Origin of the sequence: Kitasatospora albolonga (genome assembly GCA_002082585.1) — a bacterium.
Taxonomy (GTDB): domain Bacteria; phylum Actinomycetota; class Actinomycetes; order Streptomycetales; family Streptomycetaceae; genus Streptomyces; species Streptomyces stephensoniae.
The window spans coordinates 4,251,032-4,308,702 of record CP020563.1; the positions used below are offsets into that span (position 1 = coordinate 4,251,032).

Consider the following 57,671-nt stretch of genomic DNA (forward strand, 5'->3'; position numbering starts at 1 on the left):
CATCGTCCGCAAGCTCGCGCAGAACGGGGTGACCACCCCCTTCCCGATCCAGGCGGCGACCATCCCGGACGCCCTGGCGGGCAAGGACATCCTGGGCCGCGGCCGTACGGGCTCCGGCAAGACGCTCTCCTTCGGTCTGCCGACCCTGGCGGCGCTCGCCGGTGGCCGTACCGACAAGAAGAAGCCCCGCGCGGTCATCCTCACCCCGACCCGCGAGCTGGCGATGCAGGTCGCGGACGCGCTCCAGCCGTACGGTGACGTGCTCGGCCTCAAGATGAAGGTCGTCTGCGGCGGTACGTCGATGGGCAACCAGATCTACGCCCTGGAGCGCGGCGTCGACATCCTCGTCGCCACCCCGGGCCGACTGCGCGACATCATCAACCGGGGCGCCTGCTCCCTGGAGGACGTCCAGGTGGCCGTCCTCGACGAGGCCGACCAGATGTCCGACCTGGGCTTCCTGCCCGAGGTCACCGAGCTGCTGGACCAGGTCCCCGCGGGCGGTCAGCGGATGCTCTTCTCCGCCACCATGGAGAACGAGATCAGCACGCTGGTCAAGCGCTACCTCACCGACCCGGTCACGCACGAGGTCGACAGCGCCCAGGGCAACGTCACGACCATGTCGCACCACGTCCTCGTCGTGAAGCCGAAGGACAAGGCGCCGGTCACGGCCGCCATCGCCGCCCGCAAGGGCCGCACCATCATCTTCGTCCGCACCCAGCTGGGCGCCGACCGCATCGCCGAGCAGCTCATCGAGTCCGGCGTGAAGGCCGACGCGCTGCACGGCGGCATGACCCAGGGCGCCCGTACGCGGGTCCTGGAGGACTTCAAGAAGGGTTACGTCAACGCGCTCGTCGCGACCGACGTGGCCGCCCGCGGTATCCACGTGGACGGCATCGACCTGGTCCTGAACGTGGACCCGGCCGGTGACCACAAGGACTACCTGCACCGCTCGGGCCGTACCGCCCGCGCCGGCCGCTCCGGTGTGGTCGTCTCGCTGGCGCTCCCGCACCAGCGCCGCCAGATCTTCCGCCTGATGGAGGACGCGGGCGTCGACGCCTCGCGCCACATCGTCCAGGGCGCGGGCGTCTTCGAGCCGGAGGTCGCCGAGATCACCGGCGCCCGTTCGCTCACCGAGGTCCAGGCGGACTCCGCGAACAACGCCGCCAAGCAGGCCGAGCGCGAGGCCGCCGACCTGACGAAGCAGCTGGAGCGCGTCCAGCGCCGCGCCGTCGAACTGCGCGAGGAGGCCGACCGCCTGGTCGCCCGTGCCGCGCGCGAGCGGGGCGACGACCCGGAGGCGGCGGTGGCCGAGGTCACCGCCGAGGCCGAGGCCGCCCTGGTGGCCGCCATCTCCGTCCCCGAGCAGCCGGCGGCCCGCGAGGAGCAGCGCCGCGACGAGCGGGGCAACTACGAGCGCCGCGACAACCGCGGTGGCGACCGTGGCGGCTACCGGGGCGGCAACGACCGCCGCGACGACCGCCCGTCCGGTGGCTTCCGCTCCGGTGGCGACCGTCGTGACGACCGTGGTGGCCGTCCGTTCGAGCGTCGGGACAACGACCGTCCGTCGTTCAACCGCGACCGCCGTGACGACCGCCCCTCGTTCAACCGCGACCGTCGTGACGACCGTGGTGGCCGTTCCTTCGAGCGTCGGGACAACGACCGTCCGTCGTTCAACCGTGACCGCCGTGACGACCGCCCCTCGGGCGGCTTCCGCTCCGGCGGCGGCGACCGCCCGTCGGGTGGTTACCGCTCCGGTGGTGACCGTCGTGACGACCGTGGTGGCCGTCCGTTCGAGCGTCGGGACAACGACCGTCCGTCGTTCAACCGCGACCGCCGTGACGACCGCCCTTCCGGTGGCTTCCGCTCCGGCGGCAGTGACCGCCCGTTCAACCGTGACCGTCGCGACGACCGCCCCTCGGGCGGCTTCCGCTCGGGCGGCGGCGACCGCCCGACCGGCCGTCGTGACGACCACCGCGGCGCCAACACCGGCACCAACACCGGCTCCTTCGGCCGCCGCGACGACAAGCCGCGCTGGAAGCGCAACGGCTGACCCCGCACCGGCCGACTCCCGGCCGGGCAGGTCCGCCTGACAGACCGGCAGGGCCCGTACGCCACCGAACCGACTCGGTGACGTACGGGCCCTGTTGCCGTTCCCAGGGGGCGCGAACCGGCGTGAAAGGGACGAGCAGGGGGCGCGACAGGGCCCGACACCGATACCGGATCGGCTGCTGGGATCGGGCGGGCTATGCTCGGGGGTGATGTTGCAGGGGCCGTTAGCTCAATTGGTCAGAGCAGCGGACTTTTAATCCGTTGGTTGTGGGTTCGAGTCCCACACGGCCTACTGACAGCAGGGGAGACCTTCCGCCCTGCGGTGGAGCGCCCCGATCGGTTGCGGCCGGTCGGGGCGCTCCGTTGTCCGGGGGTTCGTGCGTGAGCGGGTCGTCACCGGCCCTGCTAGCGATGTCAGGGCCGACTCACCTCGGAGCTGGCCCTGATGACCTGCTGAAATACCTGAAGGTTCACAGCGATGCCTCGACTCCGAGGCTTCCGGCCCTGATGGCTCCTCGTAGGACGTGGACGATGTCCTCGGGTTTGAGGTCGATACCGTCGATACCCGCCAGGGTCAGCGGGATCTCCTCCAGCGCGTACTCCCCGCGGCCCTCGGCGCTGAACTCGGGACCGGTGCGGTCGTCGAAGGACCAGGTCGCGATGCGGGCGAGGTAGAAGAGCTGACGCTCGTCGTCGGACTCCATCGTGTGGAGCAGACGGATGATGTCGGCCTTTCCGGCGATCTCCTCGTGGATCTCGCGGTGGAGGGCGGCCTCGCGTGACTCATCGGTGGGCTCGACGCCGCCGCCGGGCAGGACCCAGTACTCGGGGACGCCGGGCCTGGTGCGGCGGATGACCAGCATCGTGTGGTCGCGGGTGACGAGGACGGCACGGACTCGTTCGATCATTTCGTTGGGTCTCCTTGCCTGTTGACGTTCTCAGTGGAGCAGCCAGCCACCGTCGACGTGGACGGACTGCCCCGTAATGAACGAGGCGGAGGGACCTACGAGAAACGCCACCAGGGCGGCGACGTCCTCGGGGCGGCCACGGCGCGGGACGCACTGACGCTTGATCTGGTCCTCCGGCCGCGCATGGTGCCGGGCGGGGAGGGCGTTCTCGGCCTCTACCTGGATGGCGCCGGGCATGACGGTGTTGACGCAGATCCCGAACGGACCCAGTTCGCGGGCGAGGGAGCGGGTCAGTCCCAGCAGCCCGGCCTTCGCGGTGCTGTATGCGACGAGGTTCGTTCGGCCGGCGCGGGCGTTGACGCTGCCGATGTTCACGATCCGGCCCCAGCGGCGTTCGATCATGCCGGGGGTGAATGCGTGGCAGGTGCGGTAGTGGGCGGTGAGGTTCACGTCGAGGGAGTAGTCCCAGGCGGTCTCGTCGGTGTCCTGCCAGGCGACGCGGGGGTAGGAACCGGCGTTGTTCACCAGGATGTCGACGGGTCCGATCTCGGCGCGGACGAGGTCGGCCATGGTCCGAACGGAGCCCGGATCGGTCAGGTCGGCGTTCACCGCGATCCCAGGGCTGCCCGGGCGTTCGAAGGCGGCGAGGAGGGCGTGGGCGTCGGGGCCCTGGCCGAGGTGGTTGACCGCCACGGTTGCTCCGGCGGCCGCGAGCGCCCGTCCGATCTCGGCGCCGATGCCGGTGGCCCCGCCGGTGACGAGGGCGGTGCGGCCCTGGAGGGACCGGGTCCGGAGAGAGGGCTCAAGCAGGGGCAGGGACAGTGCCGCAACGGCTCGTCGGCCCTGTGGTGTGGGTCGGTAGCCTCACGTGTATGACCGACGGCGGTGCCACCTGGAACCGGTTGGCCGCCCTGCTGCCACCGGCCCAGGGCGAGGAGTTCAAGGACTGCTGGGCCATCGGCGAGCAGGAGGCCGGACTGGGCCTGCTCGTTTCCGGCATCCTGCGCGACGACGTGGCCATCAGCGAGACTGTCCGCGCGGAGATCTCGGTGCTCGCCGAGGTGTGGGGGGAGAGGGAAGCGCTCGCGCCCCGTCTCCGCCGGTGCCGCGGCGACGGCCGGCCGGCATCCGCCGCGTATCTGATCGAGCGGGACGACGTACTCGTCGGCGGGGACACGGTTGCGGCCGGGCTCTCCGGCTCCGGACTCGTTCCGGTGCCGTGGATCGGCTGTGCCCGCTGCGGTCGGGCCCTCGTGCGTGTTCACATCCGCGAGCCGTGGGGAGATCTCTCCTACGCCGCCGAGCAGTACGCGATCACCACGCCGGACCGCACCGCCGTGGCCCGGCTGTTCCCCGCGGGTACCGCGGGCGCCGCTGAGCAGGCGTTCGGCGGCCTTCTTGAGACGTGCGACCCGGCTGCCGGGCAGGTGCTCTGACTCCCTGCCTCCCTCGTGGGAGCCGGGAGCCGGGAGCCGGCAGTCAGGAGTCGGCAGCCGGCAGCCGCGTGAGGAAGCACGCCGACCGGGTCAGCTCATCGTCTGTGCCCCTATGACCGACAGCAGCCGCAGCCGGTCGTAGCTGTCGCTCCCGGGGGCCGCCGTGTAGACGAGCAGGCTGTGGGACTGGTCGGGGTCCAGCAGCCGTTGGCAGTTCAGCTCCAGTACCCCCACCTCGGGGTGGATGAAGCGCTTCACCTCGTGCGGGCGGATGCCGACCTCGTGCTGTTCCCAGAGGCGGCGGAACTCGTCGCTCCGGCCGAGGAGCAACTCGGCGCAGTGGGCGGCGCGGGAGCCCGGCCCCCGGAGCGTGGCCAGCTCCCGCAGGCCGGACGCGAACATACGGGAGAGGAAGCCGTGGTCCTCGGCCACGTAGAGCGAGCGGGTGGCGGGGTCGGTGAACCAGCGGTAGCCGATGGAGCGGGCCAGGCCCGTGTAGCGGGTCGTGTCGCCGGTGAGGGCGACGCCGAGCGGGCTCTGCCGCAGGGTCTCCCCCAGTTCGGTGACGATCTCGGCGGGGGTGTCGTCGAGGCGGTCGAGGATGCGGAGCAGGCCGGGGCTGATGTGCTCGCCGGTCGTCCCCCGGACCGGCGGGGTGTGGCCGGCGAGACGGAACAGATGGTCGCGCTCCTCCAGGGAGAGATGCAGGCCCTGCGCCATCGAGGCGATCATCTGCTCCGACGGCTGGGGGCCGCGTTCGCGCTCCAGCCGGGCGTAGTAGTCGGTCGACATGTGGCAGAGCACGGCCACCTCCTCGCGGCGCAGCCCGCCGGTCCGGCGGCGCTGCCCGCGGGGGAGCCCGACGTCCTCGGGCTGGAGCAGCTCCCGACGGTTCCGGAGGAACGCGGCCAGGCCGCCGCGGTCGATCTCCATGCGTTCTCCTCCGCCGCTCGCTTTCAGGTGGCCCGCTTCCGGCGCCTCTTCCCGGCGCTTCTGCTCCGGCTTCCAGCGCCTCTTCTCACGTGCCTCTTCTCACGCGCCTCTTCTTCGGGGCTTCTTCTTCGGGGCCTTCTCCGTGTTCTGCGCCCCCATCCCTTTGTATCGCCCGGCGGCCGTCGCAACCACGGATCGTCGGTCCCCCCATACGGCCGGGCGCGCCGCCGGAATACGGCCCCCGCCCGCCGTAACGTCGACTCGCCGGCCGGAAACCGCCTCGCCGATCAGGGGATCGGCGGGCCCTGGATGGGGCGGGAGGACGGCGTCACCGTGGAAGCGACCGGACCGCACCGACCTCACGAGGAGTGGACCCCATGACCCGCAGGACCCCCGACATCACCCTCCCCGACCTGTCGGGCAAGCGCGCCGTCGTCACCGGTGCCAGCGACGGGATCGGGCTCGGTATCGCGACCCGCCTCGCCGCCGCCGGTGCCGAGGTCGTCCTGCCCGTACGCAATCCGCGCAAGGGCGAGGACGCGCTCGCCGCGATCCGGCGGCAGGCTCCCGGGGCGGAGGTGTCGCTGCGCTCGCTCGACCTGTCCTCGCTGGACTCCGTCGCGGCGCTCGGCGGCTCCCTGGCCGAGGAGGGGCGGCCCATCCATCTCCTGGTGAACAACGCGGGCGTCATGACCCCGCCCGACCGGCAGACCACCGCCGACGGGTTCGAGCTGCAGTTCGGCACCAACCACCTCGGGCACTTCGCCCTCGTCGGCCGCCTGCTGCCCCTCCTCCAGGCCGGACAGGCCCGGGTGACCTCGCAGATCAGCGTCTCCGCGGACCGGAACGCGATCAACTGGGACGACCTGAACTGGGAGCGCTCCTACAACGGCATGGGGGCCTACAGCCAGTCGAAGATCGCTTTCGGCCTCTTCGGCCTCGAACTCGACCGGCGAGGCCGGGCCGAGGGCTGGGGCCTCACGAGCAACCTGTCCCATCCGGGCGTCGCCCCGACGAGCCTGCTCGCCGCCCGGCCGGAGATGGGCCGCGCCAAGGACACCATGGGCGTGCGGCTGATCCGTTTCCTGTCGGCCCGGGGCATCGTGGTCGGCACGGTGGAGAGCGCCAAGCTGCCCGCGCTGTACGCGGCGACCTCGCCCGACTCCCGGGGCGGCGCCCTCTACGGGCCGAAGGGCCCCGGCCACATGGGCGGCCCGCCCGCGGAGCAGAGGCTCTACAGCCGGCTCACCGGCACCGAGGAGGCCCGTCGCGTGTGGGAGATCTCCGAGGAGCTGACCGGCGTGCGGTTCGCGGAGCGGGCGGTCCGCACGTGATGTCCGGCCGTGGACTCCCCCGGTCCTGGTGAGCCCGCGGGCCGGGTCCCCAGCCACTCGGCCAGGATGCCGCCTGCCGCCTGCCGCCTGCCGCCCTGCCGCCTGCCGCCTGCCGCCTGCCACCGGCCGTCGGCCCCGCTGGCCTGCGGAGACGGTGTCTCGGAAAAGTGGTCGGGGACCTCGCTCCCATGGCGTAGAGTGGTGTTCACCGACGCGGGGTGGAGCAGCTCGGTAGCTCGCTGGGCTCATAACCCAGAGGTCGCAGGTTCAAATCCTGTCCCCGCTACTGAAGATCCAGGCCCGGTACGCAGATCAGATAATTGATCGCGTACCGGGCCTGAGTCGTTTCCCGGGCCTCCGGAGCTCCGGGCCTCCCCGCCACCTTGACCTTGACGCAGCGTAAAGATCTAGCGTTTCCGGCATGGAGTGGTCCATCCAGGAAATCGCCAGAAAGGCCGGCACCACGAGCCGCACGCTCCGGCACTACGGAGACCTCGGTCTCCTCACGCCGAGCCGGATCGGGAGCAACGGCTACCGCTACTACGACCAGGACGCCCTCGTCCGGTTGCAGCGCATCCTGCTGCTGCGTGAGCTCGGGCTGTCGCTGCCCGCCATCAGGGACGTACTGGAGGGGCAGCGGGACACGGCCGTGGCGCTGCGGGCGCATCTGCGGCTGCTCGAACAGGAGCAGGCGCGCATCGGGCGGCAGATCGCCTCGGTGCGGACCACTCTCCACAAGACGGAGGAGGGGAAGGAACTCATGGCCGAGGAAGTGTTCGACGGGTTCGACCACACCGCTCATGAGCGGGAGGTGACCGAGCGCTGGGGGCGGTCGGCGTACGAGGAGGGCGACCGGTGGTGGCGTTCGCTCGGGGAGGAGGGGAAGAAGGCGTTCCTGGACGAGCACGAGGCCATCGCCCGTGACTGGGGGCGGGCCAGGGAGGCCGGGGCCGGTCCTGGCAGTGAGCGGGCGCAGGACATCGCCCGGCGGCACTGCGCGTGGCTGTCCACGACGGCCGCTCCGAGCCGCTCGTACGTCATCGGGCTCGGTGAGATGTACGCCGCCGACCCGCGCTTCGGAAAGAACTACGATCGCTACGGGGACGGCACCGCCGCCTTCGTACGGGATGCGCTGACGGTCTACGCGGAACACCGGCTCTCCGACTGACCACGGGAGTCTCCGCGCAAGGCTCCGCTTTTCCCCCTATTTGGCCGATGACGAGTCGCCGCACGGCGCGGCTCCGGGAAGCCTGGACGGGGCGCGGTACCGTCCGCAGCCGTGGCCGGACCGGGCAGGAGTGCACAGGTGGGGATGGCGGAGAAGGGGCGCGGACGCGTGACGGGGGGCTTCGGCCTCCTGGGGCGCGGTCGCGGAGTGCCCGGAGCCTCGGGGCGGGGCAGGCCCGTGGTGGCCCAGAGCCCCGGTACCCGGCGGTTCGTCCGGCTGCTGCCGGTGCTGCTCATCGGCGGCGGGCTCCTCTTCGACTCGCTCGCGCCGCCCAACTTCACCGCCGTACCCCTGTTCGTGGCCGCGCCGCTGATCGCCGCGCCCTTCTTCTCGCTCGCCAGCACCGTCCGTACGGGAGTGGCCTCGGTCCTCTCCGTCATCGCGATGCGGATCTCCGACGGCACCTCCACCCAGGTCGTCCCGGTCATCGAGATGATCACCGTGCTCACCGCCGCGGCCCTGGCACTCGTCATCAACGGGGTCGTACGCCGCAGCAACGAGCAGCTGGCCTCCGCCCGGGTCATCGCGGAGACCGCCATGCGGGCCGTGCTGCCGACCCCGGCGGACCGGATCGGCGGGCTCCAGGTGGCCGCGCGGTACGAGGCGGCGCAGGCGGACGAGTTCGTCGGCGGGGACCTGTTCGCGGTGGCCGACACCCCGTACGGCGTGCGCCTGGTCGTCGGGGACGTACGCGGCAAGGGGCTGGACGCCGTGGAGGCGGTGGCGGTGATCATCGGGGCGTTCCGGGAGGCCGCCGAGCAGGAACGGTCCCTGGAGGGGGTGGCGCAGCGGCTGGAGCGGGCGCTCGCGCGGGAGGGGACGCGGCGGTACGGGCTGGACGCCATGGAGGGGTTCATCACCGCCGTACTGGCCGAGATCCCGCCCGGTTCGGCCTCGCTCCGGCTGGTCAACCGCGGCCACCCCGAGCCGATCCTGCTGTACGCGGACGGGGCCCTGGAGGTCCTCGCGCCGAGCGTGCCCGCGATGCCGCTGGGGATGGACCTGGGGGTGTGGCCGGACCGGTCCGACACGTGGGAGATGCCCCCGGGGTCGACGCTGCTCGCCTTCACCGACGGCCTCTCCGAGGCGCGGGACGCGAACGGGGCCTTCTACGACCCGGCGGCCCGGCTGCGCGGCCGGATCTTCCCCGGGCCCGAGGAGCTGCTCTCGGCGCTCACCGACGACGTACGGCTGCACACCGGCGGGCGGTCCACGGACGACATGGCGCTGCTCGCGGTGAGCCGGCCGGCGGAGGGCCAGCCCTCGCGGCGGACGACGGTGAAGATCGTGGGCCGGGGCGATGACACGGTGCGTGACTGAGGGACGCCGCTCCGCATAACAGTTGACACACCATCAGAAAAAGAGGTGTGGGCGAGGGATCGTCAAGTCGTCCGATTCGAGCCGCTTGTGGATGGTAAGTCCCCGTCGGAGCCGTTAATGATCAACAGGAACAGCTTGGAATCGTGCCCGGGTGTCTATTAACGTTCGATAACGCAGCGCGGTCGTCCCAGCCGTCGTCAGAGACGGCGCCGTGCGCGAGCGCCGAATTCCGCAAGGGAACCGGGGAACCACCTACATGGGGTGAATCGGACGCCTGCGTCTCGTAAGAGGCGGAGGGGCCCGTAGGAGACCTTCCTGCTCCGAACCCGTCAGCTAACCCGGTAGGCGAGAAGGAAGGAAAGGAGTGCGCCCACGTGGCGTCCAACCAGCCTGCCCCTGAGGCCCCGTCATCCCTGAGCGCCGACGCCTTCGGCGGCCCGGAGCGGACCTGGGAGGAGTGGAACCCCACCGCGGAGTCCGTCCGTCCCGTGCGCGGCAAGCACCGCGTGGCCAAGCAGCGAGGTCTCGCCCGTAGCTCCACCGTCCTCGGGGTCGGCGTCATAGCGGCGGTCGGTGCGGGTGGCATGGCCACCGCGCAGAGCAAGCCGCCGGTCTCCATCTCCCTTCCCGATTCCATCGTGGACAACCTCCCCGACGCCAAGTCCCTTCCCGGCGTCGGGGCCTTCATGTCCGAGGAACCCGCCGAGGCCGAGCCGGTCGCCGTGCCGCTCGCCTCCATGGGCCTCACCGCCGACGAGACCGAGGCGGGGGCGACCGACGCGGGCGAGGCCCTGCGCGCCCGGATTCTCCAGCAGGCCGAGCAGCAGCAGGCCAACGCCGACGCGGAGGCCAAGGCCGCCGCGGAGAAGGCCGCCGCCGAGAAGGCCGCGGCCGACGCGAAGAAGCAGCAGGACGAAGCGAAGAAGCAGCAGGACAAGGCGGAGGCCGAAGCCAAGGCCAAGGCCGCAGCCGAGAAGAAGGCGGCGGAGGAAGCGGCGGCGAAGAAGGCCGAGGAGGAACGCCTCGCCAAGCTCCGCGCCAGCTACGCCCTGCCCGCCTCCGGGTACACGATCACCTCGACCTACGGCCAGTCCGGCGCGATGTGGTCCTCCGGCCAGCACACCGGCACGGACTTCGCCGGGGCCGCTGGTTCGCCGCTCAAGGCCGTGCACAGCGGCACGATCACCTCGGCCGGCTGGTCGGGTTCGTACGGCTACCGCACGATCCTCCAGCTGGAGGACGGTACGGAGATCTGGTACGCCCACCAGTCCTCGATCGACGTCACGGTCGGCCAGAAGGTCAGCACCGGCGACACCATCGGCCGCATGGGCGCGACCGGCAACGTGACCGGCGTCCACCTCCACCTGGAGGTCCGCACCGCGGGCGGCTCCGCCATGGACCCGATCGCCTGGCTGAACAGCAAGGGCCTCAACGTCTGAGACCCGGCCCGCCGTTCGTCTCCGTACCACCCCATGGCCCGGTACGTCGTCCGTCCTCGTACCACCTCATGGCCCGGCTCGCCGTTCGTCCCCGTACCACCCCTGAACCCCGGCAGCCCTGACGCTCACCCCCCGACGTCAGGGCTGCCGGTCTGTCCGGCGCCTGAAGGAGTGCGCGAAGGCGGGAACGCGGGAACGAGGGAACGCGGGAACGCGGGCGTGGAATAGTCGGCTCCGGCCGCGCCGTTGAACACCCACATGACTTCTCTGCGACCGCTCGGCAGCTCCGACCTCCGGGTCTTCCCCCTCTCCCTCGGCGGCAACGTCTTCGGCTGGACGGCCGACGAGGACCAGTCCTTCGCCGTCCTCGACGCGTACGCCGCCGCGGGCGGCAACTTCATCGACACCGCCGACGCCTACACCGCCTGGATCGAGGGCAACCACGGCGGTGAGTCGGAGACCGTCATCGGCAAGTGGCTCGCCTCGCGAACCAACCGCTCCGACATCGTCGTGGCCACCAAGGTCGGCGCCCACCCCGACTACCAGGGGCTCTCCGCCGCCACCATCAAGGGCGCGGCCGAACAGTCGCTGCGCCGGCTCGGCACCGACCACATCGACCTGTACTACACGCACTTCGACGACGAGACCGTCCCGGTCGAGGAGATCATCACCGCCCTCGACCAGCTGGTGAAGGACGGCAAGGTCCGTCAGATCGCCGCCTCCAACATCAGCCCCGAGCGGCTCCAGGCATCCCTGGACTTCTCCGAACGCGAGGGCCTGGCCCGGTACATCGCGCTCCAGCCGCACTACAACCTGGTCTCCCGGGACACCTACGAGGGCCCGCTCCAGGAGACCGCCGCCCGGGCCGGTCTCGCCGCCGTCCCGTACTTCGCGCTGGCTTCCGGCTTCCTCACCGGCAAGTACCGCCCCGGTACGAACGTGGAGAGCGCCCGCTCGGCCAAGGCGGGCGAGCACCTGGAGTCGGAGCGCGGCCGCAAGGTCCTCGCCGCCCTCGACACGGTCGCCACGGAGCGGGGTGCGGAGATCGCCACGGTCGCCCTCGCCTGGCTCGCCGCCCGCCCGACGGTAGTGGCCCCCATCGCCTCGGCCCGCACGGTCGAACAGCTTCCCGCCCTGCTGGCCGTGGCGGATCTGGAGCTGACGGAGGACGAACTGACGGCCCTCACGGAGGCGTCCGCCTGAACCGGCCCGCCGCCGAACTCTTTTGGGGCTCGGGGAACGCTCCGTTAGCGTTTCGGTGATGAGCTGATAAGAACATCATGAGGGGGACGGTGTGGCGTTCGAGGACGAGTGGCAACAGAGCAAGGCGGCCGCCGCCGCCCGGCTCGGGGAGAGCATGCAGCTGAACGGGGTCCCCAACTATGACCCCGCAGATCCACGGAGGGGTGGCAATTCCCGTACGGACATGGGCGCCGGCCCTGGCACGGAGGACTACGTCGTCTTCGACGATCACCTCGGCCGGATCGGGCACGACGCGTTTCTGCTCTTCAACGACATGCGGGCGGCGGGCAAGCACGCCAGGAAGGAGACCGAGGCGGCCGCCACGAGCCTCAAGAGTGATGGCTTCACCATGGGCGGAGCCATCGCCGAGGTCAATGAAGTCTGGGAGCGGCAGGTCAAGACCCTGATGCAGGCATGCGCCCATATCTCGAACCACCTTGACTACACCCTTGAGTCCAACAAGGCGCAGGACGAGCTGATCGAGACGGACATGAAGGCCATCAAGGCTTCCAAGATCAACGACTACTTCACGTAGGGAAGCGGAAGCCCGGATGCCTTCGTTTGAAGAACTGCTCAATGTGAAGCTGACCCCCCTGAACGACGCGGTGACCAGCTGGACGCAGATGGTCAGCAGACTGGAGAAGTTGAAGCCGGGCGCGGATGCCATGAAAGGGCATGCGGAGAAGGCGGAGTGGCGTGGTGAGAACGCCTCCATCACCAAGCCGTTCGTCGGCAGGACGGCCAAGGAGTTTCATGATGCCGTCACCGAGGCGAGGAGCGTCCGTGATCTCCTCAAGGACGCGCTCGACAAGATCAGGGATGCCAAGTCCGATCTCAGGCGCGTTTACGAGAGCCCTCCCGCAGGCATCGTGATTCACGCGAACGGCGTCCTCAGCCACCGGGTGCACCCCGACCGCCGAAGTGCCGACAACACCGATCCGATGGCCACGCAGGCGGACTTCGACCATCTGCGTAAGAGGCTCGAAGCCATTCTCCAGCGGGCGGCGGACGCCGACGAGCTCTGCTCCTGGGGCCTGAAGAGCCTTGTCAAGGGGCACCCGAACGACTTCGGCAGCACGAGATACGACTCGCTGAAGGACGCCAGGAGGGCCCGGCAGGAAATCCAGGACCGCGAGGACGGCAAGGAAGCCGCGCAGCTCTACGGGCGTATCGACACGCTCGACGGCAAGGAGCGCGACCACCTTCTCCACCTCGTCGAGAGAGGAATGAACTCCCCCGCGTTCAGCGCGGAGTTGCTCACCCATCTCGACTACCGGGGGAGCGCCGACCAGGAAGCGCTGCTCAGGATCGCGCAGAACCTGGAGGGCGGCGGCCAGGCCGACCGGGTCAACACGAAGCTTCTGGCGGCCCTGTCCACGAGCGTCGCCACGGCGACCGCTCCCGGCTCTCCCCTGGGCCCGTCCGGGGGCGTCAGCTCCGACTGGACATTCAAGCTCATCGATCTGGCCCGCAACGGGAACGGACTTCCTGACCGGCACCCCGGCCGGATCAAGGGCGGGCTGTCGGGCTTCTCCGTGCTCACGGACCTGATGGCCGCGGGCACAGCCAAGTACGACGGACGGTTCCTCGGCTCTGTCGGTATCTCCATCCGCAACTGGGAGGAGAACACCGACGATCCGTACGCGGGAGTCATGGAGAGCTGGAAGGGCACGCGGGCAGACCCCATGGGCGGTCTGATGGAGGCGTTCACCCGGAACCCCGAGGCCGCCGAGGCGTTCTTCGACCCGTCGAAGAACGACAACCTCGACTACTTCCTCGACAAGAGGGAGTGGCCCGGTGGGGAGGTCGAGAACAAGATGCCCGAGGACGCGATCGCCCGATCGGCCCGGCGTTCCTTCGGGGAGGCGCTGGAGGCGGCGGTGACCGGGAACCCGCCCGGGGAGACTCTGCGGATTCCCGCAGAGCACAGCGAGGCCCAGTCGGCGATCTTCCAGAACACCGTGGAGGCGTACGGGAGAGGCATCGTGGGTGACCCGGCGGGCGAGATGCCGGCCGGTCTGCGCCGCCCCATGGCCGGAATGTTCGCGGACTTCGCGGGTGATGTTCACGAGCTGCTGGGCAAGAAGCAGAACCTGCCCTCCTCCATCAGCGGACTCACCATCGACCCGAAGGACATGGTTCCGACACTGCGGGCCGTTGCCGAGGACGGCAACGCGTTCGGCCGGGTTCAGGACGCGCTGGTGACGTACACCGCGCAGAGGGTCGACACGTACGACGGTTCGGCGTTTCTCCATGACGGGGGAGAAGGCTCGCCGAGCAGGGATCTCGCCGCCTTCGTCCAGCAGTCCAACCAGGCCGTGGGACACATGGACGCGATCCGCGCGGATGTCATCTACCAAGCGGGCGAGGACGAGAAGAGCATCAACAACTGGAACAAGTCGATCCAATACCACGTGATCGGAGCACCGGTCACCGGTATTCCCCTGGCCGGGGACACCTTGCAGCGCCTGGTCGACCTCGGGACGACCGAGTACATGAACAACCTCAACACGGAGGTGGACAAGGAGACCAGAAGGAACCTCGCGGGCAACTTCTCCGCCGGACACGATCAGATCGAGAAGATGATCGAGGTGGCGGTCAAGGACAAGGTTCCGAAGGAACAGTGGCCTCTGATGGACAAGGACCCCGGGCACTTCGAGAGCAACCTGCAGAACGAGGGACGCGTCCGCTACAACCTCGGGCTGACCGGCGGAGCGGGATACATGGGCAAGGTGACCGGGTGATTCGGGGACGTGGGCTGTCGGCTCTCGCGCTCGGCGTCACCGGGGCGTTGATCGCAGCCTTGGCCACCGGGTGCACATCGGGCGAGGGAACGGCCGGGCAGACCAGCTTCTGCTGGGGAACGCTCTCCGGAGGTGATGCGGCGAAGATGAGCGTGCGGCCTCTGGAGCGGTACGCCTCCGATGACGATGACCTCAAGAGCCCCTACCTGGTGCATTGCAAGGTGGGGGCAGGCATGAGCGACAAGGGCGCGATGCGCGACCTGGAGTTCACGTTGGTCCTGGGCTCGGTCACCGGGCAGTTCAGCGTGTGGCGGATGGCTGACGACATCGCCGGCTACTCCCCCTTCAGGGGTGCTGTCGACGGGGTCCCGGGCTGGGTCAACCGGAAGATGGCGGGGGTGCTTCTGCCCTCCGCCTGTGAAAAGTCGTTGCAGGTGGGCGGCCCGCCGTACCTCCGGATCGAGGCGAACAACGACCAGGAGGACACGTGGAAGGACGGGAAGCTCCAGGAGCGGATGGCGGCCGTCCTGATGAAGGCCGCCACGGGGGTGACCGAGAAGCTGCACTGCTCCGCGCCTTCGTTCACCGTGCCGAAGACGGTGCCCGAGCTCGTGGAGCCCCGGCCGCTCGACCCCGGTGCGGCCTGCGGTCTTCCCGGGTTCGCGCCGCTCCGGCCGTCCGCCCCCGCGTTCGAGGAGTACGTGACGCCAGGGGACGCCCGCCTCTGGAGCTGCGCGATCCGTTTCCCCGACGACCCGGACGGCGTGGTCAACTTCACGGTGACCCAGGACCCCCGGTTGACGTGGTTCTTCCCGGACGAGGGGCCCGGCCGGACGGTCCTCACCTGCTCCGGTCGGCGGACGCTTCTTCAGTCCGACAGGTTCGACCGCTCGGACGCCATGTCCGGTGCTGAGCACGTCCGGCCCCGTGAGGAGTTGTCCGCCGCTTTCGAGAAGGCGGTACGGGAGAGTTCTCTGTGCTGAGCGGCTACTGCTGAGGGTGGGTGGTCGGACCGGGGGCACCGCTGCTGGGCCGGCCGTAGGGGGACTGCTGCGGGGGCCGGCCGCTGTATCCGTATCCATGGCCGTATCCATGGCCGTATCCATGGTTGTAACCAGGGCCGCTTCCGTAGCTCTGGCCCGGGGCCTGGCCTTGCCCGTTCCCGTACTCCTGGCCGTGGCCGTATCCGTACCCCTGCGCCTGACCCTGCCCCTGGCCGTACGGCATCGGCGTGCGGGCGTACGGGTGGGGGCGCGGGCCTGCGCCCGTGATGCGGGCCGCGTGGGTGAGGGCCGGGGCGGCAATGTCGCGGCGCTGCCAGAGGTGGTGCAGCAGCTCGCGCTCCCGCTCGGCGAAGTCCGGGCCCACCGCGTCGTGCCGGGCCCGGCGGCGCAGGCCCGCCAGGGAGGTCGCGAACGACTCGTACTCGGCGACCGCCCGCGCCGCCGCCCGGCCCTGGGGCCTGCCCTGCCTCCCGTGCCAGTGGCGGGCCAGGTCGCGGGCCACGCCCCGGGCCCGCATCGAGGCGAGCGCCAGGGGCTCGGCCGGGGTCAGCCAGCCGGCCGTGGCGTACGCGGGCAGTTCGGCGGCGAGCGTACGCAGCTCCCGCTGGCGCGACCAGACCGCCAGCCAGGTCACCAGCCCGAACACCGGCACCATCACCATCGCGTACACCGCGTAGAAGCCGAGCCCGCCGAAGACCGCCGAACCGTTCCACAGGGCGTGCAGGCCCATCGCGAGCAGCAGGCCGAGCAGCGGCAGGCCGATCCGACGGACCCGGTGGTGACGGGCGCTGATGACCGCGAAGCCGAAGCCGAGGCCGGTGAGGACCGTGAACAGCGGATGCGCGAACGGTGACAGCACGATCCGTACGAAGAACGTCCCCACGGTCATCGAGGCCAGGCCCGAACTGCCCAGCTGCTGGTCCTCGCCGAAGGCGTTCCCCAGATAGAGGATGTTCTCGGTGAAGGCGAAGCCCGTACCGGTGAAGCCGGCGACCACGATGCCGTCGACCACGCCCCGGAATTCCCGCCTCCGGAAGATGAAGATCAGCAGGACGGAGAGTGCCTTGGCGCTCTCCTCCACGATCGGCGCGATCACCGTCGCGCCCAGGGCGTCGGCGCTCGCCGGGTCGGCGGTGGCGGTGGCTATCCAGCGCATCGCCAGCGAGTTGGCGATGATCGAGACGAGCGCGGCGGCGCACGCCCCCCAGGCGAAGGAGAAGATCAGGTTCCGCCAGGGGCCCGGTTCGACCCGGTCGAGCCAGCGGAAGGCCGCCATCAGGAGCGGCACCGGAAGCACCGCCAGGCCGAGGCCGACGAGGAACCCCTCCGGGCCCGTCTGCTCGCGGACCAGGGCGAGGATCACCAGCCCGCACAGGGCGAGCGCCACGATCACGGCCCCGGCACGGAACACCTTGCTGCGCCACACCATGCCGACGCGGCGCGGCCGGTACTTCCACCGGCCGCGCTCCGGCACGGCGCCCAGCACCTCGTCGAGCCGCTGCTCGTGGAGGACCGGGACCGCCGGCTGCCGCTGCTGGTACTGCACGGAACCGTCGGACACCCCTTGACCCTAACGAGGAGCACTGACAACCGGCGACGGTGCATCCGGCCAGGACCGTTCACCGCTCGGCCAGGACGGTTCGCGCTTCGGCCAGGATCGGCCAGGACGGTTCGCCGTTCGGCCAGGGCCGTTCGTGCTTCGGCCAGGACCGTTCGCCGTTCGGCCGGCGTGCGTCAGACGCGGGCGAACAGCAGGTCGTGGACGACGTGGCCCTTGTCCAGGCCCTGGCCCTCGAAGCGGGTGAGCGGCCGGAACGCCGGGCGGGGCGCGTAGCCGCCGTCGGCCGCCGTGTTCTCGAAGCGGGGGTGCGCGGTCAGTACCTCCAGCATCTGTTCCGCGTACGGCTCCCAGTCCGTCGCGCAGTGCACGATCGCGCCGGGCTTCAGCACCGGGGCCACCAGGTCCAGGAACTCGGGCTGGATCAGCCGCCGCTTGTGGTGGCGGGCCTTGGGCCACGGGTCGGGGAAGTAGACCCGCAGGCCGTCGAGCGACTCGGGGGCCAGCATCTCGCGGAGGAGGATCACCGCGTCACCGTTGGCCACCCGTACGTTGGTCGAGCCCGCCCTGTCCGCGAGGCCCAGCAGGTTGCCCTGGCCGGGGGTGTGGACGTCGACGGCGAGGATGCCGGTGCCCGGGTCCTCGGCGGCCATCTGCGCGGTCGCCTCGCCCATGCCGAAGCCGATCTCCAGGACGACCGGGAGGCCGTCGAAGAGCTCGCCCAGATCCAGGACCCGCTTCCCGTCGATGTCCAGGCCCCACTTCGGCCACAGCCGCTCCAGGGACTCCTGCTGGCCGGTGGTGACCCGGCTGCGGCGCGGCTGGAAGCTGCGGATGCGGCGCTCGTGGTGCGAGCCGGCCGGGTCGGCGGCCGGGCCGCCGGGGAAGCGGGGCTCCTGGCGCAGCCGGCGTGCGCGCTCGAAGGAGGCGGCCCGCAGCGCGGCGGCTTCGTCGGCCGTGAGGTCGGCGGCCGTCGAGCCGGTGGCGGTGGCGGTGGGGGCGATGGGAGCTTCGGCCGTCGTCGATCCGGCCGTGGCGAGGGCGTCGGCCGCCGTCGATCCGGTCGCCGACGCGTGGGCCGTCGTGGCGTCGGCGGCGGGCGGGGTGGGCTCCTCGGCCGCCCCGGCTTCGGGCGCCGGGACAGGGGCGGGGTTCAGGGGCTGCTCAGACACAATGCCCCGATTCTACGGCGGGCGGCCTCCACCCCGTCTCCTGAGCCCGGCGCAGCGCCCGCCGCGCCACCTCGCGCCCGATCGGCAGGGAGGCCGTCGCGGCGGGCGACGGCGCGTTGAGCACATGCACGGTGTGCGGGGCCTCGCGGATCAGGAAGTCGTCGACCAGCGTCCCGTCCTTCAGCACCGCCTGGGCCCGGACCCCCGAGGGCGACGGGCGCAGGTCCTCCTCGCGCACCCCGGGCAGCAGCCGCCGCACGGCCCGGGTGAAGGCGGACTTCGAGAGCGAGCGGTGCACCTCGCCCGCCCCGTACCGCCAGTGCCTGCGGGCGATCTGCCACGTGCCCGGCCAGCTCAGCGTGGACAGCAGTTCGCCGGGGCGCACCACCGGCCAGCCGTACCCCTCGCGGGCCAGGGCGGGGACCGCGTTCGGGCCGACGTGGACGGAGCCGTCGAACCCCCGGGTCAGGTGGACGCCGAGGAAGGGGAAGGCCGGGTCCGGCACCGGGTAGACCAGGCCGCGCACCAGCTCGGGGCGGGCCAGCTCGTAGTACTCGCCCCGGAACGGCACGATCCGCACCCCCGGGTCGTCGCCCGCCAGCCGGGCCACCCGGTCGCAGTGCAGCCCCGCGCAGTTGACCAGGGTCCGGGCGCGGACCACCAGGCCCTCCGCCGTCCGCACCGCCACACCCCAGGGGCGCCGGTCCACCGCGACGACCTCCGCCCCGTACCGCACGACGCCGCCCGCCGCCGTCACCTCGGCCGCGAGACGGGCGGCGACGGCCGTGAAGTCGCAGACGCCCGTCGTACCGACCCGGATCGCCGCGAGGCCCCGGACCTCGGGCTCGTACTCCGCGATCTGCGCCGGGCCCAGCTCCCGCACGGGCAGTCCGTGCTCCCGGCCGCGCTGGACCAGGCTGTGCAGCCGGGGCAGCTCGGAGCGGTCGGTGGCGACGATCAGCTTGCCGGTGGTGGCGTGGGCGATGGAGTGCTCGGCGCAGAAGTCGGCCAGTTCGGCGGAGCCGCGCAGCGCGTACCGCGCCTTGAGCGAACCGGGGCGGTAGTAGATCCCGCTGTGGATCACCCCGCTGTTGCGGCCGGTCTGGTGGCGGGCGGGGCCGCGCTCCTTCTCCAGGACCGTCACCCGGGTGCCGGGAGCGGCCCTCTGGAGGGCGTACGCGGTCGACAGACCGACGATCCCGCCGCCGATCACCAGCACATCGCAGTCGTACGCCGCGTGCGTCATCATCACGCCACCTCCCACCCCGATAGTGCACTGACCCACTGACAACGGGCTCAAACCCCGATCGGGCAGGGCGTGGCGCACACTCCACGCGGCAGACCCGGCATGCCCGGCGCGGGGCGGCCCGGACCTGCGCCGCCGCCGCGGACGACAGGGAGGCCGCAGCCGCCGCAGACGAGGGAGGCCGCCCGCCCCCTCCGCCCCCCCGCCTCAGACCTGCGTCACCAGCAGTGGCCGGGCCCGCTCGCGCAGCTCGGCCACCCGGGGCTCGTCCCCGTACGGCTCCAGCCGGTGCAGCAGGTCGCGCACGTACTCCGTGGTCCGCGCCGAGGAGATCCGTCCGGCGACCTCCACCGCCCGGGCGCCCGCCGCGCAGGCCGCGTCCAGGTTGCCCGACTCCAGCTCGGCGACGGCGGAGACGACGAGCCGCAGTCCATGGCTGCGGACGAACTCCTCGGTCGGCCGGGAGAGCGCCTGCTCGGTGAAGCGCCGCACCTGGCGCGGGGCCTTGAGGTCGCGGTAGCACTCGGCGGCGTCGGCGGCGAACCGGTCGTAGCTGTAGAAGCCGAGCCAGGGTGGGTCCGCGTCGCCCGTGCGGGACCGCTCCAGCCAGCCCTCGGCACCCTTGAGCGCGGCCCCCGCCGCCGGCGCGTCGCCCGCCTTCGCATGGGCGCGCGCCTCCACCAGCCGGAAGAAGCTCATGGTGCGGGCGGTCGCCAGGCCCCGGTTGCGCTCGACGGCGGCCTGGGCGAGGTCGACGCCCTCGTCGGCGAAGCCCCGGTAGGTCGCCTGGAGGGACATCGAGGCGAGGACGTAACCGCCCAGCGGTACGTCGGCGGCGGCGCGGGCCAGGCGCAGGGCCTGGATGTAGTAGCGCTGGGCGGCCTCCTGCTGGCCGGTGTCGAAGGCCATCCACCCCGCGAGCCGGGTCAGCTCGGCCGCCGCGCCGAACAGCGCCCGGCCCACCTCGTCGGTGTACGAGCCCAGCAGCAGGGGTGCCGCGTCGACCCGTAAACACTCCGGGACCATGGAGGAACGCCAGTCGCCGCCACCGTACTTGGAGTCCCAGCGCCGGGCGTCCTGTGCCGCCTCGCGCAGCTTCATCACATCGCTGTGGCCCACGCGCAGCGGCGAGGCGTCCGCGACGGACTCCGGACCGGGCTGCACGGGCACGGAGCCGGAGCCGCCCGGCGCGCTGTGCGGTGTGTGCGGGATGTGTGCGCCGCGCTGCTCCGGTGCGCCCTGCGGTCCGCGCGCTCCGCCGGGTCCGCGCGGGGCGGGCGGACCGTCCTGGCCGCCGCCCCGGGTGCCCAGGATCGCCGCCTGTGCCGCCGTCGTGTCGCGGGCGACCGACGGATCGGCGGGGGTTATCAGCCAGCGTGACGCGGGGGTCGCGTACGCGCTCACCGAGAACGAACCGGCCAGCGACTGCCAGATTCCGCCGCCGCCCCGCCGCCCGGCCAGATCCAGCCGGTACAGCTCGGTCGCCGACCTGACCGCCTCGCCCACGTCCCGGGGGAAGGCGAGGCCGACCTCCGGCGCGGGGTCCGCGTCGGCGAGACCGATCTCGTGCAGCGGGACCGGCCGGCCGAGCTTGGCCCCGATCGCCGCCGCGATCAGATGGGGCGCCGCACCCTGCGGCACCATCCCCTTGGCGACCCACCGGGCCACCGAGGTCTTGTCGTAGCGAAGTGTCAGACCGCGCTGTGCTCCGAGGTCGTTGACCCGCCGGGCGAGCCCGGCGTTACTGATTCCCGCGAGGGCGAGAACCGTGCCGAGCTTCTCGTTCGGCCCGCGTTGCTCCCTGGACATGCGCCACCCCTCGACACACAGACAGCCGCCGCGTCACCGAGGACGGCGCGCGGCATTCGTACCGATGCCTCCCCAGGTTCGAACCCTCGTACTCCCCCTGCACACGCACGTGGCCGAGCCCCGAGGAATATGCCCCCTGCTGAGAACACCGGTAAACACAGCGTAGTTCTCCCCATCCCTACCGTTAAGGGGCAGACGTCCGTATGGCGGGATTGTTGTCCGTCCGGGCGGCTCGCCCCGCGCTCCGGGGGTGCGCGGGCCGGGCGTCGGCGTGCTCCTGGTGTGTGGCCGTGCGCCCGGCCGTGCGCTCTGGCCCGGCCCGTGGGGGAGGGGCTTGGCTGGGTACCGCGTGGGTCGGCCCGCTGCACTGGACTCAGTGGGCTGGGGGATACCGCCGCTCCATTCCCCGCGGGCGGCGGACCGGTCCGGGAGGTGAGGCCCACCTCCCGGACTGTGCGTGGAGGCCCGCCGCGGGGGGCGCGGACGGGTGTGCGCGGGCGGCGGAGCCTCATGAGAATGGCTGAATAACGACTGTCCGGTGAGGGCTTGGCCAACGGTCCGGCTATGGCCGGATTTCGACCGCTCTTCCCGGCGGTGGTGCCCGCCCCCTCCGGGCGGTGGCGCCCCTTCCGCTTCCCGGGCGGAAGGGGCCGAGCGCTGTTCGGAATGGGGCCCGCGCCCGTGCCGTCGGCCCCAACACCCGGAATCGGGGCCTCCGTTGCCGGAGCCGAGGTGAAGACCCGGGCGGAGCGCGGTTCCGGGCCTTTGCCAGGGGCGCATGCTCTTCCGGCGTGCGCCGCCCGTACCCCCTCTCGTACGGCCCTGTCGTGGCAGCATGTCCCGCAGCGGCGATGCGACCCAGCACAGCGCGCCGCTTGTCCACAGCCTGTGGAGGCGGCGATGCGTTGGTTGGTGGGATGGAGCAGTATCGCCGCGAGCTTCGGCACCGTCGGGGCGGTCGGCAACAGCGGTGAGGGGCGCACGGTCCACCCCGTGGGCTCCCAACTCCTGTGGGGCGACCCCGATCCGCTCTGGGCGGTCGGCGACTGGCGCCCCGACGAGATCCGGATCATCGGCGTCGCCACCCCCGAAGGCGCCCCCACCGCCCGCCTCGCCGTCCTCGGCTGCTGCGGGGCCACCGACGAACAGCTGCGCGTCGGACTGCTCGCCGCGCGCGGCGGGGCGATGCGCCACCTCACCGCCTGGCCGGGCAGTTACACCGCCGTCGTCCAGATCGGCCGCCGTATCACCGTCGCGGGCGACCTCGCCGGAGCCCGGCCCGTCTTCCACACCCCCTGGGCGGGCGGCACCGCCTACGCCACCGCCGCCCTCCCGCTGGCCGACCTCATCGAGGCCCAGCTCGACATCGGCCACCTCGCCGCCCTGCTCGCCTGCCCGGAGACACCGGAGGCGCTCGGCGACGGCACCCCGTACGCCGGGGTGAAGCGGGTCCCGCCGGGCCACGCGCTGATCCTGCGGGAGGGCTCGCGGGAGATCACCGGGTACGAGGCCGTCGCCTCCCTCGCCGTCGCCGCGCCCCAGATCGACCCGGTGCACGCGGTGGAGGGCGTACGGGACGCGCTCGTCGAAGCCGTACGCGCCCGGCTCACGGCCCCCCGCCACGCCCCCGAGACCCTGCCGCAGGACCCGGGGCCCGTCCCCGGCATGGGCCCCGCCGACCGGCGCGCGGCCCGGGGCGCCCCCGTGGCGGGCATCGGCGCCGACCTCTCCGGAGGCAGCGCCTCCGCCACCCTCGCCCTGCTCGCCGCCGGGCTCCCCGGCCTCCCCGGCACCCTCCTCGGCCACGGCACCGGGGCGGGGGAGCGGCTGCTCGCGGTCACCTTCAACGACCTCACCACCCGCCGCCACGAGGACGAGCTGGAGCGCGCCCGCGCCATCGCCGCCAACCCGCGCCTGCACCACGTGGTCGTCGCGGCGGGCGAAGAGGCCCTCCCGTACGCCTCGTTGGGGACGGGACCGCTCACCGACGAACCGGGCCCCTCCCTCGTCGTCGCCGAACGCCACCGCCGCCGGCTCGCGGCGGGGAGCGCCGACCACCTGGTGGGGCACGGCGCCCGGCAGGTCCTGGACGCCCACCCGGCCCGCCTCGCCGACCTCCTGATGGACCGGCGCAGACGCCACCTCCTGCGCCCGGTCGCCGCCCTCACCAAGGCCGAAGGCCCCACCGCGCACTCGCTGTTCGTCCCGCTGACGGTCTACCGGGCCGCGCGCCGCCTGGCCCGTACGTCGTACCGCACCGGCCTGGAGACCGCCGCCGGACTCCTCCCCGACGCCAACCGGTACGCCCCCGACCTCGCCACCCCCGCCGACGCCTCGCTCGCCGCCCTCGCCTGGTCGCGCCCGGGCCCGGCGGCCCGCTGGCTGACCGGCGAGGCGCTGGCCGAAGTATCGGTTCGCCTCCAGGAGGCGGCGATCCGGCCCACCTCCGTCCAGCGCCCCGGCGAGGCCCGCGCCCGCGCCACCCTCGCCCGCGCCGCCGCCGACCACCGCATCCTGGAGCAGGCGGCCGAGATCCGCAGCCAGCGCCTGCACGCCCCGTTCCTGGACAACCAGGTCGTCCGGGCCGCCCGCGCGCTCCCCGAATCGCTCCGCGTCCAGCCGGGCGCCCGCGCCGCGATCCTGCGCCGGGTGCTGGCCGGGGCGGGCATCCACGACCTGCCGCCCGGCTGGGGCACCCCGTCCCAGGCCACCTCCACCGCCGTCACCCGCACCGGCCTGCGCACCGCGCTGCCGGAGCTGATGACCCTGTTCGACGCCCCGCTCCTCGCCGACGCGGGCCTGGTCGAGGCCCGCGTCGTCCGCAAGGCGCTGCGCGCTGCGTCCGAGGGGGAGCCGCTCCCGCTGGACGGCCTGGCGGAACTGGCCTCCACCGAGCTGTGGCTGCGCCGCCTGGTGACCCGCCGGGGCACCTGCTGGACGGGCACGGCGGCACCGCGCCAGCGCGCGGTGGCGGGCGGCGTGGTCCCTTCCCGGCGCACGCTCCAGCCGTGAGCGCCCTCCCGGAAGACCACCTTCCGCAGTCGCTCAGGTGCAGCAGACCCGCCCGGTACGGCCGATCTGCTCAGGCGCAACTGATCCGCCCGGTACAGCCGATCCGCTCGGATACGGCCGACCCGCTCAGGTGCAGCTGATCCGGGACTCCGCCCAGTCGGCCAGGGCCACCGCGCCGAGCGGTCCCTCGGGCTCCACCACGAGCCGGATCGACGACTGGCCGCCGATCCCCACGCTGACCGGAACGGCGGGCTCCCCGCCCTCCATCACGGGGGAGCGCCACAGCCGCGCCCCGTCCCCGTTGTAGACGGAGAAGCGGACCGCGCCGAGCCCCAGCGACAGGTCGTCCACGCCGACCATCGCCTCGTAGCGGGTGCAGGGGCGGTTCAGCTGGATGGTGACCGAGGACCGGCCGTGCACGGTCACCCCGTGCGCGTACCGCCTGCCGTCGATCGCCACGTTCGAGCGCTGCCAGATCCAGCTGCTCTGCCCCATCACCACCTCCGGCTCGGTGTGGTCCCCGAGCAGGGAGTACGAGAGCTCGCTGACCTGGTAGACGGTCGGAGCGGGCGGCGGCGGTGGCGGCTCCGGGCTCGGCGTGGGCTCCGGAGGCGGGGGCTCCGGGCTCGGCGCGGGCGGCGCGGGCTCCGGAGGCTCGGGGGAGGGGGTCGGCTCGGCACCCGGCGGAGTCGGTTCCGGTTCGGGCCGCGTCGGTACGGGCTCCGGATCGGCCGCGGGCGGCTCCGGCTCCGGCGATGCGGGCGGTACGGGGGCGGGCGCGGCCGGAGGTTCCGGTTCCGGCGAGGGCGGCTCGGGGGCGGGCGGCTCCGCCGACGGAACGGCGGGGGCCACCGCCGGGGGCTTCGCCACAGGCTGGGGCTCCGGCTTCGGCTGGTCGTCCCCGACGAGCGCCCACACCAGACCGGCGGCAGCGGCCACGGCGACGGCCGCCGCGATCCCCGCCTTTGCGGGCGCCCCGAGCCCTTCGGAGGCCGCGGCACCCCCTGCCGAGCCCGTGGAGGACCCCCCGGCGGCGCCTCCGGCAGCGGCCCCGGCGGAGCCCGGCCCGGTGGCCGCGGCCGCGGCTCCGGCCCCGGCCGCCCCGGCGGCACCGCCCGCCACGACGCCCGCCGCCTTGAGCGAGTACCCGGCGGCGAACCAGCCGATGACCGCGATCGGCAGCAGCGCCGGAATCCCGGCGTTCACATGCTCCAGCTCACCCGCGGCCACCCGGCACTTCGCGCACTCGTCGAGGTGCTTGCGCAGCCCACGCTCGGCCCGCATGCGCAGCCCGCCCCGGGCGTAGGCGCCGAGCCGGTCGGCGTACTGCGCGCAGTCCCCGCCGGTCGTGAGCGCCTGGCTCACATGGGCCTGGAGATACGCCTGCTTGAGCCCTTCACGGGCCCGGCTGGCCAGTACGGCGGTGGCGTTGGCGGTCAGTCCGAACAGCGGGGCGATCTCGCTGGGCGACTCCTCCTCCACGGTGGTGTGCCAGAGCACCGCCTGCCAGCGCTCGGGCAGGCTCCGGAACGCCTCCATCGCCATCGACTGCTCGGCCTCGTGCATCGCCAGCACATCGGCGCCGAGGTCGAGGGTGTCGTCGTCCGAGAGCTCCGACGTACGGGACGCCTGCGCGGCGAACACCGCGAAGTCGTCGACCAGCTGCTCCCGCTTGGCGCTCTTCGTCCAGGCGGCGGCGACATGGCGGACGGCGGTCATCAGATAGGCCCGGACGGCCTCCTGCGGCCCCTTCCCGCCCCGTACGGCCTGGAGCGTGCGCGCGAACACCTCGGCGGTCAGGTCGTCGGCGGTGTGCCCGTCCCGGCAGCACGTACGGGCGTACCGGCGGACCGCGCCCGAGTGGCGCCGGAACAGCTCCTCGTAGGCGAGGTTGTCCCCGTCGCGCATGCCCTCGATCAACTGGGCGTCGGACAGGCCGGGATCGGGCGCCCCGCCGCGCCCCTCGCGCTGGGGCGGCACCGCGTACGCGGCGGCCCCGTCGTCCTCCGCGAGGGCGGGCCACGGGCCGGGCAGCACCGTACCGCCCTCGGCGTCACCCTCCGGCGACCCGCCGCCCGACGATCCGCCGCGCCCGGTCTGGGCCGGCACCTGCGCGGAGGGGAGCCCGTCGGCCTTCGTGCCCCCGCCCGCCGCAGCGATCTCGTCGAGCGGCTCTTCCTGCTGCTGCTCGTTACCGCTCATCGCGGAAGCCCCCGTATACACCCTCGGACCCGAATACCGGCCAAGAGTGCCACATGGCTCAATCGCGTTGGACCCTCAGTCCTGGCAACCACTCATCCGGGGCGTTTTCTCGAATGCGAGTACTAGAGCCCACTCTTTCGGGGAATGAATACCTGCTGTTTCGTCACCGGTGCCCCGCTCACCCGTTCGCCGACCCGGACCACCGGACGCCCCGCCCGACGGAGTGACCTACGGCGGGGCCGACGGCGACGGCGTGACCGACGGCGACGGCGTGACCGACTAACGAGGCGGACGGCGACGGCGTGGCCGAACGAGTGGCCGACGGCGTGCCGAGTACGTCGTCACACCGCCACGCCGTCGAACCACCGTGCCGAGCAAGACGTCCTGCCGTCACGCCGTCGAACCACCGTGCCGAGCAAGACGTCCTGCCGTCACGCCGTCCTGCCGTCGAACCACCGTGCCGCCATGCCGCCACGCCGTCATACCGGCCGCGCAGCCATGGCCCCCCGGGTCCTCACCCGGCGGGCCGGGACCGCAGCCCCTCCAGCAGGATGTCCAGCAGCCGGGCCGAAGCCGCCGCCTGCTGGGCGGCGTCCGGCAGTGAAGGCGCGGCCGTGGCGATGACCAGCAGCACATCGGCCACCGTCACATCCCCGCGCAGCTCGCCCGACTCCCGGGCCCGGTCGACCAGCCGCCCCACGACCTCCAGCAGCTCGGCCGCGCCGGAGTCCTCGCTGAGCCCGTCGAGCCCCTCGCCGCCGCCGGACGGCCGGCCGGAGGCGCGGAGGTCGGCCTGGGCCACCCCCTGCCGCTGCTGCGGAACACGGGCCTCGTCCCCCGGGTCACCCGTCTCCGCCCCCGGCGCGGCCACCGCATCCGGCTCCTCCGCGTCCGCCCCGACCCGCAGCACCTGCGGCGGCAGCAGCCTGCCCGCCCCCGATGCCACCGAGGTCCGCAGGAAGCGGGAGAGCGCCGACCACGGCTCCTCCTCCTGCCCCAGAGCCGTACGCGCCTGCTCGGTCAGCCGGGAGGTCTCCTCCTCGGCTATCCGCCGCACCAGCACGTCCTTGCTGGGGAACCGCCGGTAGACGGTGCCTACCCCGACCCGGGCGCGGCGTGCCACGTCCTCCATCGGAGCGCCGTACCCCAGCTCACCGAAGACCTCGCGCGCGGCCCGCAGCACGTGCTCCAGGTTGCGCTGCGCGTCCACGCGCAGCGGAGCCGAGCGCGGAGCGACCGTGGACGAGGTACCCGTACCCGTGGCCGTCGGCCCGTTCGCGGCGGGACCGGCCGGAGCCGTTCCCGCCGCTGCCGCCCCGATCGCCGCCGCGCTCACGGCGGCGGCGGAACGGACGGCGTCGGCCGAGCTCATGACGCCGAGCGCCCCCACGGAACCCAGACGTCCGTGGTCCTTGGGCGTGTGCGCGAGCGCGGACTGACCATGCGAATCCTGAATATGCATAACTTTCCCCCGGTTATGACGTCTCCCCCCGGAGACTTCCCCGCCTTGTCGGTCGGGGAGCGAGCACAACGAAATCCGCACCCGGTACCCGACGGGTTACGAACATAGTTGAGCCCGCGTCAATTCAGAAGGGGGTTGTTCCGCATCGTGAGCCCCCCGATCGGAGCAGAAACGGGCATACCCCCTCCCGGAACCCGCCCAGGTGTTCCCCGTACCCCGCCTGACCTGCACGACTGTTGTTCCGCCCGCCCGACCGGCCGGGACCGCCCCGCCGGTCCCTCCGGTCACACAATTTGCCGGGCCTGTGGACAAACCACTGACTCCGTTGCGTCATGGGGTGGTGATGGCTCCAGATTCCCCGGGGACGACCCCCGGCACCCGGCCAGGTGTGCGCATTCTCGTCGTCGGCGGCGGCTACGTGGGCATGTACACGGCACTGCGTCTCCAGCGGAAGCTGAAGCAGAGACTCAGGAGCGGGGACGCCGAGATCGTGGTCGTCACGCCCGAGCCGTACATGACGTACCAGCCGTTCCTCCCCGAGGCCGCCGCCGGATCGATCTCGCCGCGCCACGTGGTCGTACCGCTGCGCCGCGTCCTGAACCACTGCACGATCGTCATCGGTGAGGCCGACCGCGTCGATCACGCCAAACGCACGGTGACCGTCACCACCCTGGCCACGGCGGAGGACGGCACCGGCGCCCTGGAGATCGGGTACGACGAGATCGTCATCGCCCCCGGCTCCGTGTCGCGCACCCTCCCCGTGCCCGGCCTCGCCGACTTCGGCATCGGGTTCAAGACGGTCGAGGAAGCCATCGGGCTCCGCAACCACGTCATCGAACAGATGGACATCGCGTCCGCCACCCGGGACCCCGCGATCCGCGACGCCGCCCTCACCTTCGTCTTCGTCGGCGGCGGCTACGCGGGTGTGGAGGCGCTCGCCGAGCTGGAGGACATGGCCCGCTACACCGCGCGGTACTACCACAACATCAAGGCCACGGACCTGAGATGGGTCCTGGTCGAGGCATCCGGCCGCATCCTCCCCGAGGTCGGCGAGGCCATGGGCCGGTACGCCGTCGGCGAGCTGCGCGGCCGCGGTGTCGACGTACGCCTGGAAACCCGCCTCACCACCTGCGAGGACCGCGTCGCCGTCCTGAGCGACGGCTCCCGCTTCCCCACCCGCACGCTCGTCTGGACGGCGGGCGTCAGACCGGCGCCGCTCCTGGCCGCCACCGACCTGCCCCTCACCGGACGCGGCCGGCTCCGCTGTACCGCCACCCTCGGTGTCGAGGGCGTGCCGCACGCCTGGGCCGCGGGCGACGCCGCCGCCGTCCCCGACCTGACCGCCGCCGAACCGGGCACGGAGACCGCCCCCAACGCCCAGCACGCCGTCCGCCAGGCCAGGACCCTCGCCGACAACGTCCTCGCGACCCTCGAGGGCCGCCCGCTGAAGGAGTACCGGCACAAGTACGCCGGATCGGTCGCCTCCCTGGGCCTGCACAAGGGCGTCGCCCACGTCTACGGCCGCAGGCTCAAGGGGTACCCCGCCTGGCTGATGCACCGTACGTACCACCTCAGCCGGGTGCCGACGTTCAACCGGAAGGCGCGCGTCCTTGCCGAATGGACCCTGGCCGGACTCTTCAAACGGGAGATCGTCTCCCTCGGCTCGCTCGAACACCCGCGCGCCGAGTTCGAACTCGCGGCCGGTGGCGGCGCGTCCCCCGCACCACGCCCCGGCACCCTGCCCCGCCCCGACCCCGACGAGAGGCCCGACGACCCGCCGGAAGCCCCACCGGAGGGCCTGCCACCTCAGGCTTCCCGCTGACGGGCCCTCGGCCGCGGAGGCCGGACGACGACCGAACGACGACCGGACGGCATCCGGAACCACCGTACGTACGCCGTCAGGACAGCGGCCGGACGGCGCCCGGACGGCGACTGTCAGTACGGTCGGTCACACTGGACGTGTGACCATAGGTGGGCCCACACCTGCACAGAGTGACCCGGCCGGCAGTGACCGACAGTGACGCACCCAGTGACCAGCAGCGACGCACCAACAGCACGACGAGGCCCGGCTGCGCCTTCCCGGGGGTACGGCCCCCGGTGCCTTCGACCCCGCAGCGGAACCGGCTGAGGAGCCGGCAGAAGAAGCAGCCCGCCCGAGCGGACCAGACCGACACACGAGGCCAGAAATTCCGTGAACTTCACGCGTTGGAGCGCCCGCCTTCCCGGAACGCAGCGCCGAGCCGCCGCGCGGGACGACCGCAGTCCCGTGCCCGCCGCCCGGGCCGAGTACGCCCAGGCGCAGACCGCGGCCACCCTGCCGGACGGCACACCCCCGGCCCCGCCCGGGACCGCCCCCGCGCAGGCCGTCCCCGGCCCCGCCCTGGACGACCTCTCGGCCCGCGAGATCCTCGGCCGGCTCCCCGTCGCCGTGGCGCTGCTGCACGGCCCGGACCACCGGGTCGCGTACGTCAACGACGCGTACGAGGCCGCGTTCGGCCCCCGCCCCTGCGGCGCCCCCGCCGCCGAGGCCCTGCCCGAGCTCGCCGAGCTGAGCGTGCTGCCCCTGCTGGACCAGGTCCTGCGCAGCGGCACCGCCCGTACGGTCAAGTCCCGCAGGACCGCCGGGGGCAGCTCGTACACCGTGACGTGCACCCCGGTCGCGGCCTGGGAGACGAACGCAAAGGAAGAAGACGCAAAGGGAGAGAGCAAGGAGAAGGGAGAGGGCGGCGTCCTCGTCTACGCGGCCGACGTCACCGACCACGCCGAGGCCGCCGAGCGCCTGCGCACCAGCGAGCGCCGCCACCGCGAGACGGCCGTCACCCTCCAGCGCTCCCTGCTCCCGCAGGAGCTGGAGCAGCCCGACGACCTCCGGATCGCCGCCACCTACCAGCCCGGCGGCACCGACGCGGCCGTCGGCGGCGACTGGTACGACGTCATCACCCTCGGCGCGGGCCGCACCGCCCTGGTGATCGGTGACGTGATGGGCCGGGGCGTCCGGGCCGCCGCCGTGATGGGCCAGCTCCGTACGGCGGTCCGCGCCTACGCCCGGCTCGACCTCCCGCCGCACGAGGTGATCCAGCTGCTGGACGGCCTCGCCTCCGAGATCGACGCCACCCAGATCGCCACCTGTGTCTACGCGGTCCACGACCCGAACGAGGGGCTGCTCGTCTACGCCTCGGCGGGCCACCTCCCGATCCTCGTCCGCGACGAGGACGGCACGGTCCAGCGCGCCGCCGAGCCCACGGGACCCCCGCTCGGCACCGGCGGCTGGGTCCACACCTCGGGCACGATCGCGCTGCCGCCCGGCTCCACCGCCGTCCTCTACACCGACGGCCTGGTCGAGCGCCGCAGCGAGGACATCGACGAGGGCGTCGCCTCCCTCGCCCGCGCCCTCTCCGGCGCCAAGGGCTCACCCCAGGTGGTCTGCGACCGGCTGATCCGCTCCCTCGGGGTGACCGCCGAGCACGACGACGACGTGGCGGTCCTGGTGGTCCAGCACCCCGCGCGTACGGGGGCGAGCGCGGAGCTGTTCCACAACGCCGCGCTCGACCTGCTCGGCGGAATCGAGGCCACACCGCGCGCCCGCGCCTTCGCCACCGGGGTCCTGACGTCGTGGCGCTTCCCGGTCGAGCTCCGCGACCTCGGCGTGCTCGCCGCCAGCGAGTTGGTCGCCAACTCACTCCAGCACGGCACTCCGCCGATGCGCCTGGGACTGCGCCGCACGGACCGCCGCCTGATCATCGAGGTGACCGACGGCGACGACCACCTGCCCCGCCGCCGCCAGGCCGAGCCGGCCGACGAGGCGGGACGCGGCATCGAGATCATCGCGTCGATCGCCACGTCCTGGGGCAGCCGCCGCACTCCGGGCGGCGGCAAGGCGGTCTGGTGCGAGTTCGCCCTGCCGCGCTGACGCCGAGCGCGCCGGGGCGGCAGGGCAGCCGCTGGTGGCGCGCCTTCAGCGACCGGCAGAGGCGGACGCGGACACCCCTGCGGGTACGGTTCCGGCCTCCCCGCTCCCGGGGCCCTCGGGCAGCGACACCGCGACCACCCGCGAGGGGACGTGCCCGAGGGAAGGCTGATCCTGTACGGGGGTGAGCCGGCGCCCCAGCCGCAGCGCGAGCACCGTGATGCCCAGCGAGAACAGCACGAACGTCACGATGTACGGGCCGTGCAGCGAGGCCCCCATCGGCCCCCCGACGGCCGGTCCGACCGCGAGCGCGAGCTGCTTGCAGAGCGCGAAGGCCGAGTTGTACTGCCCGACCATCGACTCCGGCGCCAGATCGGCGACCAGGGGCGCGACGGTCGGCGACAGCATCGCCTCGCCGAGCCCGAACAGCGCGTACGTCGAGATGAACGCGGCCGTCGCCATGGCCTGGCTGCCGTGCCCGAGCCCCGCGTACCCCGCGATGATCCAGGCGAAGGCCCAGATGAGGCCGACCGAGGCGATGACCCGGCTGCGCCGCCGCCGCTCCACGAGCCGCAGCACGACGAACTGCGCGATGACGATGACCGCGGTGTTGGCGGCCAGCGCGAAGCCGAGCGTCGAGGGCTGGATTCCGGCGGCCTCGGTGCCGTACGCGGCGAGGCCGGACTCGAACTGCCCGTAGCAGGCGAAGAACAGCACGAACCCCAGCACGCACAGCTGGACCATGGCCCGGTGGGAGAGCAGTGCCCGCATCCCGCCCTTCGCTCCGCCGTCACCCGGACGGGCGGCGGAGAGAGCGGAGTTACGGGGCATCCGCACAGTCACCGCGACGACGCCGAGGACCACGAACATCACGGCCTCGATCAGGAACAGCAGGGTGAAGCTCGCCGGACGGTCCACGTCCACGAGCTGCCCGCCGACCAGCCCGCCGAGGCCGAGCCCCAGGTTCTGGAGGAAGAACTGCATGGCGAAGGCGCGCGTACGGGTGGCGGTGCTGGAGCACCACACGAGCATCGTGGCCAGGGCCGGCTGCATGACGGCGGTGCCCGCACCGAGGAGCGCGGCCGACAGCACGGCGGCCGGCACGCTGCTGGCGTACCCCAGGGCCGCGGCACCCACGGCGGCGAGACCGGAGGCCACCACCAGCACGGGCAGCGGGCCCCGCCGGTCGATGGCCCGCCCGGTGAACGGCAGAACGGCCAGCGCCGCCATCGCGAAGACCGCCAGCACGACTCCCGCCGTACCGGCGCCCAGATCCCGTACCTGCGCCACATAGACGTACAGATACGGAACGGTGAACCCGAGCCCGAACGCGCTCAGCGCGCTGCCCAGCTGGATTCGCCGCAGCGCTGCGCCCATCTCCCTGGTCACACTCACCTACCTCAAGATCTCGAACAAACTCAGACTCGAAGACTTTAGCACTAAAGTTAGAAGGTGAAAACTACAGCCTGAAGAACTTCAAGGGTGGTGGGGGCGTGCCATACTGCCCGCCATGTCCGAGAGCACCGAGGAGCCCGGCCCCTCCGAGCCGAGCCTCGACGAACAGATCGCCGCCTACCAGCGCGAGTTCCGCGATCTCGACCCCCAGGTCGAACAGGTCGTCTCCGCGCTGGGCCGCCTGAACCGCCGGATGAACGTCGCGTACGGGAGACAGGTCGCCGCCCTCGGCATCAGCAACGCCGAGTGGGAGGTCCTCAAGACCCTCGTCCTGTCGGGCGCCCCCTACCGCCTGGGCCCCGGCGAACTCGCGAAGCGCCTCGGCCTCACCCCGGCCGCCATGACCCACCGCATCGACCGGATGGCCGGCGAGGGCCTGGTCACCCGGGACCGCGACGAGAACAACCGGGTCCGCGTCATCGTCGAGCTGACGGACGAGGGCCGCGCGAAGTGGCTCGAGGCGATGCGCATGGCGACCGACTTCGAGGAGGACCTCCTCCAGGACCTCTCCGGCGAGGAGCGCGGAGTCCTCGGCGAACTCCTGGTCCGCCTGCTGCGCCGCGTGGAACACGCCCAGCCGGACGCCGGCGGCCGCCTCACCGACCTGGACTGAGCGGGCCCCGGGGCGGGGTTGACACACCTCGACCCGATCCGTAAGGTTCTTCGGGTTGCCACGGAGCCGGAACGGTTCCGCGACAACCGATCCCGCCGCACACGCGGCAACCAAACTTCAGCACGACCTCCCAGCCGGGAGAATTTCGGCATGCCGGAATTCATCAGGAAGGCTCGATTATGAGCCGCCGGGAGAATCCGCTAGAGTTTGAGCGTCGGAACGGCCCAACGGCCGGGAGGACAAGCCCCGCTGACTGGGAGTCAGGCCCGAAAGGATCTGATAGAGTCGGACTCGCCGGAAAGGGAAAACGCGAAAGCGAAGAACCTCGAAAGCGCCCCGCTTCGACCGGGGGTCAGGCACTGAAAAGGGTCTGATAGAGTCGGAAACGCAAGACAGCAGGACAAAGAAAAAACTGAAGGGAAGCGCCCGGAGGGGCCCGGTGATACGGGACCGAAGGAAGCGTCCGTTCCTTGAGAACTCAACAGCGTGCCAAAAGTCAACGCCAGATATGTTGATACCCCGGCCTCCACACTCGTGGGGGTTGGTGGTTCCTTTGAAAAGTCCTGCACGGGTCGCCTTCGGGTGGCATCGGGCAGGCAATGAACACAGCGAGGACGCTGTGAACAACGGGTCTTATTCCGACCGGTTGTTCCGCTCTCGTGTGTGTGCACCCGATTACGGGTAAACATTCACGGAGAGTTTGATCCTGGCTCAGGACGAACGCTGGCGGCGTGCTTAACACATGCAAGTCGAACGATGAAGCCTTTCGGGGTGGATTAGTGGCGAACGGGTGAGTAACACGTGGGCAATCTGCCCTTCACTCTGGGACAAGCCCTGGAAACGGGGTCTAATACCGGATAACACTCCTGCCTGCATGGGTGGGGGTTGAAAGCTCCGGCGGTGAAGGATGAGCCCGCGGCCTATCAGCTTGTTGGTGGGGTAATGGCCTACCAAGGCGACGACGGGTAGCCGGCCTGAGAGGGCGACCGGCCACACTGGGACTGAGACACGGCCCAGACTCCTACGGGAGGCAGCAGTGGGGAATATTGCACAATGGGCGAAAGCCTGATGCAGCGACGCCGCGTGAGGGATGACGGCCTTCGGGTTGTAAACCTCTTTCAGCAGGGAAGAAGCGCAAGTGACGGTACCTGCAGAAGAAGCGCCGGCTAACTACGTGCCAGCAGCCGCGGTAATACGTAGGGCGCAAGCGTTGTCCGGAATTATTGGGCGTAAAGAGCTCGTAGGCGGCTTGTCACGTCGGATGTGAAAGCCCGGGGCTTAACCCCGGGTCTGCATTCGATACGGGCTAGCTAGAGTGTGGTAGGGGAGATCGGAATTCCTGGTGTAGCGGTGAAATGCGCAGATATCAGGAGGAACACCGGTGGCGAAGGCGGATCTCTGGGCCATTACTGACGCTGAGGAGCGAAAGCGTGGGGAGCGAACAGGATTAGATACCCTGGTAGTCCACGCCGTAAACGTTGGGAACTAGGTGTTGGCGACATTCCACGTCGTCGGTGCCGCAGCTAACGCATTAAGTTCCCCGCCTGGGGAGTACGGCCGCAAGGCTAAAACTCAAAGGAATTGACGGGGGCCCGCACAAGCAGCGGAGCATGTGGCTTAATTCGACGCAACGCGAAGAACCTTACCAAGGCTTGACATATACCGGAAAGCATCAGAGATGGTGCCCCCCTTGTGGTCGGTATACAGGTGGTGCATGGCTGTCGTCAGCTCGTGTCGTGAGATGTTGGGTTAAGTCCCGCAACGAGCGCAACCCTTGTTCTGTGTTGCCAGCATGCCCTTCGGGGTGATGGGGACTCACAGGAGACTGCCGGGGTCAACTCGGAGGAAGGTGGGGACGACGTCAAGTCATCATGCCCCTTATGTCTTGGGCTGCACACGTGCTACAATGGCCGGTACAATGAGCTGCGATGTCGTAAGGCGGAGCGAATCTCAAAAAGCCGGTCTCAGTTCGGATTGGGGTCTGCAACTCGACCCCATGAAGTCGGAGTTGCTAGTAATCGCAGATCAGCATTGCTGCGGTGAATACGTTCCCGGGCCTTGTACACACCGCCCGTCACGTCACGAAAGTCGGTAACACCCGAAGCCGGTGGCCCAACCCCCTTGTGGGGAGGGAGCTGTCGAAGGTGGGACTGGCGATTGGGACGAAGTCGTAACAAGGTAGCCGTACCGGAAGGTGCGGCTGGATCACCTCCTTTCTAAGGAGCATCTAGATTCCTTCGGGAATCCAGAGCCACTACGTCGGCAAATGTTCGACGGTGGTCAGCTCATGGGTGGAACGTTGACTATTCGGCACGATGGTTTGGTTGTCACTAGTACTGCTCTTCGGAGCGTGGAACGTGATGAGCGAAGTATCGTGTCGGGCACGTTGTTGGGTGTCTGAGGGTACGGCCGTAAGGTTGTTCCTTCGTTCCGGCCCCAGTGAACTCGTCCTCAGGACGGGGTGGTGGGTGGCTGGTCGTTGTTTGAGAACTGCACAGTGGACGCGAGCATCTGTGGCCAAGTTTTTAAGGGCGCACGGTGGATGCCTTGGCACCAGGAACCGATGAAGGACGTGGGAGGCCACGATAGTCCCCGGGGAGCTGTCAACCAAGCTTTGATCCGGGGGTTTCCGAATGGGGAAACCCGGCAGTCGTCATGGGCTGTCACCCGCTGCTGAACACATAGGCAGTGTGGAGGGAACGAGGGGAAGTGAAACATCTCAGTACCCTCAGGAAGAGAAAACAACCGTGATTCCGGGAGTAGTGGCGAGCGAAACTGGATGAGGCCAAACCGTATGCGTGTGATACCCGGCAGGGGTTGCGTATGCGGGGTTGTGGGAGTTCTCTTTCACAGTCTGCCGGCTGTGAGGCGAGTCAGAAACCGTTGATGTAGGCGAAGGACATGCGAAAGGTCCGGCGTAGAGGGTAAGACCCCCGTAGCTGAAACATTGACGGCTCGTTTGAGAACCACCCAAGTAGCACGGGGCCCGAGAAATCCCGTGTGAATCTGGCGGGACCACCCGCTAAGCCTAAATATTCCCTGGTGACCGATAGCGGATAGTACCGTGAGGGAATGGTGAAAAGTACCGCGGGAGCGGAGTGAAATAGTACCTGAAACCGTGTGCCTACAAGCCGTGGGAGCGTCGCACATCGAGCTTGCTCGGTGTGTCGTGACTGCGTGCCTTTTGAAGAATGAGCCTGCGAGTTAGCGGTGTGTAGCGAGGTTAACCCGTGTGGGGAAGCCGTAGCGAAAGCGAGTCCGAACAGGGCGTTTGAGTTGCACGCTCTAGACCCGAAGCGGAGTGATCTAGCCATGGGCAGGTTGAAGCGGAGGTAAGACTTCGTGGAGGACCGAACCCACCAGGGTTGAAAACCTGGGGGATGACCTGTGGTTAGGGGTGAAAGGCCAATCAAACTCCGTGATAGCTGGTTCTCCCCGAAATGCATTTAGGTGCAGCGTCGTGTGTTTCTTGCCGGAGGTAGAGCACTGGATAGGCGATGGGCCCTACCGGGTTACTGACCTTAGCCAAACTCCGAATGCCGGTAAGTGAGAGCGCGGCAGTGAGACTGTGGGGGATAAGCTCCATGGTCGAGAGGGAAACAGCCCAGAGCATCGACTAAGGCCCCTAAGCGTACGCTAAGTGGGAAAGGATGTGGAGTCGCAGAGACAACCAGGAGGTTGGCTTAGAAGCAGCCACCCTTGAAAGAGTGCGTAATAGCTCACTGGTCAAGTGATTCCGCGCCGACAATGTAGCGGGGCTCAAGCGTACCGCCGAAGTCGTGTCAATCCAACATATAGGGCCAACGCCTGTTGGGTTGGGTAGGGGAGCGTCGTGTGCCGGGTGAAGCAGCCGTGGAAGCGAGTTGTGGACGGTTCACGAGTGAGAATGCAGGCATGAGTAGCGATACACACGTGAGAAACGTGTGCGCCGATTGACTAAGGGTTCCTGGGTCAAGCTGATCTGCCCAGGGTAAGTCGGGACCTAAGGCGAGGCCGACAGGCGTAGTCGATGGACAACCGGTTGATATTCCGGTACCCGCTTTGAAACGCCCAGTACTGAATCAGGCGATGCTAAGTCCGTGAAGCCGGCCCGATCTCTTCGGAGTTGAGGGTAGTGGTGGAGCCGATGAACCAGACTTGTAGTAGGTAAGCGATGGGGTGACGCAGGAAGGTAGTCCAGCCCGGGCGGTGGTTGTCCCGGGGTAAGGGTGTAGGACGCACGGTAGGCAAATCCGTCGTGCACATAGTCTGAGACCTGATGCCGAGCCGATTGTGGTGAAGTGGATGATCCTATGCTGTCGAGAAAAGCCTCTAGCGAGTTTCATGGCGGCCCGTACCCTAAACCGACTCAGGTGGTCAGGTAGAGAATACCGAGGCGTTCGGGTGAACTATGGTTAAGGAACTCGGCAAAATGCCCCCGTAACTTCGGGAGAAGGGGGGCCATCACTGGTGATCGGACTTGCTCCGTGAGCTGGGGGTGGCCGCAGAGACCAGCGAGAAGCGACTGTTTACTAAAAACACAGGTCCGTGCGAAGCCGTAAGGCGATGTATACGGACTGACGCCTGCCCGGTGCTGGAACGTTAAGGGGACCGGTTAGCTGCTCTTCGGGGTGGCGAAGCTGAGAACTTAAGCGCCAGTAAACGGCGGTGGTAACTATAACCATCCTAAGGTAGCGAAATTCCTTGTCGGGTAAGTTCCGACCTGCACGAATGGCGTAACGACTTCTCGACTGTCTCAACCATAGGCCCGGTGAAATTGCACTACGAGTAAAGATGCTCGTTTCGCGCAGCAGGACGGAAAGACCCCGGGACCTTTACTATAGTTTGATATTGGTGTTCGGTTCGGCTTGTGTAGGATAGGTGGGAGACTGTGAAGCGGCCACGCCAGTGGTTGTGGAGTCGTCGTTGAAATACCACTCTGGTCGTGCTGGATGTCTAACCTGGGTCCGTGATCCGGATCAGGGACAGTGTCTGATGGGTAGTTTAACTGGGGCGGTTGCCTCCTAAAGAGTAACGGAGGCGCCCAAAGGTTCCCTCAGCCTGGTTGGCAATCAGGTGTTGAGTGTAAGTGCACAAGGGAGCTTGACTGTGAGACCGACGGGTCGAGCAGGGACGAAAGTCGGGACTAGTGATCCGGCAGTGGCTTGTGGAAGCGCTGTCGCTCAACGGATAAAAGGTACCCCGGGGATAACAGGCTGATCTTCCCCAAGAGTCCATATCGACGGGATGGTTTGGCACCTCGATGTCGGCTCGTCGCATCCTGGGGCTGGAGTCGGTCCCAAGGGTTGGGCTGTTCGCCCATTAAAGCGGTACGCGAGCTGGGTTTAGAACGTCGTGAGACAGTTCGGTCCCTATCCGCTGTGCGCGTAGGAATATTGAGAAGGGCTGTCCCTAGTACGAGAGGACCGGGACGGACGAACCTCTGGTGTGCCAGTTGTTCTGCCAAGGGCATGGCTGGTTGGCTACGTTCGGAAAGGATAACCGCTGAAAGCATCTAAGCGGGAAGCCTGCTTCGAGATGAGTATTCCCACCAACTAGATTGGTTAAGGCTCCCAGTAGACGACTGGGTTGATAGGCCAGATGTGGAAGCCCGGTAACGGGTGGAGCTGACTGGTACTAATAGGCCGAGGGCTTGTCCTCAGTTGCTCGCGTCCACTGTGTTAGTTCTGAAATAACGAACAGCCGTGACAACACCCGGTTTGTTCAAATTTTCATAGTGTTTCGGTGGTCATTGCGTTAGGGAAACGCCCGGTTACATTCCGAACCCGGAAGCTAAGCCTTTCAGCGCCGATGGTACTGCAGGGGGGACCCTGTGGGAGAGTAGGACGCCGCCGAACAATCTTTGTGGGAAAGCCCCGCACCCTTGTGGTGCGGGGCTTTCCTGCGTTCTGGACCTGTAGGAAGATCGGGCCATGGACTATGTGATGCGTGCTGTACGGGCCGAGGAGTGGCCGCTGGCCCGGCAGTTGCGGCTGGAGGCTCTGAAGGACCCGGCGGCGCCCGTGGCGTTCCTGGAGTCGTACGAGGACGCGGTGGCGCAGCCGGACGTCTTCTGGCAGGACCGTACGGAGGCGGCCGCCGAGAGCGACGACGTACGGCAGTTCGTCGCGGAGTCGCCCGAGGGGGAGTGGGTCGGAACGGTCACCGTGCTGGTCGAGCGCCCGGCGGACGACGTGCGTTTCGGGGAGGCTCCCGCGATGGACCAGGGGCACCTGGTCGGTGTCTTCGTGCGGCCGGAGGTGCGGGGGGCCGGGGTGACGGACGCGTTGTTCCGGGAGGCTGTCGACTGGGCCTGGTCGTTGCCGGCGCCCCGGCTGGAGCGGGTGCGCCTGTACGTCCACGAGAACAATCCGAGGGCCGCCGCCTTCTACCGGCGGTTCGGGTTCGTACCGTCAGGGCAGCGGATTCCCGCGCCGGGTGGGCGGGGCGAGTGGGAGTTGGAGTACGAGATTCAGCGGGGGACTGCGGGGGCTGCGGGCACTGCTCAGATCTAGTGCCGCCTCTTCTCAGACGGTGCCCGGGGTCGGGGCGTGGAGGTGTTGCTGCCAGCGGGCGCGGCCCTGTTCGCGGGAGCGGAGCAGGGCGAGGGCGGGTAGGCCGAGGTTCTGGCCCGTCGCCAGCAGCTCGGGAAGCTGGGGGAGCGGGGCCACGGCGGCCACATCGTCCAGGACCAGCGTCATTGGTGGGTCGAGCCGACCGTCGGATGACCGTGCGGCCATGCGGCGGCCGTGCTCGACCACGTGTGAGGCGAGCGCGGTGAGGAGGGGCATCGCGCCGGGCCGGGTACGGGGGTCCTCGATGGGTTCACCGACCACATAGAGCGTTCCCCCCTCGCGGCCAAAAGATTCCAGCGCGGCCGAATCCGATCGGTTTGCCGTGCAGGCTTCGCGGATGTGCACCGAGGAGAGGGCCGAGAAGGCCCGTACGTTCAACTCCTGCGCGACTTCCCGCCGTTCCGGGTAGGCCGTGAGCGCGGACTCCAGGAGCCCGGCGAGTCCTGAGGTGGCCTTGGGGTGCGTACGGAGGAGGCGTACGGGTTCGTGGGCGCCGGACCCCGAGGCCCAGCGGACGACCTGGCGGAAGGGGCGGCCGTCCACCGCCGCGGCGTGCAGCCAGCACTGGAGGAGCGTCTGCGCGGTGTCGGCCACCGCCGCGTCGATCCGGGCCTGCGGGCGGACCGGGGCGAGCAGGGCGGCGGCGCGTACGGCGGCGGTCTCGGGGTCCTCGCAGGCTGCGGTGGGCGGCCAGTGGAGGCGGGCCGGGGTGTCGCAGAGGTGGCCGGGGTCGTAGACGAGGACCGGGCCGAGCTTCGCGCGGGCGTCCTTCGTCTCGGCCCAGACCGTGGGGTCCGAGGTGACGACGAGCGCGGGGCCCTCCGCGTCCTGGATGGCCTGGACGACCGTGGGGCGCCTGGCGGGGGCGGGGGGCGTAGACGAGGAGCGGTGTGCGGGGGGAAGGGATGGCGGTGGCGGTGGGGGGTGTTCCGGGGGGCGCTTGGGGGGTCTTCGTCAGTGCGGGTGCGGCCGGTGTGGTCGGTGCGACTGGTGTGGCGGGGGGCTGAGGTCGTGGGGGAGCCGGTGCCTCGTGGGTGTTGTGGGGGTCGGGTGTTTCGTGGGATCGGTGGGGGGTGGTGGTGAGGGGGGTGCGTCTCTTGGGGCTCGTGTGTCTCGTAGGGCTCGTGTGTCTGCCCGTACATGCGGTCCGTGCGGCGTTGTTCCCGTACGGTCCGCCAGCGGGCCAGGACCCCGAGGGCGAACACCGTCAGGACCGCCAGCACCATCAGCTCGCCGATGAACAGGCCCCAGAACAGCCCGTAGCCGGAGAGCTGGGGTGCGGGGGTGTGGGGCCAGGCGGCGGCGAGGTCCTGGGGGGCCGTGGCCAGTTCGCGCAGGGCCAGGGGGGCCTGGGTGAACGTGACGCCGTCCGGCCAGGACCCGTGCGCGAAGAGACCGGCCAGGCCGGTGGCCGTCCAGGTGGTCAGGGTCGCGGCGAGGAGGAGGCCGAGCACCCCGATCAGCAGGCCGTCGGGGATGCCGCCGCTCCGGGAGTCCTCGTGGCGGCGGCCCTGCCGCGGTGCCGGTCCGTGCGCTGGCTGGCGTGCCATGTCATGCCACCGTTGACCGCGACGACTCGTTCATACGCTGTTGGTTCTCGATCCGGGCCGCCCGTTGCTCCGCCTCCAGCTCCGCGGCGCGGATGTCCTCGGGGAGCAGGTCGTCCGCGTCCGGGGCCGATCCCTCGGTCATGGCGCGGTCGGTGAAGACGAGGGGGCGTTCGGCCTCGGTGATCAGGTGTTTGACGACCTGTACGTTGCCGTTGACGTCCCAGACCGCGATGCCGGGGGTGAGCGTCGGGATGATCTCGACGGCCCAGCGGGGCAGGCCGATGACCCGGCCGGTGGCCCGGGCCTCGTCGGTCTTCTGGGCGTAGATCGTGCGGGTGGAGGCCATCTTGAGGATGGCCGCCGCCTCCTTCGCCGCCGCTCCGTCGACCACGTCGCTGAGGTGGTGGACGACGGCGACGAAGGACAGGCCGAGCCGTCGTCCGAACTTCAGCAGGCGCTGGAAGAGCTGCGCGACGAAGGGGGAGTTGATGATGTGCCACGCCTCCTCGACCAGGAAGATGCGCTTCTTGCGGTCGGGCCTGATCCAGGTGTGCTCCAGCCAGACGCCGACGATGGCCATCAGGATCGGCATCGCGATCGAGTTGCGGTCGATGTGCGAGAGGTCGAAGACGATGAGGGGCGCGTCCAGGTCGATGCCGACGGTGGTGGGGCCGTCGAACATGCCGCGCAGGTCGCCGTCGACGAGCCGGTCCAGGACGAGGGCGACGTCCAGGCCCCAGGCCCGTACATCGTCTATGTCGACGTTCATCGCCTCGGCCGACTCCGGCTTGGGGTGGCGGAGTTGCTCCACGATGTCCATCAGGACCGGCTGGCGTTCGGTGATGGTCGCGGTGACGTAGGCGTGGGCGACCTTCAGGGCGAAGCCGGAGCGCTCGTCGAGCCCGTGGCCCATCGCGACTTCGATGATCGTACGGAGCAGGGCGAGCTGGCCGGTGGTGGTGATGGAGGGGTCGAGGGGGTTGAGGCGGATGCCGCCGTTGAGGGCTGCGGCCGGGTCCAGGCGGATGGGGGTTATGCCCAGCTCCTGGGCGATGAGGTTCCACTCGCCGACGCCGTCCTCGCCCTGGGCGTCCAGGACGACGACCTGGCGGTCGCGGAAGCGGAGCTGGCGCAGGACGTAGGTCTTCTCCAGCGCGGACTTGCCGTTGCCGGACTCGCCGAGGACCAGCCAGTGGGGGGCGGGGAGCTGCTGCCCGTACAGCTGGAAGGGGTCGTAGATGTAGCCCTTGCCGCTGTAGACCTCGCGGCCGATGATCACGCCGGAGTCGCCGAGGCCGGGGGCGGCGGTGGGGAGGTAGACGGCCTGGGCCTGGCCCGTCGACGTACGGACGGGGAGCCGGGTCGTCTCCACCTTGCCGAAGAGGAAGGAGGTGAAGGCATCCGACACTGCGGACAGGGGGTCTCGCATGGCGTGGGTGCCCTCTCGTGTCGCGGGTGGTGGTGTTGTTCGTGGGGGTGGCGGCTGTGTCGGTGTCGGGGGCGTGCCGGGGTCAGCGGCGGATGCCCGTGGCGAACGGGAGGGTGTTCACGAAGGCGCGGTGGTGCTCGCGGTCGCACCACTCCAGCTTGAGGTACGACTTGCCGGCCGAGGCGCGGATCGTGCGCTTGTCGCGGGCGAGGGCCTCGGGCGAACGGGACGACACCGTGATGTACCCCACCAGGTTGACCCCGGCAGCGCCGCTGGCGAGATCTTCACCCCGCTGGTCGAGCCGGCCGTGGGCGGCGATGTCGCGGGGGTCGACGGTGCGGTTCATCTTGGCCTGGCGGCTGGCCTCGGCGTCGTCGTTGGTCTTCTCGGTGAGCATGCGCTCGATGGCGACTTCGGTGGGTTCGAGGTCCATGCAGACGGCGACCGTACGGATGACGTCGGGGGTGTGGACGAGGAGCGGGGCGAGGAAGTTGACGCCGACGGGGGTCATCGGCCATTCCTTCACCCAGGCCGTGGCGTGGCACCAGGGGGCGCGGGTGGTGGACTCGCGGGTCTTGGCCTGGAGGAACGTGGGCTCGACCGCGTCCAGTTCGGCGGGCCAGGCGTTGCGCTTGGTCATGGCCTGGATGTGGTCGATGGGGTGGTCGGGGTCGTACATGGAGTGCACGAGGGAGGCGACGCGGCTCTGGCCGAGGGGCTGGCGGACCCGGATGTCGGCCTCGGCGAGGCGGGCGCAGATGTCGGTGAGCTCGCGGGCCATGACGACGGCGAGGCCGGCGTCGCGGTCGAGCTTGCGGCCGCCGTGGGGGCGGGCGGCGCGGGCCATGGCGTTGGCCTCGGCGGCGAGTTCGCGGCTGTAGTGCATGCAGGCGACGAGGTAGGCGCGGTGCTGCTCGCTGGAGGTGGAGACCATGGACTGGAGCTGGTCGTAGGAGTCCTGGAGCCAGGTGGGGGCCGTCTTGTCGCCGCGCTGGGCGACGTCCTTGGCGTGGGCGTCGGGGTCGGCGGGGAGGGTGCGGGCGAGCATCTGGAGGCGGGTGACGAAGCCGTCGCCGTTGGCCACGTGCTTGAGGAGGGTGCCGAACCGGTCGACCAGGGCTTCCTGGTCCTCGCTGTCGCGGAGGCCGACGCCGGGGCCCTCGATCTCGATGGCGGCGGTGACGGTGCGGCGGTCGGCGTGGAGGAGTACGGCGATCTCGTCGGGGCCGAAGGGGGCGGCGAGCCAGCTGATCCGGCCGATGCCGGGGGGCGGGCCGATCTCGACCTCGCGGCCGTCGATGCCGACGCCTGCCTCCATGGCGCCGGAGCGGTAGGCGGTGCCGCGGCGCAGGGAGCGCTTGAAGCTGCGGTTGATCTCGAACCACTTGTAGAAGGTGCGGCCCTTGTACGGGACGTAGACGACGGCGAGGGCCAGCATCGGGAAGCCCACGAGGCAGACGATGCGCAGGGAGAGGACGGGGACGAGGAGTCCGCTCATCATGCCGAGGAACGCGCCGGCGATGATCAGGGCGATCTCGCCGGTCTCGCGGTTCTTGCCGACGATCGCGTTCGGCCGGGCGCGGCCGATGAGATACGTACGGCGGGGCGTCATCGTGTGGGACTGGGTCGTCAACGCCCTCCACCTCCTGTGCTCGGGTTGCCTGTGCTGCCGAAGCCGCCTCCGCCTCGGGAGGAGCGGCTGCTGTGGGGGGTGGCGGAGGTGGGTCCGGAGCCGCCGCTGCGGGGCGGGGGTGCGGCGGAGGGGACAGATCCGCCGCCTGCCCCGCCCCCGGCCGCGCCGCCGCCTCCGCCGGAGGTGCGGGAGCTGTGGGCGGCGACGCCGCCGCCGACCGGGTTGGCGGGGCGGGCGCCTCCGCCGCCGCTGTTCTGGTCGGTGCGGCCGCTGTGGGTCTTGATGCCCTGGGAGACGAGGGCGGCCGGGGAGCTGATGAGGGCGGCGGCCTGGGCGCCGTCGGTGGCCTGCTTGCGGTTGGTGCGGGCGCCCTGGATCTCGTCGCCGAAGCCGGGGACGAAACGGTAGATCATGGCGGAGGCGAAGATGGCCAGGAGGATGATGGCGAGGCCGGAGACGACGGCGGAGAAGGCGTCGGGGCCGTCGCCCGCGGAGAGCGCTCCGGCGAGGCCGAGGACGATGACGATGACCGGTTTGACCATGATCACCGCGATCATGATGCCGGCCCAGCGGCGGACGTGGCCCCACATGTTCTTGTCGACGAGTCCGGCGTAGACGACGATGCCGAGCAGGGCGCCGACGTAGAGCAGGGCGGCGCGGATGACGAGCTCCAGCCACAGGATGCCGGCGGCGACGATCGAGACGAGCGAGACGACGATCAGCATGATCGGCCCGCCGCCGATGTCGGTGCCCTTCTTGAGGGCCTCGGCGAACGACCCGAAGAAGACGTCGGTCTGGCTTCCGGTGGAGGCGGCGATGACGTCGGTGACGCCGTCGGTGGCGGAGACGATCGTGTAGAGGATCAGCGGTGTGAAGGCCGAGGCGAGGACGGTGAGCCAGAGGAAGCCGACGGCCTCGGAGATCGCGGTGGTGAGGGGGACGCCGCGGATGGCGCGCTTGACCACGGCGAGGAGCCAGAGGACGAGGGTGAGGATGGTGGAGGCGGCGAAGATGACGGCGTACTGCTGGAGGAACTTCTGGTTGGTGAAGTCGACGTTGGCCGTGGATTCGACGGCCTCGCTGAGCTTGCCGACGATCCAGGCGGCGGCGTCGGCGCAGCCTTGGGCGAGGGAGGTGAGGGGGTCGAGGGCGTCGGGAGGGGGAACGGAACTGGTGCCCGCTCCCCTCTCGCCATCGACGCAGTACTCCTTGGCGGGGCCGATGAGCAGGTCGCAGGGGCTTTCGCTCGCGCTGGGCTCAGGAGTCGGTGTCGGTGCGGGCGCGGCGTTCGCTCCGGGGGCAAGGAGGAACGGACCGGTCAGCAGTGCAGTCAGTGCGGCGAGAACGGTGCTCGCGCCGCGCCGTGGGCTACCTGGCATAGGTGAAGCCTCCGAACTCCTCGACGGCCTTGCTGATGTCGTCGGAGCTGGAAGCCGGGACGTCGCCGGGGACGGGTGCAGGGCCGTCCTCCTGGCTGTCACTCTTGATCTTCCAGTCGCCGTCGGACCAGGTGAGGACCGCGGTCCACGTCTTCCACGAGGTGCTCACCGGGTCGGTGGACTCCTGGCCGGACATGCCGATGAGGCCCGTGTACCAGACCGCGACCGTCGCTGATTCGCCACGGTAGTCGAGGACGCTCGTGCCGATCGGGATGGTCCGTGAGACGAAGATGCTTCCCGACGGGGCTTCCCCGTCGGCGTCAAGCCCGAGCTTGGCCAGAAAATCCGCGGAGTAGGCGGCGTCTTGAGGTGCTTTCAGCTTGGCGGCTGCCTCAGTGGTGTAGATGGCCTCAACGATCGCGTGACGGCTTTCCTTCTTGAACATGCCGACGGACCCCAGCGCCACCGAGTAGTTCGCCGCCGCGCTCTGCGCCCCCTGCTCGTCCTGGGCGAAGCCGGCGGGGATGGTGCCGTTCTTGCCCTGGACCGGCTTGGTGCCGGTGGGGGCGGTCGGGGCGGAGCCTGCGGTTCCGGGGTTCTTCGGGCCCGGGGAGGCGTTGTCGTCGCTCGTTCCGCCCCGGTTGGCGAAGGCGATCGCGGCGATGAGGAGGACCACCACGCCGGTGATCGTGACGAGGGAGCGGGAGTTCCGGACGGGGCGGCGGGGGTGCGGGTGGCCCGCGTCGCCGTCGGGGAGGCGGGTACGGGTCTGCCGGGTGCCGCCGAGGGTGCTGTACGGGTCGTCCCCGCGCCCGCCCTGGTCCGTGCCGCGATAGTCGTGCTCGTCGCCGGGACTCATGCCGCGTTCGCTCCCTCGGTCGTGTGCGGTTCCGCGCATGACGACGGTAGCCGTGCTGGTTGCCGCGTGAGCGCGGTGGAGTGACTCGACATCAGGGAGACGCAACCTCAGCCGGTGGGCGCGACGGACGGATGGTGGGGAGCGGGCGGGGACGGCCCGGCAGGGGCTGGCCGACGGGCGGTCAGACAGCCATTCCGTACACGATGGTGAAGAGAGTGCCCAGGGAGCCGATGATGAAGACCCCGGTCAGGCCCGCCACGATCAGGCCCTTGCCCTGTTCCGCGCTGAACGTGTCGCGCAGTGCCGTCGCCCCGATCCGCTGCTTCGCCGCGCCCCAGATCGCGATGCCGAGGCAGAGCAGGATGGCGATCGCCATCACCACCTCGATCATGATGCGCGCCTCGTTGCCCAGCGTGCCGAACGGTCCCCAGTTGGGGGCGATTCCGCCGATGATGGTGGTGATGTCGCCCTTCTCTGCTGCCAGGATCATGTAAGTCACCGCCCCTGTTGGGTAGTTAGCTGCCTGTGCCGTGCGGCACGGGTTGCCTTCTATCTTCGCTGATGAAACCGCAGCCGCACGACGCCTTCCCGGTCTCTTTACCCGGATCTCGCACGTTCGACCGACCCGGCCGCCCTGACCTGCGGCTCGTCCCGATATCCACACGCATATGCCTAGTTACTCTGTGTATCACGCGATGTGACCGCGAGCAACGACGGTGGCCATGGGTTCTCGATGTGATAGCAGCGTTCGTGGGGCACGGCGTGTTCGTATGCGCCGTTCGGGAGCTGCCGGTGCGCCGGTGAGCCGGGCGACGCCCCGTCAGGGGGCGGGTCTGTCGGTGTCGGTGGGACGGGGCGCTTCGGGCCGCCGGATGCCGGGTGGGTCCTGGCCTTCGACTGTGCGGTACGGGAGTGGCTGACGGGGGCTCAACGCCCGCGTGTGCTCCGGGTGCGCCGGTGGTGTGCTGCGGATGACTCGTACACACCCTCGAAAAAAGCCCTGAAGCGTTCCCCGATGGGGGATGGTTGAGGGGTGCGGAAATTCTGGGTCCTCGGTGGCATCGGCGTGGGTGCGGCGGCGTGCTTCATGGCGCTGCTCCTCGTCGGTACGTACTCGGCCGCCGCCGGCCTCGCGGGGGCGGGCGGGGGCGGTGCCGTCGCGCTGGCCAAGGGGGCCGTCCCGGCGCGGTACCAGTCGCTCGTGCAGAAGTGGGGCAACCTCTGCCCGGCCATCAACCCCGCCCTGCTGGCCGCGCAGCTGTACCAGGAGAGCGGCTGGAACCCGCGGGCCCAGAGCCACGCGGCCGCGCAGGGCATCGCCCAGTTCATCCCGGGCACCTGGGCCACCCACGGGATCGACGCCAACGGCGACGGCAAGCGGGACGTCTGGGACCCGGCCGACGCGATCCCCTCGGCCGCTTCGTACGACTGTGAGCTCGCCGGGTACGTCAAGAAGGTGCCGGGCGATCCGACGAACAACATGCTGGCCGCGTACAACGCCGGTGCCTACGCTGTCATCAAGTACGGCGGCGTGCCCCCCTATAAGGAGACGCAGAACTACGTCAAGATCATCCGTTCGCTGGAGAAGAGCTTCGCCCGGCCCGTCGGCCGCGTCGAGCCCTCCCGGCAGGCGGCCGGGGCCATCTACTTCGCGCAGAAGAAGCTCGGTACGCCGTATCTGTGGGGCGGCAACGGGACGCCCGAGCAGCAGGGGCGGTTCGACTGTTCCGGGCTGACCCAGGCCGCGTACCGGACCGTCGGGATCGAGCTGCCCCGGGTGGCCAACGACCAGTACAACGCGGGGCCGCACCCCTCGCGGGACGAACTGCTCCCCGGCGATCTCGTGTTCTTCTCCGACGACCTCACCGACTCGCGCGCCATCCGCCACGTCGGTCTGTACGTCGGCGGCGGCTATATGATCAACGCCCCCTTCACGGGAGCGGTCATCCGGTTCGACAAGATCGATACCCCCGACTACTTCGGCGCGACGCGGGTCACCAAGGACGGTGCCGCGGCCCTGCCGACGAACCTGCCGCCGGACTCGTCGGAGGGCTGACCGGTGGACCGATCGGTCGGCTGGCGGGTCTGCTGACCGGTGGACTCGGCGGCGGGTGGCTGATCTCGCCTGTGGGGGGCGGTGGCAGGGCTGACGGGGAGTCGGCCGTGGCCGGAACTCTCCGTGAAGCCTGGGCCCTGAGCTGCGACGACCAATCACTCTTCGATAACGTCATGGTGATCATTCGGTGGAGAGCGGAACGCGTGCGGGCGCCGGGCCGTTCCCTGGACAGGGACAGCGGACAGCATGCGCACCGGCCATGCGTGCGCGGGAACGGGACCACACCGAATCACGGGGGTTCGACCACGGCGGTGCGCACGGACGCGCGTCGCCACAGATGAAGCAGACAAGGCAAGGGGCCGCAGCAGATGGCTGGACTCGAACTCGATGGGTCGAACCCGGACGTCAGTCTGCTCTACGACATCAACGGGCTGGCGAAGGCCGCTCCGACCTGGTTCGACCGGGTCATGGAGTTCGTCGGTGAGTACGGGACCATGTTCGGCCTCGTCCTGGTGGGCCTCTGGTGCTGGTGGAGCATGCGTAAGCGGGGGAGCGCCGAGGATTCGGTGACGACGGTCGCCGCGCTCGTCTGGGCACCGCTCGCCGCCGCGCTCGCGGTCGTGATCAACATCCCGATCCGTGGTTTCGTCGAACGGCCGCGCCCGTTCAACGACCATGAAGGGCTGGAGGTCCTGATCCAGGGCAAGACGGACTATTCGTTCGTCAGTGACCACTCCACCCTCGCGATGGGCCTTGCCGTCGGCATCTTCGTGGCCAACCGGAAGTTCGGCTTCGTGGCGCTCGGCCTCGCGTTCTTCGCGGGCGTCAGCCGTATCTACATGGGCGTCCACTACCCGACCGACGTGATCGGCGGATTCGCCCTCGGCACGGCCGTCGCCCTGCTGCTCGCGCCGCCCGCGATGGCTCTGCTGACCCCGCTGATGGCGACGATCTCCCGCTCCGACCGGGTCAGCTGGATCGTCCGGTCGAAGAAGGCGGACGCGGGCGCGGCGTACGTCGACGAGCGCGCGGACGCCCGGGGAATCCCCGAGCCCCGGCCCGGCGCCGGGCGCCGCCACCCAGGAGAGAAGGATCTCGCCGCTTGACCCCCTGGTCACCTGACCGGCTGACCGGGTTCCCGCACTGTCTGTTTCTTGTCCCGCTGTCCTGATCGTTCCGCCGATTTTCCCCGATCCCCCAGGTGCTCCCAGCGCCTGGGGGATCGGGCTGTTTCCGGCCATGTCCCTCGGGGTCAGGGCGGCGGTGCGGCGAGGTGCTCGGCGGCGTCGGTGCGCGCCCGGTCCCGGGACCGGCGGGCGGGCCCCACCCAGCCGCAGACACAGCGGGCCAGACAGAACGAGCCGCGCTCGGTCGTCGTGGCGCTGTGCCCCGCCGGGGGCGGAGAGGGGCACGAAGGGGGATGCGGGGCGGCGGTGCGGGCTGGGGCGGGGGGTTCCTCGTGCACCTGACCAACGGTACTGGGGGTGGGACGCGGGCGGGATGGGGGGAGGTGGGGGGAGAGGGGGAGGGGCGTGCGCCGGTTGTGCGGAGGGCCTGTGCGCCGTTGTGCCCGGGGCGGGTGTGCCGGGGTGGGCGGCCTTGCGGAGGGTCGGCCGCGGGGTGGAGCGGGGCGGGTGGCGTGACGGGGGGCGTCGGTGGTCGTTAAGCGGAGCGGGTGAGGGCTCGGTCGGGCGGCAGTCGTTGGGGGTTGGCAGGCGATGGTGGTGCAGCAGGACAGGTACGGAGGCGGGGCCCGCGCTGCCCGCGCCCTCGCCGTGGCCGGGGTGATCGCGGTCACCGCCGGGTGCGTCGGCGGGGACGGGCCGGGCGGTGGGGGCGACGGCTCCGGGCAGCGTGCCGTGGCCGCCGAGCGCCCGCTCGATGTGCTCGGCCAGGCCGCCGACGTACTCGCCGAGGCGGGTGGCGCGGAAGCCCGTACGTCGATGGAGACGGCGGCCGGCGGGACGCGGGTGACGATCCGGGGGCAGGGCACGTACGACTTCCGCACGCAGACGGGGCGGATCAAGGTGGTGCTGCCCCCGGACGCGGCGGGTGCGGACGACCACCGGCCGATCACCGAGCTGCTGGCGCCCGGCGCGCTCTACATGAAGAACCGCGGCGCGGGCGTCCCCGCCGACAAGTGGGTCAGGATCGACACAACCGCCCTCAAGGACGGCAACCTCGTCACCGGCGGGGTCACCGATCCGATGGCCGCCGCCGAACTGCTGCGCGGCGCCGACGATGTGACGTACGTGGGGAAGTCCGAGCTGGCCGGGGTGACGGTCCATCACTACCGGGGCGTTGCCGACCTGAACCGGGCGGCGCGCGCCGCGTCGCCGCAGTCGCGCGGGGCGCTGAGCGCGGCGGCGAAAGGGTTCAGCAGGGACGCGGTGCCGTTCGACGCCTACCTGGACGAGGAGGGGCGGCTGCGGAAGGTCCGGCACCGCTTCAGCTTCGCCTCGGAGCGGTCCGGGGGAGCAGGGGGGCCGGAGGGGGCCGAGGGGGCGGAAGTGCCCGAGGTGTCCGAGGTGTCGGTGGTCTCGACGCTGCTGCTGTACGGGTTCGGGGTGCCGGTCACGGTGACGCTGCCGGACGAGGACGACATCTACACGGGGGAGATCCGGCAGGGGTGAGGGAGCGGCCGGTTCTTCCTTGCCGACCGACTCTCCCCCACGGGAAGAGCGGGGCGGGAGGGGCCGGTTGGGAGGGGGGCGAAATGGTCCGTCCGTGCCATGCGCGGGGCGTGTCGCGCTCCCTACGCTAGGAGGTCGGCGCGCCAAGGGCCGGCGGAGGCCGGTGACGGCAGAGAGACGACGGCAGAGAAAGGTGACGCAGGTGGTGACGCTCAGCGCTCCGAACGCTCAGGACTGTGTGGCCCTCGCCGAGATCGAGCTGTGCGGCGAACTGATGATCGCGGCATCGGCGGCGGGGGAGGAACGCCTCAGTCCCGACCGTATCGACGAGGTGCTCAACGTCGGATGCGCGGAGGCGTGGACGACCGTTCCGCGGCAGGCCGCCCACCGGGGGTGACGCCCGCGCGGTGCCGGGTCCGGTAGGGATGCCGGGCCGCCGGTCCGGTAGGGGATGCCGGGCCGCCGGGGGCCGCGGTGCCCGGCGTAGCGACCCGGGGTGGGGGCCCCGTACCGCGTACCCCAGGTGGAGTCCCGTACCGCGCACCCACGCGGGGCGCCGGTACCCATCACGTACAGCGCCCCATCACGTACAGCACTCCATGCCCGCTCCTGCCCCCCGCCTCACGTCCGCAGCAGTCGGGCGATCGCCTTCGTGGCCTCCGCCACCTTCGCGTCGATCTCCTCGCCGCCCTTGACCGCCGCGTCCGCGACGCAGTGGCGCAGGTGCTCCTCCAGCAGCTGGAGGGCGAAGGACTGGAGGGCCTTGGTGGAGGCCGAGACCTGGGTGAGTATGTCGATGCAGTAGACGTCCTCGTCGACCATGCGCTGGAGGCCACGGATCTGGCCCTCGATCCGGCGCAGCCGTTTGAGGTGCTCGTCCTTCTGGTAGTGGTAGCCGTGGATGCCGCGGTCGTGGTCGGTGACGACCTCCTCGGCGGCGGAGGGAGCCGTCGGTTCGGCTCCGGTGCCCGTGGTCTCGGTGGTGGTCATCTGCGTCCTCCCGTTGTCCTGTCCTCGTACAGCGTGCTACAGGGTTTACAGCGTGCTACGGAGTGTTACCGCGGTGCTCGAGGCCGGTGGGGAACGGCCGTGGTCCGGTGTGCGGCTTGAAGTGCGGCTTGATGTGGCCGGTGCTGCCGCGCGGTACCGGCCGCCCTGTCGTTCCGCGCCTCTGCACTGTGATATACCCCGGCCGGGTATATCGTAACGAATCCGGCGGAAACGTGACCGGGGGCCCGTGCCGATCCCCGTTTCCGATGGGCGACACTGAAGAACGCCGGTTAGCCGTGGCCGGATGATGCGCCTAGCATCAGCCTGACCGAACCCAAAGCATCCCGAGGACCCCACGTGCGCTTTCGTCTGACCCCCAGGGAGACGAGCTTCTACGACATGTTCTCCGCGTCCGCGGACAACATTGTCACGGGCTCGAAACTCCTGATGGAACTGCTCGGGGCGGATGCTGCCTCCCGAGTCGAGATCGCGGAGCGTATGCGGGCAGCGGAGCACGCGGGGGACGACGCCACCCACGCGATCTTCCACCAGCTGAACTCCTCCTTCATCACGCCCTTCGACCGCGAGGACATCTACAAGCTGGCGTCCTCGCTCGACGACATCATGGACTTCATGGAGGAGGCCGTCGACCTGGTCGTCCTCTACCAGGTCCAGGAGCTTCCCAAGGGTGTCGAGCAGCAGATCGAGGTGCTGGCCCGGGCGGCGGAGCTGACCGCCGAGGCGATGCCGGGGCTGCGGACCATGGACAACCTCACCGAGTACTGGATCGAGGTCAACCGTCTGGAGAACCAGGCCGACCAGATCCACCGCAAGCTGCTGGCCCACCTCTTCAACGGCAAGTACGACGCCATGGAGGTGCTGAAGCTCAAGCAGATCGTGGATGTGCTGGAAGAGGCGGCTGACGCGTTCGAGCACGTCGCCAACACCGTGGAGACCATCGCGGTCAAGGAGTCCTGAACCTCGTGGACACCTTTGCGCTGATCGTGACCATCGGTGTCGCGCTCGGCTTCACCTATACGAACGGCTTCCACGACTCCGCGAACGCCATCGCCACCTCGGTCTCCACCCGGGCGCTGACCCCGCGTGCGGCTCTGGCGATGGCGGCGGTGATGAACCTCGCCGGTGCCTTCCTGGGCCAGGGGGTCGCCAAGACCGTCAGCGAAGGGCTCATCGCCACGCCCGTGGGGCAGAAGGGGATGGGCATCCTGTTCGCGGCGCTGGTCGGCGCGATCATCTGGAACCTCATCACCTGGTACTACGGTCTCCCCTCCTCGTCCTCGCACGCGCTGTTCGGCGGCATGGTCGGCGCGGCGCTGGCCGGTGGGACGGACGTCATCTGGTCCGGGGTGCTGGAGAAGATCGTCATCCCGATGTTCCTCTCCCCGATCATCGGCCTGGTCGTCGGCTATCTGGTGATGGTCGGCATCCTGTGGATGTTCCGGAACGCCAACCCGCACAAGGCCAAGCGCGGCTTCCGGATCGCGCAGACGGTCTCGGCGGCGGGCATGGCGCTCGGCCACGGCCTCCAGGACGCGCAGAAGACGATGGGCATCGTGGTGATGGCCCTGGTCATCGCCGATATCGAGGGCCCCAACGACGAGATCCCGGTCTGGGTCAAGGTCGCCTGTGCGGTGATGCTGTCGCTCGGGACGTACGCGGGTGGCTGGCGCATCATGCGGACGCTCGGCCGGAAGATCATCGAGCTGGACCCGCCGCAGGGGTTCGCGGCGGAGACGACCGGCGCGTCGATCATGTTCGGTTCGGCGTTCCTCTTCCACGCGCCGATCTCCACGACCCATGTCATCACCTCCGCGATCATGGGCGTCGGCGCCACGAAGCGGGTGAACGCCGTGCGCTGGGGCGTCGCGAAGAACATCATCCTCGGCTGGTTCATCACCATGCCTGCCGCCGCTCTCGTCGCGGCGCTCAGCTATGGCGCGGTGCTGCTGCTCTTCGGCTGAGGTCCCGCAGGACACAGGACATGGGTCCGCCCCCGCTCTCCGTACCAGGGAGAGCGGGGGCGGACCCTTTCGCCTTGTGGTGGCACCGCCATGCAGCACCGCAAGGCCGTATAGGGGAGTCGGCGGAGGCGTACGGCTCAGCCGAAGCGGCCCGAGATGTAGTCCTCCGTGGCCTGGACCGACGGGTTGGAGAAGATCCGCTCCGTCTCGTCTATCTCGATGAGCCGGCCGGGCTTGCCGACCGCCGCGAGGTTGAAGAACGCGGTGCGGTCCGAGACACGGGCGGCCTGCTGCATGTTGTGCGTCACGATGACGATCGTGAAGCGCTCCTTCAGCTCACCGATCAGGTCCTCGATGGCGAGGGTCGAGATCGGGTCGAGCGCCGAGCACGGCTCGTCCATCAGCAGGACCTGCGGCTCGACCGCGATGGCGCGGGCGATGCACAGACGCTGCTGCTGGCCGCCGGAGAGGCCGGAGCCGGGCTTGTTGAGCCGGTCCTTGACCTCGTTCCAGAGGTTCGCGCCGCGCAGGGACTTCTCGACGATGTCGTTGAGCTCGCTCTTGCGGTAGCTGCCGTTGAGCCGCAGGCCCGCCGCCACGTTGTCGAAGATCGACATGGTGGGGAAGGGGTTGGGGCGCTGGAAGACCATGCCGACCGTGCGGCGCACGGTGACCGGGTCGACGTTGGAGCCGTACAGGTTCTCGTCGTCCAGCAGCACCTTGCCCTCGACGCGGCCGCCGGGGGTGACCTCGTGCATCCGGTTCAGGGTGCGCAGGAAGGTGGACTTACCGCAGCCGGAGGGGCCGATGAAGGCGGTCACGGAGCGGGGCTCCACGGTCATCGAGATGTCCTCGATGGCCTTGTGGCTGCCGTAGTAGGCGGTGAGGCCGCTGATGTCGATGCGCTTGGCCATGGGAATCACTGCTTCTTTCGGGAGGTCGCTGATGGCCGCGTCAGCGACCGGTCTTCGGGGCCTTCCAGCGGGCGATTCCGCGGGCCACGAGGTTGAGGATCATGACGAAGGCGATCAGTACCAGGGCTGCCGCCCAGGCGCGGTCGTACGAGGCGGCCTCGCCGATCTTGTACTGCTCGTAGATGTAGAACGGCAGTGAGGACTGGGCTCCGTCGAAGGGGTTCGTGTTGATCAGCTGGCTGCCGAAGACCAGCAGGATGATCGGGGCGGTCTCACCGGCGATACGGGCGATGGCCAGCATGACACCGGTCGTGATCCCGCCGATCGCGGTCGGCAGGACCACCTTCAGGATAGTGCGCCACTTCGGGATGCCCAGGGCGAGCGAGGCTTCGCGCAGCTCGTTGGGGACGAGCTTGAGCATCTCCTCGGTGGAGCGCACCACGACCGGGATCATCAGGATCGTCAGGGCGAGCGCGCCCATCAGGCCGGACGGCTCCAGGTTGGCGATCAGCATGATCGACAGGATGAAGAGACCGGCGACGATGGACGGGATGCCCGTCATCACGTCGACGAAGAACGTCACGGCCCTGGCCAGCGCGCCCTTGCCGTACTCGACCAGGTAGACGGCGGTCAGCAGGCCGAGCGGGGCGGAGATCACCGTGGCGATGCCGACCTGCTGGAGGGTGCCGACCATCGCGTGGTAGACACCGCCGCTGGCCTCCGAGCCGAGCACACCGGCCATGGAGTGGGTGAGGAAGTAGCCGTCGAGGCGCTCGGCGCCGCGCGCGATCGTCGTCCACAGCAGGGAGGCCAGCGGGACGACCGCGAGCAGGAAGCAGACCCAGACGATGCTGGTGGCCAGGCGGTCCTTGGCCTGGCGCTTGTTCTCCACGGCTGTGGTGACGGCGTAGGAGATGGCCAGGAAGAACAGCGCGGCGAGCATGCCCCACTGCACCTTGCTGTGCCAGCCCGCGGCGAGGCCGAGGCCGACGGCGAGCGCGATCGACACGGCGGCGAAGCCGACGGGGGCCAGGCGGGGCAGCGAACGGCTGCTCAGACCGGACTTCGGCGCGGGCCCGGTGGGCGGCGTCGGACGGTCCTGTACGGCGGTTGCGTGGCTCATGCGTTGGCCCCCGAGTACTCCTTGCGGCGGGCGATGATGAGCCGGGCCGCGCCGTTGACCAGCAGGGTGAGGACGAAGAGGACGAGGCCCGAGGCGATCAGGGCGTCCCGCCCGAACTCGTCGGCCTCGCCGAACTTGGCCGCGATGTTCTGCGCGAACGTTCCGCCGCCCGGGTTGAGCACGTGCAGCGAGATGATGAAGCTCGGGGAGAGGACCGTGGCGACGGCCATCGTCTCGCCGAGCGCGCGGCCGAGGCCGAGCATCGAGGCGGAGATGATGCCGGAGCGGCCGAACGGCAGCACCGAGAGGCGGATGACCTCCCAGCGGGTGGCGCCCAGCGCGAGGGCGGCCTCCTCGTTCATCTTCGGGACCTGGAGGAAGACCTCGCGGCTGACGCTGGTCACGATCGGCAGGATCATGATCGCCAGCAGCACGCCGACGGTGAAGAGCGAGCGGGCGACGCCGACCTCGGTCTTGTCGAAGATGTACGTCCAGC

The 57,671-nt window shown here is 70.2% G+C and carries 41 protein-coding genes, 2 tRNA genes, 3 rRNA genes and 2 pseudogenes (2 of these 48 running past the window's edge); 26 read left to right on the forward strand and 22 right to left on the reverse strand.

Annotated features, from left to right (window positions below; translation table 11 throughout):
* A protein-coding gene (locus B7C62_18530) for an RNA helicase (protein ID ARF74019.1) crosses the window boundary here: on the forward strand, positions 1–2,050 show its 3' portion. The gene continues 305 nt to the left of window position 1, outside the view; the window shows 2,050 of its 2,355 coding nt (coding positions 306–2,355); the start codon falls outside the window, past its left edge; it ends in the stop codon at positions 2,048–2,050.
* Between the two features lie 217 nt (positions 2,051–2,267).
* Positions 2,268–2,341, forward strand: a tRNA-Lys gene (locus B7C62_18535).
* Positions 2,342–2,519: 178 nt separating this feature from the next.
* On the opposite strand, the gene B7C62_18540 is transcribed toward B7C62_18535, so the two are convergent.
* Together B7C62_18540 and B7C62_18545 are read right to left on the reverse strand one after the other, a co-directional pair.
* Positions 2,520–2,957 carry an NUDIX hydrolase gene (locus B7C62_18540; protein ID ARF74020.1) on the reverse strand — a complete coding sequence of 146 codons (438 nt, stop codon included), beginning with the start codon at positions 2,955–2,957 and terminating at the stop codon, positions 2,520–2,522.
* A gap of 30 nt (positions 2,958–2,987) precedes the next feature.
* Positions 2,988–3,779, reverse strand: a complete 792-nt coding sequence (locus tag B7C62_18545) for a short-chain dehydrogenase (protein ID ARF74021.1) — start codon at positions 3,777–3,779, stop codon at positions 2,988–2,990.
* 50 nt (positions 3,780–3,829) lie between these two features.
* On the opposite strand from B7C62_18545, the gene B7C62_18550 reads away from it, so the two are divergent.
* Positions 3,830–4,393: a hypothetical protein gene (locus B7C62_18550; GenBank protein ID ARF74022.1), complete on the forward strand. Its 564-nt coding sequence runs from the start codon at positions 3,830–3,832 to the stop codon at positions 4,391–4,393.
* Between the two features lie 90 nt (positions 4,394–4,483).
* On the opposite strand, the gene B7C62_18555 is transcribed toward B7C62_18550, so the two are convergent.
* Positions 4,484–5,326 (reverse strand): transcriptional regulator, encoded by an 843-nt coding sequence (locus tag B7C62_18555; protein ARF74023.1) that lies wholly within the window; start codon positions 5,324–5,326, stop codon positions 4,484–4,486.
* 377 nt (positions 5,327–5,703) lie between these two features.
* On the opposite strand from B7C62_18555, the gene B7C62_18560 reads away from it, so the two are divergent.
* The 9 genes from B7C62_18560 (at position 5,704) to B7C62_18600 (ending at position 15,616) form a co-directional block, all read left to right on the forward strand.
* A complete protein-coding gene (locus B7C62_18560) occupies positions 5,704–6,660 on the forward strand; it encodes a short chain dehydrogenase (GenBank protein ARF74024.1) in 957 nt (318 codons plus the stop codon).
* A gap of 212 nt (positions 6,661–6,872) precedes the next feature.
* Positions 6,873–6,946, forward strand: a tRNA-Met gene (locus B7C62_18565).
* A 135-nt stretch (positions 6,947–7,081) separates the two neighbouring features.
* Positions 7,082–7,828, forward strand: coding sequence for a MerR family transcriptional regulator (locus tag B7C62_18570; protein ID ARF74025.1), 747 nt, complete (start codon positions 7,082–7,084; stop codon positions 7,826–7,828).
* A 207-nt stretch (positions 7,829–8,035) separates the two neighbouring features.
* Entirely contained in the window at positions 8,036–9,208 is a 1,173-nt protein-coding gene (locus B7C62_18575; protein ID ARF77248.1) for a hypothetical protein, read from the forward strand.
* Positions 9,209–9,582: 374 nt separating this feature from the next.
* The gene (locus B7C62_18580) at positions 9,583–10,647 is read left to right on the forward strand and encodes a peptidase (protein ID ARF74026.1); all 1,065 of its coding nucleotides are present in this window, start codon (positions 9,583–9,585) and stop codon (positions 10,645–10,647) included.
* A 258-nt stretch (positions 10,648–10,905) separates the two neighbouring features.
* Positions 10,906–11,850 carry an alcohol dehydrogenase gene (locus B7C62_18585; protein ID ARF74027.1) on the forward strand — a complete coding sequence of 315 codons (945 nt, stop codon included), beginning with the start codon at positions 10,906–10,908 and terminating at the stop codon, positions 11,848–11,850.
* 91 nt (positions 11,851–11,941) lie between these two features.
* On the forward strand, positions 11,942–12,424 hold the full coding sequence (locus tag B7C62_18590; GenBank protein ARF74028.1) for a hypothetical protein: 483 nt from the start codon (positions 11,942–11,944) through the stop codon (positions 12,422–12,424).
* A gap of 43 nt (positions 12,425–12,467) precedes the next feature.
* The gene (locus B7C62_18595; GenBank protein ARF74029.1) at positions 12,468–14,633 is read left to right on the forward strand and encodes a hypothetical protein; all 2,166 of its coding nucleotides are present in this window, start codon (positions 12,468–12,470) and stop codon (positions 14,631–14,633) included.
* Positions 14,630–15,616 (forward strand): hypothetical protein, encoded by a 987-nt coding sequence (locus B7C62_18600; protein ID ARF74030.1) that lies wholly within the window; start codon positions 14,630–14,632, stop codon positions 15,614–15,616. Before B7C62_18595 ends, B7C62_18600 begins: the two co-directional genes overlap by 4 nt.
* A gap of 4 nt (positions 15,617–15,620) precedes the next feature.
* Here B7C62_18600 and B7C62_18605 read toward each other — a convergent pair whose 3' ends face one another.
* The 4 genes from B7C62_18605 to B7C62_18620 form a co-directional block, all read right to left on the reverse strand.
* Complete coding sequence (locus B7C62_18605) at positions 15,621–17,198, reverse strand: PrsW family intramembrane metalloprotease (protein ID ARF74031.1); 1,578 nt, start codon at positions 17,196–17,198, stop codon at positions 15,621–15,623.
* Positions 17,199–17,371: 173 nt separating this feature from the next.
* The gene (locus B7C62_18610; protein ID ARF74032.1) at positions 17,372–18,367 is read right to left on the reverse strand and encodes a tRNA (guanosine(46)-N7)-methyltransferase TrmB; all 996 of its coding nucleotides are present in this window, start codon (positions 18,365–18,367) and stop codon (positions 17,372–17,374) included.
* Positions 18,360–19,616 carry a hydroxyglutarate oxidase gene (locus B7C62_18615; GenBank protein ID ARF74033.1) on the reverse strand — a complete coding sequence of 419 codons (1,257 nt, stop codon included), beginning with the start codon at positions 19,614–19,616 and terminating at the stop codon, positions 18,360–18,362. The genes B7C62_18610 and B7C62_18615 overlap by 8 nt, the downstream gene beginning before the upstream one ends.
* Positions 19,617–19,820: 204 nt before the next feature.
* Positions 19,821–21,422: a sporulation protein gene (locus B7C62_18620; GenBank protein ARF74034.1), complete on the reverse strand. Its 1,602-nt coding sequence runs from the start codon at positions 21,420–21,422 to the stop codon at positions 19,821–19,823.
* A gap of 912 nt (positions 21,423–22,334) precedes the next feature.
* Here B7C62_18620 and B7C62_18625 point away from each other — a divergent pair.
* Entirely contained in the window at positions 22,335–24,434 is a 2,100-nt protein-coding gene (locus tag B7C62_18625; protein ID ARF74035.1) for an asparagine synthase, read from the forward strand.
* A 126-nt stretch (positions 24,435–24,560) separates the two neighbouring features.
* Here B7C62_18625 and B7C62_18630 read toward each other — a convergent pair whose 3' ends face one another.
* Positions 24,561–26,636: an RNA polymerase subunit sigma-24 gene (locus tag B7C62_18630; protein ID ARF74036.1), complete on the reverse strand. Its 2,076-nt coding sequence runs from the start codon at positions 26,634–26,636 to the stop codon at positions 24,561–24,563.
* A 514-nt stretch (positions 26,637–27,150) separates the two neighbouring features.
* On the reverse strand, positions 27,151–28,026 hold the full coding sequence (locus B7C62_18635) for a TetR family transcriptional regulator (protein ARF74037.1): 876 nt from the start codon (positions 28,024–28,026) through the stop codon (positions 27,151–27,153).
* A gap of 460 nt (positions 28,027–28,486) precedes the next feature.
* Between B7C62_18635 and B7C62_18640 the strand changes: the two genes are divergently transcribed.
* Positions 28,487–29,920: an FAD-dependent oxidoreductase gene (locus B7C62_18640; GenBank protein ID ARF74038.1), complete on the forward strand. Its 1,434-nt coding sequence runs from the start codon at positions 28,487–28,489 to the stop codon at positions 29,918–29,920.
* Between the two features lie 369 nt (positions 29,921–30,289).
* On the forward strand, positions 30,290–32,008 hold the full coding sequence (locus B7C62_18645) for a PAS sensor protein (protein ARF74039.1): 1,719 nt from the start codon (positions 30,290–30,292) through the stop codon (positions 32,006–32,008).
* A gap of 45 nt (positions 32,009–32,053) precedes the next feature.
* On the opposite strand, the gene B7C62_18650 is transcribed toward B7C62_18645, so the two are convergent.
* Positions 32,054–33,382 (reverse strand): hypothetical protein, encoded by a 1,329-nt coding sequence (locus B7C62_18650; GenBank protein ID ARF74040.1) that lies wholly within the window; start codon positions 33,380–33,382, stop codon positions 32,054–32,056.
* A 133-nt stretch (positions 33,383–33,515) separates the two neighbouring features.
* Here B7C62_18650 and B7C62_18655 point away from each other — a divergent pair, with 133 nt between their 5' ends.
* A complete protein-coding gene (locus B7C62_18655; protein ARF74041.1) occupies positions 33,516–34,073 on the forward strand; it encodes a MarR family transcriptional regulator in 558 nt (185 codons plus the stop codon).
* A 163-nt stretch (positions 34,074–34,236) separates the two neighbouring features.
* On the opposite strand, the pseudogene B7C62_18660 reads toward B7C62_18655, so the two are convergent.
* A pseudogene (locus B7C62_18660) lies at positions 34,237–34,603 on the reverse strand (hypothetical protein).
* A gap of 156 nt (positions 34,604–34,759) precedes the next feature.
* Between B7C62_18660 and B7C62_18665 the strand changes: the two are divergent.
* From B7C62_18665 to B7C62_18680, 4 genes are all read left to right on the forward strand, one after another.
* Positions 34,760–36,293 (forward strand): 16S ribosomal RNA (locus B7C62_18665).
* Positions 36,294–36,567: 274 nt separating this feature from the next.
* Positions 36,568–39,718, forward strand: a 23S ribosomal RNA gene (locus B7C62_18670).
* Between the two features lie 75 nt (positions 39,719–39,793).
* Positions 39,794–39,910 (forward strand): 5S ribosomal RNA (gene rrf, locus B7C62_18675).
* Together the 16S, 23S and 5S rRNA genes form the textbook arrangement of a ribosomal RNA operon.
* Before the next feature lie 75 nt (positions 39,911–39,985).
* Positions 39,986–40,567: a GNAT family N-acetyltransferase gene (locus B7C62_18680; GenBank protein ID ARF74042.1), complete on the forward strand. Its 582-nt coding sequence runs from the start codon at positions 39,986–39,988 to the stop codon at positions 40,565–40,567.
* A 12-nt stretch (positions 40,568–40,579) separates the two neighbouring features.
* On the opposite strand, the pseudogene B7C62_18685 reads toward B7C62_18680, so the two are convergent.
* The 6 genes and pseudogenes from B7C62_18685 to B7C62_18710 form a co-directional block, all read right to left on the reverse strand.
* Positions 40,580–42,177 (reverse strand): annotated as a pseudogene (locus B7C62_18685) (type VI secretion protein).
* 1 nt (position 42,178) lies between these two features.
* Positions 42,179–43,606, reverse strand: a complete 1,428-nt coding sequence (locus B7C62_18690) for an ATP/GTP-binding protein (GenBank protein ARF74043.1) — start codon at positions 43,604–43,606, stop codon at positions 42,179–42,181.
* 82 nt (positions 43,607–43,688) lie between these two features.
* Positions 43,689–45,239: a hypothetical protein gene (locus B7C62_18695; GenBank protein ID ARF74044.1), complete on the reverse strand. Its 1,551-nt coding sequence runs from the start codon at positions 45,237–45,239 to the stop codon at positions 43,689–43,691.
* Positions 45,236–46,618, reverse strand: coding sequence for a hypothetical protein (locus tag B7C62_18700; GenBank protein ID ARF74045.1), 1,383 nt, complete (start codon positions 46,616–46,618; stop codon positions 45,236–45,238). The genes B7C62_18695 and B7C62_18700 overlap by 4 nt, the downstream gene beginning before the upstream one ends.
* Complete coding sequence (locus B7C62_18705) at positions 46,608–47,477, reverse strand: hypothetical protein (GenBank protein ARF74046.1); 870 nt, start codon at positions 47,475–47,477, stop codon at positions 46,608–46,610. The genes B7C62_18700 and B7C62_18705 overlap by 11 nt, the downstream gene beginning before the upstream one ends.
* Positions 47,478–47,658: 181 nt before the next feature.
* Complete coding sequence (locus B7C62_18710) at positions 47,659–47,967, reverse strand: hypothetical protein (GenBank protein ID ARF74047.1); 309 nt, start codon at positions 47,965–47,967, stop codon at positions 47,659–47,661.
* A 597-nt stretch (positions 47,968–48,564) separates the two neighbouring features.
* On the opposite strand from B7C62_18710, the gene B7C62_18715 reads away from it, so the two are divergent.
* Positions 48,565–49,533 (forward strand): peptidase P60, encoded by a 969-nt coding sequence (locus B7C62_18715; GenBank protein ID ARF77249.1) that lies wholly within the window; start codon positions 48,565–48,567, stop codon positions 49,531–49,533.
* Positions 49,534–49,901: 368 nt separating this feature from the next.
* Complete coding sequence (locus tag B7C62_18720) at positions 49,902–50,639, forward strand: hypothetical protein (protein ID ARF74048.1); 738 nt, start codon at positions 49,902–49,904, stop codon at positions 50,637–50,639.
* A gap of 146 nt (positions 50,640–50,785) precedes the next feature.
* On the opposite strand, the gene B7C62_18725 is transcribed toward B7C62_18720, so the two are convergent.
* The gene (locus B7C62_18725; GenBank protein ID ARF74049.1) at positions 50,786–50,998 is read right to left on the reverse strand and encodes a hypothetical protein; all 213 of its coding nucleotides are present in this window, start codon (positions 50,996–50,998) and stop codon (positions 50,786–50,788) included.
* A gap of 253 nt (positions 50,999–51,251) precedes the next feature.
* Here B7C62_18725 and B7C62_18730 point away from each other — a divergent pair, with 253 nt between their 5' ends.
* Positions 51,252–52,166 (forward strand): hypothetical protein, encoded by a 915-nt coding sequence (locus B7C62_18730; GenBank protein ARF74050.1) that lies wholly within the window; start codon positions 51,252–51,254, stop codon positions 52,164–52,166.
* A 193-nt stretch (positions 52,167–52,359) separates the two neighbouring features.
* Positions 52,360–52,563, forward strand: coding sequence for a hypothetical protein (locus tag B7C62_18735; protein ID ARF74051.1), 204 nt, complete (start codon positions 52,360–52,362; stop codon positions 52,561–52,563).
* Between the two features lie 224 nt (positions 52,564–52,787).
* Here the strand turns inward: B7C62_18735 and B7C62_18740 are convergent, their stop codons facing one another.
* The gene (locus B7C62_18740) at positions 52,788–53,156 is read right to left on the reverse strand and encodes a hypothetical protein (protein ARF74052.1); all 369 of its coding nucleotides are present in this window, start codon (positions 53,154–53,156) and stop codon (positions 52,788–52,790) included.
* 357 nt (positions 53,157–53,513) lie between these two features.
* Here B7C62_18740 and B7C62_18745 point away from each other — a divergent pair, with 357 nt between their 5' ends.
* Both B7C62_18745 and B7C62_18750 read left to right on the forward strand, forming a co-directional pair.
* Entirely contained in the window at positions 53,514–54,134 is a 621-nt protein-coding gene (locus B7C62_18745; protein ARF74053.1) for a phosphate transport regulator, read from the forward strand.
* Positions 54,135–54,139: 5 nt separating this feature from the next.
* Entirely contained in the window at positions 54,140–55,138 is a 999-nt protein-coding gene (locus B7C62_18750) for an anion permease (GenBank protein ARF74054.1), read from the forward strand.
* A 137-nt stretch (positions 55,139–55,275) separates the two neighbouring features.
* On the opposite strand, the gene B7C62_18755 is transcribed toward B7C62_18750, so the two are convergent.
* The 3 genes in view from B7C62_18755 to B7C62_18765 are tightly spaced (at most 40 nt apart) and all read right to left on the reverse strand, a layout consistent with a single transcriptional unit that may run on beyond the window.
* A complete protein-coding gene (locus tag B7C62_18755) occupies positions 55,276–56,052 on the reverse strand; it encodes a phosphate ABC transporter ATP-binding protein (GenBank protein ARF74055.1) in 777 nt (258 codons plus the stop codon).
* A gap of 40 nt (positions 56,053–56,092) precedes the next feature.
* Positions 56,093–57,175, reverse strand: a complete 1,083-nt coding sequence (locus B7C62_18760; GenBank protein ARF74056.1) for a phosphate ABC transporter, permease protein PstA — start codon at positions 57,173–57,175, stop codon at positions 56,093–56,095.
* Positions 57,172–57,671, reverse strand: the final stretch of a protein-coding gene (locus B7C62_18765; protein ID ARF74057.1) for a phosphate ABC transporter permease subunit PstC. 502 nt of this gene lie beyond the right edge of the window; only the last 500 of its 1,002 coding nucleotides appear in the window; its start codon lies beyond the right edge, outside the window — the gene reads right to left on this strand; it ends in the stop codon at positions 57,172–57,174. The genes B7C62_18760 and B7C62_18765 overlap by 4 nt, the downstream gene beginning before the upstream one ends.

What these genes read in the sequence shown, in the direction of transcription:
- B7C62_18740 (ARF74052.1), bottom strand. Translation starts at nt 53,156, where the DNA reads ATGACCACCACCGAGACCACGGGCACCGGAGCCGAACCGACGGCTCCC.
- B7C62_18615 (ARF74033.1), bottom strand. Translation starts at nt 19,616, where the DNA reads ATGATGACGCACGCGGCGTACGACTGCGATGTGCTGGTGATCGGCGGC.
- B7C62_18650 (ARF74040.1), bottom strand. Translation starts at nt 33,382, where the DNA reads ATGGGCGCAGCGCTGCGGCGAATCCAGCTGGGCAGCGCGCTGAGCGCG.
- B7C62_18760 (ARF74056.1), bottom strand. Translation starts at nt 57,175, where the DNA reads ATGAGCCACGCAACCGCCGTACAGGACCGTCCGACGCCGCCCACCGGG.
- B7C62_18560 (ARF74024.1), top strand. Translation starts at nt 5,704, where the DNA reads ATGACCCGCAGGACCCCCGACATCACCCTCCCCGACCTGTCGGGCAAG.
- B7C62_18620 (ARF74034.1), bottom strand. Translation starts at nt 21,422, where the DNA reads ATGTCCAGGGAGCAACGCGGGCCGAACGAGAAGCTCGGCACGGTTCTC.
- B7C62_18730 (ARF74050.1), top strand. Translation starts at nt 51,252, where the DNA reads ATGGTGGTGCAGCAGGACAGGTACGGAGGCGGGGCCCGCGCTGCCCGC.
- B7C62_18755 (ARF74055.1), bottom strand. Translation starts at nt 56,052, where the DNA reads ATGGCCAAGCGCATCGACATCAGCGGCCTCACCGCCTACTACGGCAGC.
- B7C62_18705 (ARF74046.1), bottom strand. Translation starts at nt 47,477, where the DNA reads ATGAGTCCCGGCGACGAGCACGACTATCGCGGCACGGACCAGGGCGGG.
- B7C62_18680 (ARF74042.1), top strand. Translation starts at nt 39,986, where the DNA reads ATGGACTATGTGATGCGTGCTGTACGGGCCGAGGAGTGGCCGCTGGCC.
- B7C62_18720 (ARF74048.1), top strand. Translation starts at nt 49,902, where the DNA reads ATGGCTGGACTCGAACTCGATGGGTCGAACCCGGACGTCAGTCTGCTC.
- B7C62_18550 (ARF74022.1), top strand. Translation starts at nt 3,830, where the DNA reads ATGACCGACGGCGGTGCCACCTGGAACCGGTTGGCCGCCCTGCTGCCA.
- B7C62_18555 (ARF74023.1), bottom strand. Translation starts at nt 5,326, where the DNA reads ATGGAGATCGACCGCGGCGGCCTGGCCGCGTTCCTCCGGAACCGTCGG.
- B7C62_18585 (ARF74027.1), top strand. Translation starts at nt 10,906, where the DNA reads ATGACTTCTCTGCGACCGCTCGGCAGCTCCGACCTCCGGGTCTTCCCC.
- B7C62_18715 (ARF77249.1), top strand. Translation starts at nt 48,565, where the DNA reads ATGGCGCTGCTCCTCGTCGGTACGTACTCGGCCGCCGCCGGCCTCGCG.
- B7C62_18630 (ARF74036.1), bottom strand. Translation starts at nt 26,636, where the DNA reads ATGAGCGGTAACGAGCAGCAGCAGGAAGAGCCGCTCGACGAGATCGCT.
- B7C62_18570 (ARF74025.1), top strand. Translation starts at nt 7,082, where the DNA reads ATGGAGTGGTCCATCCAGGAAATCGCCAGAAAGGCCGGCACCACGAGC.
- B7C62_18710 (ARF74047.1), bottom strand. Translation starts at nt 47,967, where the DNA reads ATGATCCTGGCAGCAGAGAAGGGCGACATCACCACCATCATCGGCGGA.
- B7C62_18655 (ARF74041.1), top strand. Translation starts at nt 33,516, where the DNA reads ATGTCCGAGAGCACCGAGGAGCCCGGCCCCTCCGAGCCGAGCCTCGAC.
- B7C62_18540 (ARF74020.1), bottom strand. Translation starts at nt 2,957, where the DNA reads ATGATCGAACGAGTCCGTGCCGTCCTCGTCACCCGCGACCACACGATG.
- B7C62_18700 (ARF74045.1), bottom strand. Translation starts at nt 46,618, where the DNA reads ATGCCAGGTAGCCCACGGCGCGGCGCGAGCACCGTTCTCGCCGCACTG.
- B7C62_18690 (ARF74043.1), bottom strand. Translation starts at nt 43,606, where the DNA reads ATGCGAGACCCCCTGTCCGCAGTGTCGGATGCCTTCACCTCCTTCCTC.